The sequence below is a fragment of the Streptomyces sp. UF-297 genome, from assembly GCF_058245575.1.
Genome location: NZ_JBSIBZ010000058.1, coordinates 1 through 54588, shown reverse-complemented (window position 1 = coordinate 54588; position 54588 = coordinate 1). Strand labels below are relative to the sequence as shown.

Annotated in this window: 56 protein-coding genes and 2 pseudogenes (1 of these 58 only partly in view); 19 read left to right on the top strand and 39 right to left on the bottom strand. The window is 70.8% G+C overall.

The window, feature by feature from the left end:
• Nucleotides 1-127, top strand: the 3' end of a protein-coding gene (locus AC4IJH_RS28105; protein ID WP_490854674.1) for a phage tail sheath family protein. It extends 1034 nt beyond the left edge of the window; the window shows 127 of its 1161 coding nt (coding positions 1035-1161); its start codon lies beyond the left edge, outside the window; the stop codon is at nt 125-127.
• 82 nt (nt 128-209) lie between these two features.
• Here the strand turns inward: AC4IJH_RS28105 and AC4IJH_RS28100 are convergent, their stop codons facing one another.
• Complete coding sequence (locus AC4IJH_RS28100; RefSeq protein WP_490854673.1) at nt 210-2735, bottom strand: ATP-dependent Clp protease ATP-binding subunit; 2526 nt, start codon at nt 2733-2735, stop codon at nt 210-212.
• Between the two features lie 488 nt (nt 2736-3223).
• On the opposite strand from AC4IJH_RS28100, the gene AC4IJH_RS28095 reads away from it, so the two are divergent.
• Nucleotides 3224-3892 (top strand): SCO3374 family protein, encoded by a 669-nt coding sequence (locus AC4IJH_RS28095; protein WP_490854672.1) that lies wholly within the window; start codon nt 3224-3226, stop codon nt 3890-3892.
• Here AC4IJH_RS28095 and AC4IJH_RS28090 read toward each other — a convergent pair.
• From AC4IJH_RS28090 to AC4IJH_RS28040, 11 genes are all read right to left on the bottom strand, one after another.
• Complete coding sequence (locus AC4IJH_RS28090; protein ID WP_490854687.1) at nt 3823-4158, bottom strand: histone-like nucleoid-structuring protein Lsr2; 336 nt, start codon at nt 4156-4158, stop codon at nt 3823-3825. The two genes, AC4IJH_RS28095 and AC4IJH_RS28090, sit on opposite strands and share 70 nt — an antisense overlap.
• Before the next feature lie 156 nt (nt 4159-4314).
• Nucleotides 4315-4857 (bottom strand): amino-acid N-acetyltransferase, encoded by a 543-nt coding sequence (locus AC4IJH_RS28085; RefSeq protein ID WP_490854671.1) that lies wholly within the window; start codon nt 4855-4857, stop codon nt 4315-4317.
• Between the two features lie 9 nt (nt 4858-4866).
• A complete protein-coding gene (locus AC4IJH_RS28080; protein ID WP_490854670.1) occupies nt 4867-5289 on the bottom strand; it encodes a BlaI/MecI/CopY family transcriptional regulator in 423 nt (140 codons plus the stop codon).
• Nucleotides 5290-5482: 193 nt separating this feature from the next.
• Nucleotides 5483-5662: a hypothetical protein gene (locus AC4IJH_RS28075; RefSeq protein WP_490854669.1), complete on the bottom strand. Its 180-nt coding sequence runs from the start codon at nt 5660-5662 to the stop codon at nt 5483-5485.
• 46 nt (nt 5663-5708) lie between these two features.
• A complete protein-coding gene (locus tag AC4IJH_RS28070; RefSeq protein WP_490854668.1) occupies nt 5709-6326 on the bottom strand; it encodes a hypothetical protein in 618 nt (205 codons plus the stop codon).
• Between the two features lie 35 nt (nt 6327-6361).
• Nucleotides 6362-6568 (bottom strand): hypothetical protein, encoded by a 207-nt coding sequence (locus AC4IJH_RS28065; protein WP_490854667.1) that lies wholly within the window; start codon nt 6566-6568, stop codon nt 6362-6364.
• Nucleotides 6569-6688: 120 nt separating this feature from the next.
• Complete coding sequence (locus tag AC4IJH_RS28060; protein ID WP_490854666.1) at nt 6689-7486, bottom strand: type III pantothenate kinase; 798 nt, start codon at nt 7484-7486, stop codon at nt 6689-6691.
• Nucleotides 7486-8520, bottom strand: a complete 1035-nt coding sequence (nadC, locus tag AC4IJH_RS28055) for a carboxylating nicotinate-nucleotide diphosphorylase (RefSeq protein ID WP_490854665.1) — start codon at nt 8518-8520, stop codon at nt 7486-7488. Before nadC ends, AC4IJH_RS28060 begins: the two co-directional genes overlap by 1 nt.
• Nucleotides 8517-10298, bottom strand: coding sequence for an L-aspartate oxidase (locus AC4IJH_RS28050; protein WP_490854664.1), 1782 nt, complete (start codon nt 10296-10298; stop codon nt 8517-8519). Before AC4IJH_RS28050 ends, nadC begins: the two co-directional genes overlap by 4 nt.
• Nucleotides 10295-11347, bottom strand: a complete 1053-nt coding sequence (gene panC, locus AC4IJH_RS28045) for a pantoate--beta-alanine ligase (protein ID WP_490854686.1) — start codon at nt 11345-11347, stop codon at nt 10295-10297. The genes AC4IJH_RS28050 and panC overlap by 4 nt, the downstream gene beginning before the upstream one ends.
• Before the next feature lie 5 nt (nt 11348-11352).
• Nucleotides 11353-12333, bottom strand: coding sequence for a Rossmann-like and DUF2520 domain-containing protein (locus tag AC4IJH_RS28040; protein WP_490854663.1), 981 nt, complete (start codon nt 12331-12333; stop codon nt 11353-11355).
• A gap of 189 nt (nt 12334-12522) precedes the next feature.
• Between AC4IJH_RS28040 and AC4IJH_RS28035 the strand changes: the two genes are divergently transcribed.
• Nucleotides 12523-13158 (top strand): Uma2 family endonuclease, encoded by a 636-nt coding sequence (locus AC4IJH_RS28035; RefSeq protein WP_490854662.1) that lies wholly within the window; start codon nt 12523-12525, stop codon nt 13156-13158.
• An 18-nt stretch (nt 13159-13176) separates the two neighbouring features.
• On the opposite strand, the gene AC4IJH_RS28030 is transcribed toward AC4IJH_RS28035, so the two are convergent.
• Nucleotides 13177-13515 (bottom strand): hypothetical protein, encoded by a 339-nt coding sequence (locus tag AC4IJH_RS28030; RefSeq protein ID WP_490854661.1) that lies wholly within the window; start codon nt 13513-13515, stop codon nt 13177-13179.
• A 142-nt stretch (nt 13516-13657) separates the two neighbouring features.
• Between AC4IJH_RS28030 and AC4IJH_RS28025 the strand changes: the two genes are divergently transcribed.
• Nucleotides 13658-14776: a DUF5937 family protein gene (locus tag AC4IJH_RS28025; protein ID WP_490854660.1), complete on the top strand. Its 1119-nt coding sequence runs from the start codon at nt 13658-13660 to the stop codon at nt 14774-14776.
• Between the two features lie 10 nt (nt 14777-14786).
• Here the strand turns inward: AC4IJH_RS28025 and AC4IJH_RS28020 are convergent, their stop codons facing one another.
• Nucleotides 14787-15461: a response regulator gene (locus AC4IJH_RS28020; protein WP_490854659.1), complete on the bottom strand. Its 675-nt coding sequence runs from the start codon at nt 15459-15461 to the stop codon at nt 14787-14789.
• Between the two features lie 56 nt (nt 15462-15517).
• Nucleotides 15518-16726, bottom strand: coding sequence for a sensor histidine kinase (locus tag AC4IJH_RS28015; protein ID WP_490854658.1), 1209 nt, complete (start codon nt 16724-16726; stop codon nt 15518-15520).
• A gap of 295 nt (nt 16727-17021) precedes the next feature.
• Here AC4IJH_RS28015 and AC4IJH_RS28010 point away from each other — a divergent pair, with 295 nt between their 5' ends.
• The 3 genes and pseudogenes from AC4IJH_RS28010 (at nt 17022) to AC4IJH_RS28000 (ending at nt 19360) form a co-directional block, all read left to right on the top strand.
• Nucleotides 17022-18137: an SAM-dependent methyltransferase gene (locus tag AC4IJH_RS28010; protein WP_490854685.1), complete on the top strand. Its 1116-nt coding sequence runs from the start codon at nt 17022-17024 to the stop codon at nt 18135-18137.
• A gap of 167 nt (nt 18138-18304) precedes the next feature.
• Entirely contained in the window at nt 18305-18676 is a 372-nt protein-coding gene (locus AC4IJH_RS28005) for a hypothetical protein (RefSeq protein WP_490854657.1), read from the top strand.
• Nucleotides 18673-19360: pseudogene (locus AC4IJH_RS28000) on the top strand (nucleotidyl transferase AbiEii/AbiGii toxin family protein). Before AC4IJH_RS28005 ends, AC4IJH_RS28000 begins: the two are co-directional and overlap by 4 nt.
• 256 nt (nt 19361-19616) lie before the next feature.
• Here AC4IJH_RS28000 and AC4IJH_RS27995 read toward each other — a convergent pair.
• Both AC4IJH_RS27995 and AC4IJH_RS27990 read right to left on the bottom strand, forming a co-directional pair.
• Nucleotides 19617-20987 carry a PH domain-containing protein gene (locus tag AC4IJH_RS27995; protein ID WP_490854656.1) on the bottom strand — a complete coding sequence of 457 codons (1371 nt, stop codon included), beginning with the start codon at nt 20985-20987 and terminating at the stop codon, nt 19617-19619.
• 44 nt (nt 20988-21031) lie between these two features.
• Nucleotides 21032-21523: a PH domain-containing protein gene (locus AC4IJH_RS27990; RefSeq protein ID WP_490854655.1), complete on the bottom strand. Its 492-nt coding sequence runs from the start codon at nt 21521-21523 to the stop codon at nt 21032-21034.
• Nucleotides 21524-21598: 75 nt separating this feature from the next.
• On the opposite strand from AC4IJH_RS27990, the gene AC4IJH_RS27985 reads away from it, so the two are divergent.
• Entirely contained in the window at nt 21599-22741 is a 1143-nt protein-coding gene (locus AC4IJH_RS27985) for an NADH-quinone oxidoreductase subunit D (RefSeq protein ID WP_490854684.1), read from the top strand.
• 98 nt (nt 22742-22839) lie between these two features.
• A complete protein-coding gene (locus tag AC4IJH_RS27980) occupies nt 22840-23721 on the top strand; it encodes a phosphotransferase family protein (RefSeq protein WP_490854654.1) in 882 nt (293 codons plus the stop codon).
• On the opposite strand, the gene AC4IJH_RS27975 is transcribed toward AC4IJH_RS27980, so the two are convergent.
• Nucleotides 23709-24689, bottom strand: coding sequence for a TIGR03621 family F420-dependent LLM class oxidoreductase (locus AC4IJH_RS27975; protein WP_490854653.1), 981 nt, complete (start codon nt 24687-24689; stop codon nt 23709-23711). The two genes, AC4IJH_RS27980 and AC4IJH_RS27975, sit on opposite strands and share 13 nt — an antisense overlap.
• Nucleotides 24690-24825: 136 nt before the next feature.
• Here AC4IJH_RS27975 and AC4IJH_RS27970 point away from each other — a divergent pair, with 136 nt between their 5' ends.
• Nucleotides 24826-26298: a condensation domain-containing protein gene (locus AC4IJH_RS27970; protein ID WP_490854683.1), complete on the top strand. Its 1473-nt coding sequence runs from the start codon at nt 24826-24828 to the stop codon at nt 26296-26298.
• On the opposite strand, the gene AC4IJH_RS27965 is transcribed toward AC4IJH_RS27970, so the two are convergent.
• The 3 genes from AC4IJH_RS27965 to AC4IJH_RS27955 form a co-directional block, all read right to left on the bottom strand.
• Nucleotides 26210-26851 carry a DUF4232 domain-containing protein gene (locus AC4IJH_RS27965; RefSeq protein WP_490854682.1) on the bottom strand — a complete coding sequence of 214 codons (642 nt, stop codon included), beginning with the start codon at nt 26849-26851 and terminating at the stop codon, nt 26210-26212. The two genes, AC4IJH_RS27970 and AC4IJH_RS27965, sit on opposite strands and share 89 nt — an antisense overlap.
• Nucleotides 26852-26869: 18 nt before the next feature.
• Nucleotides 26870-27322 (bottom strand): hypothetical protein, encoded by a 453-nt coding sequence (locus tag AC4IJH_RS27960; protein ID WP_490854652.1) that lies wholly within the window; start codon nt 27320-27322, stop codon nt 26870-26872.
• Between the two features lie 72 nt (nt 27323-27394).
• The gene (locus tag AC4IJH_RS27955) at nt 27395-27688 is read right to left on the bottom strand and encodes a hypothetical protein (protein WP_490854651.1); all 294 of its coding nucleotides are present in this window, start codon (nt 27686-27688) and stop codon (nt 27395-27397) included.
• A 98-nt stretch (nt 27689-27786) separates the two neighbouring features.
• Here AC4IJH_RS27955 and AC4IJH_RS27950 point away from each other — a divergent pair, with 98 nt between their 5' ends.
• Nucleotides 27787-28254 carry a nuclear transport factor 2 family protein gene (locus AC4IJH_RS27950; protein ID WP_490854650.1) on the top strand — a complete coding sequence of 156 codons (468 nt, stop codon included), beginning with the start codon at nt 27787-27789 and terminating at the stop codon, nt 28252-28254.
• Nucleotides 28255-28269: 15 nt separating this feature from the next.
• Here AC4IJH_RS27950 and AC4IJH_RS27945 read toward each other — a convergent pair.
• A pseudogene (locus AC4IJH_RS27945) lies at nt 28270-28455 on the bottom strand (DUF397 domain-containing protein); the annotation flags it as partial.
• Nucleotides 28452-29264: a helix-turn-helix domain-containing protein gene (locus tag AC4IJH_RS27940; protein ID WP_490854649.1), complete on the bottom strand. Its 813-nt coding sequence runs from the start codon at nt 29262-29264 to the stop codon at nt 28452-28454. The gene AC4IJH_RS27940 and the pseudogene AC4IJH_RS27945, both read right to left, overlap by 4 nt.
• A 105-nt stretch (nt 29265-29369) precedes the next feature.
• Between AC4IJH_RS27940 and AC4IJH_RS27935 the strand changes: the two genes are divergently transcribed.
• The 6 genes from AC4IJH_RS27935 to AC4IJH_RS27910 all read left to right on the top strand — a co-directional run bounded on the left by AC4IJH_RS27935 (nt 29370) and on the right by AC4IJH_RS27910 (nt 35403).
• Entirely contained in the window at nt 29370-29741 is a 372-nt protein-coding gene (locus AC4IJH_RS27935) for a hypothetical protein (protein ID WP_490854648.1), read from the top strand.
• Between the two features lie 122 nt (nt 29742-29863).
• Nucleotides 29864-30403 carry a hypothetical protein gene (locus tag AC4IJH_RS27930; RefSeq protein WP_490854647.1) on the top strand — a complete coding sequence of 180 codons (540 nt, stop codon included), beginning with the start codon at nt 29864-29866 and terminating at the stop codon, nt 30401-30403.
• A 179-nt stretch (nt 30404-30582) separates the two neighbouring features.
• Nucleotides 30583-31398 carry a helix-turn-helix domain-containing protein gene (locus tag AC4IJH_RS27925; protein WP_490854646.1) on the top strand — a complete coding sequence of 272 codons (816 nt, stop codon included), beginning with the start codon at nt 30583-30585 and terminating at the stop codon, nt 31396-31398.
• Between the two features lie 163 nt (nt 31399-31561).
• Entirely contained in the window at nt 31562-32644 is a 1083-nt protein-coding gene (gene manB / locus AC4IJH_RS27920) for a mannose-1-phosphate guanylyltransferase (RefSeq protein WP_490854645.1), read from the top strand.
• A 257-nt stretch (nt 32645-32901) separates the two neighbouring features.
• A complete protein-coding gene (locus AC4IJH_RS27915) occupies nt 32902-33711 on the top strand; it encodes a polyprenol monophosphomannose synthase (protein WP_490854681.1) in 810 nt (269 codons plus the stop codon).
• Between the two features lie 87 nt (nt 33712-33798).
• Nucleotides 33799-35403, top strand: a complete 1605-nt coding sequence (locus AC4IJH_RS27910) for a hypothetical protein (RefSeq protein WP_490854644.1) — start codon at nt 33799-33801, stop codon at nt 35401-35403.
• A gap of 110 nt (nt 35404-35513) precedes the next feature.
• On the opposite strand, the gene AC4IJH_RS27905 is transcribed toward AC4IJH_RS27910, so the two are convergent.
• The 5 genes from AC4IJH_RS27905 to AC4IJH_RS27885 all read right to left on the bottom strand — a co-directional run bounded on the left by AC4IJH_RS27905 (nt 35514) and on the right by AC4IJH_RS27885 (nt 40405).
• Complete coding sequence (locus AC4IJH_RS27905) at nt 35514-35972, bottom strand: hypothetical protein (RefSeq protein ID WP_490854643.1); 459 nt, start codon at nt 35970-35972, stop codon at nt 35514-35516.
• Nucleotides 35973-36176: 204 nt separating this feature from the next.
• Nucleotides 36177-37886, bottom strand: a complete 1710-nt coding sequence (locus AC4IJH_RS27900) for a hypothetical protein (RefSeq protein ID WP_490854642.1) — start codon at nt 37884-37886, stop codon at nt 36177-36179.
• Nucleotides 37887-37950: 64 nt separating this feature from the next.
• On the bottom strand, nt 37951-38910 hold the full coding sequence (locus tag AC4IJH_RS27895) for an ABC transporter substrate-binding protein (protein ID WP_490854641.1): 960 nt from the start codon (nt 38908-38910) through the stop codon (nt 37951-37953).
• Nucleotides 38911-38979: 69 nt separating this feature from the next.
• Nucleotides 38980-39669, bottom strand: coding sequence for an ABC transporter permease (locus AC4IJH_RS27890; RefSeq protein ID WP_490854640.1), 690 nt, complete (start codon nt 39667-39669; stop codon nt 38980-38982).
• A 4-nt stretch (nt 39670-39673) separates the two neighbouring features.
• Complete coding sequence (locus AC4IJH_RS27885) at nt 39674-40405, bottom strand: ABC transporter permease (RefSeq protein WP_490854639.1); 732 nt, start codon at nt 40403-40405, stop codon at nt 39674-39676.
• Between the two features lie 169 nt (nt 40406-40574).
• On the opposite strand from AC4IJH_RS27885, the gene AC4IJH_RS27880 reads away from it, so the two are divergent.
• Nucleotides 40575-41741, top strand: a complete 1167-nt coding sequence (locus tag AC4IJH_RS27880) for an ABC transporter ATP-binding protein (protein ID WP_490854638.1) — start codon at nt 40575-40577, stop codon at nt 41739-41741.
• Nucleotides 41742-41850: 109 nt separating this feature from the next.
• Here AC4IJH_RS27880 and AC4IJH_RS27875 read toward each other — a convergent pair whose 3' ends face one another.
• The 6 genes from AC4IJH_RS27875 to AC4IJH_RS27850 all read right to left on the bottom strand — a co-directional run bounded on the left by AC4IJH_RS27875 (nt 41851) and on the right by AC4IJH_RS27850 (nt 47007).
• On the bottom strand, nt 41851-42333 hold the full coding sequence (locus AC4IJH_RS27875) for a DUF3180 domain-containing protein (RefSeq protein ID WP_490854637.1): 483 nt from the start codon (nt 42331-42333) through the stop codon (nt 41851-41853).
• Between the two features lie 53 nt (nt 42334-42386).
• The gene (gene folK / locus AC4IJH_RS27870) at nt 42387-42986 is read right to left on the bottom strand and encodes a 2-amino-4-hydroxy-6-hydroxymethyldihydropteridine diphosphokinase (RefSeq protein ID WP_490854636.1); all 600 of its coding nucleotides are present in this window, start codon (nt 42984-42986) and stop codon (nt 42387-42389) included.
• Nucleotides 42983-43345 carry a dihydroneopterin aldolase gene (gene folB, locus AC4IJH_RS27865; RefSeq protein WP_490854635.1) on the bottom strand — a complete coding sequence of 121 codons (363 nt, stop codon included), beginning with the start codon at nt 43343-43345 and terminating at the stop codon, nt 42983-42985. Before folB ends, folK begins: the two co-directional genes overlap by 4 nt.
• Nucleotides 43346-43697: 352 nt before the next feature.
• Nucleotides 43698-44147, bottom strand: a complete 450-nt coding sequence (locus AC4IJH_RS27860) for a nuclear transport factor 2 family protein (protein WP_490854634.1) — start codon at nt 44145-44147, stop codon at nt 43698-43700.
• A complete protein-coding gene (gene folP / locus AC4IJH_RS27855; RefSeq protein WP_490854633.1) occupies nt 44144-45061 on the bottom strand; it encodes a dihydropteroate synthase in 918 nt (305 codons plus the stop codon). The genes AC4IJH_RS27860 and folP overlap by 4 nt, the downstream gene beginning before the upstream one ends.
• A gap of 92 nt (nt 45062-45153) precedes the next feature.
• The gene (locus AC4IJH_RS27850; protein WP_490854632.1) at nt 45154-47007 is read right to left on the bottom strand and encodes a phosphatidylglycerol lysyltransferase domain-containing protein; all 1854 of its coding nucleotides are present in this window, start codon (nt 47005-47007) and stop codon (nt 45154-45156) included.
• Between the two features lie 140 nt (nt 47008-47147).
• Here AC4IJH_RS27850 and AC4IJH_RS27845 point away from each other — a divergent pair, with 140 nt between their 5' ends.
• The gene (locus AC4IJH_RS27845) at nt 47148-48263 is read left to right on the top strand and encodes an alpha/beta hydrolase (RefSeq protein WP_490854631.1); all 1116 of its coding nucleotides are present in this window, start codon (nt 47148-47150) and stop codon (nt 48261-48263) included.
• A 95-nt stretch (nt 48264-48358) separates the two neighbouring features.
• On the opposite strand, the gene folE is transcribed toward AC4IJH_RS27845, so the two are convergent.
• From folE to AC4IJH_RS27820, 5 genes are all read right to left on the bottom strand, one after another.
• Nucleotides 48359-48964, bottom strand: a complete 606-nt coding sequence (folE, locus tag AC4IJH_RS27840; protein ID WP_490854630.1) for a GTP cyclohydrolase I FolE — start codon at nt 48962-48964, stop codon at nt 48359-48361.
• A 99-nt stretch (nt 48965-49063) separates the two neighbouring features.
• Nucleotides 49064-51073, bottom strand: a complete 2010-nt coding sequence (gene ftsH, locus AC4IJH_RS27835; RefSeq protein ID WP_490854629.1) for an ATP-dependent zinc metalloprotease FtsH — start codon at nt 51071-51073, stop codon at nt 49064-49066.
• Nucleotides 51074-51327: 254 nt separating this feature from the next.
• On the bottom strand, nt 51328-51867 hold the full coding sequence (gene hpt, locus AC4IJH_RS27830) for a hypoxanthine phosphoribosyltransferase (protein ID WP_490854680.1): 540 nt from the start codon (nt 51865-51867) through the stop codon (nt 51328-51330).
• 97 nt (nt 51868-51964) lie between these two features.
• Nucleotides 51965-52978 carry a tRNA lysidine(34) synthetase TilS gene (gene tilS, locus AC4IJH_RS27825; RefSeq protein ID WP_490854628.1) on the bottom strand — a complete coding sequence of 338 codons (1014 nt, stop codon included), beginning with the start codon at nt 52976-52978 and terminating at the stop codon, nt 51965-51967.
• Nucleotides 52979-53182: 204 nt separating this feature from the next.
• On the bottom strand, nt 53183-54340 hold the full coding sequence (locus AC4IJH_RS27820; protein WP_490854627.1) for a zinc-dependent metalloprotease: 1158 nt from the start codon (nt 54338-54340) through the stop codon (nt 53183-53185).
• Nucleotides 54341-54588: the final 248 nt, after the last annotated feature.

Here is a 54588-nt window from a genome sequence, read left to right as displayed (position 1 = left end):
CGACCCCGCCGAGCTGGAGCCGGGCCTGGTGACCTGTGACATCGGCATCGCCCCGGTGCGGCCCGCGGAGTTCATCCACTTCACCATCACCCAGACCGTGGGACAGGAGGCCGGGACGGAGCAGTGAGGTACGCAGCACGCCCCGCACAGGCGACTGCCCCGGAACCGTCGTGCGGTTCCGGGGCAGTTTCACCGTCGGTGCGGTGGAGTTACGCGTCCTTGCTCAGGTTCGGGCCCGCGCCACCGGCGGCGGACTCGATCGGCGGGACGTCCGGCAGTGCGGACTTCTCCTCGCCGCGGAAGGTGAACTTCAGGTTCTCACCCTCGCCCTCGACATCGACGACCACGATGTGGCCCGGACGCAGCTCGTTGAAGAGGATCTTCTCCGAGAGGGCGTCCTCGATGTCGCGCTGGATCGTGCGGCGCAGCGGACGGGCGCCGAGCACCGGGTCGTAACCGCGCTTGGCCAGTGCCTGCTTGGCGTCGCTGCTGAGCTCGATGCCCATGTCGCGGTCCTTGAGGCGCTCGTCGACCTTGTCGATCATCAGGTCCACGATCTGGATGATGTCTTCCTGCGAGAGCTGGTGGAAGACCACGGTGTCATCGACACGGTTGAGGAACTCGGGGCGGAAGTGCTGCTTGAGCTCTTCGTTGACCTTGTTCTTCATGCGCTCGTAGCCGGTCTTGACGTCGCCCTGGGCCGCGAAGCCCAGGTTGAAGCCCTTGGAGATGTCCCGGGTGCCGAGGTTGGTCGTCATGATGATGACGGTGTTCTTGAAGTCCACGACCCGGCCCTGGGAGTCGGTCAGGCGACCGTCCTCCAGGATCTGCAGCAGCGAGTTGAAGATGTCCGGGTGGGCCTTCTCGACCTCGTCGAACAGGACGACCGAGAACGGCTTGCGGCGCACCTTCTCGGTGAGCTGGCCGCCCTCTTCGTAGCCGACGTAGCCGGGGGGCGAGCCGAAGAGCCGCGAGACGGTGTGCTTCTCGCTGAACTCCGACATGTCGAGCGAGATCAGCGCGTCCTCGTCGCCGAAGAGGAACTCGGCGAGGGTCTTGCTCAGCTCGGTCTTACCGACACCCGAGGGGCCCGCGAAGATGAACGAGCCACCGGGGCGCTTGGGGTCCTTCAGACCGGCCCGGGTACGGCGGATGGCCTGCGAGAGCGCCTTGATGGCGTCCTTCTGCCCGATGACGCGCTTGTGGAGCTCGTCCTCCATGCGCAGCAGGCGGCTGGACTCCTCCTCGGTAAGCTTGAAGACCGGGATGCCCGTGGCCGTGGCCAGCACCTCGGCGATCAGCTCGCCGTCGACCTCGGCGACGACGTCCATGTCGCCGGCCTTCCACTCCTTCTCCCGCTTGGCCTTCGCGGCCAGGAGCTGCTTCTCCTTGTCGCGCAGGCCCGCGGCCATCTCGAAGTCCTGCGAGTCGATCGCGGACTCCTTCTCCCGGCGCACGTCGGCGATCTTCTCGTCGAACTCGCGCAGGTCCGGCGGCGCGGTCATCCGGCGGATGCGCATCCGGGAGCCGGCCTCGTCGATCAGGTCGATCGCCTTGTCCGGCAGGAAGCGGTCGGAGATGTAGCGGTCGGCCAGCTGCGCGGCCTGGACCAGCGCCTCGTCCGTGATGGAGACGCGGTGGTGGGCCTCGTAGCGGTCGCGCAGACCCTTGAGGATCTCGATGGTGTGCGGCAGCGACGGCTCGGCGACCTGGATGGGCTGGAAGCGGCGCTCAAGGGCCGCGTCCTTCTCCAGGTGCTTGCGGTACTCGTCCAGCGTCGTGGCACCGATGGTCTGCAGCTCGCCCCGCGCCAGCATCGGCTTGAGGATCGAGGCCGCGTCGATGGCGCCCTCCGCGGCGCCCGCGCCGACCAGCGTGTGCAGCTCGTCGATGAACAGGATGATGTCGCCGCGGGTGCGGATCTCCTTGAGGACCTTCTTCAGGCGCTCCTCGAAGTCACCGCGGTAGCGGGAACCGGCGACCAGCGCGCCCAGGTCCAGGGTGTAGAGGTGCTTGTCCTTGAGGGTCTCGGGCACCTCGCCCTTGACGATGGCCTGCGCCAGTCCCTCGACGACCGCCGTCTTGCCGACGCCGGGCTCGCCGATGAGAACCGGGTTGTTCTTCGTACGGCGCGACAGCACCTGCATGACGCGCTCGATCTCCTTCTCGCGCCCGATGACCGGGTCGAGCTTGGATTCGCGCGCCGCCTGGGTGAGGTTGCGGCCGAACTGGTCGAGGACCAGGGAGGTCGAGGGGGTGCCCTCGGCCGGGCCGCCGGCGGTGGCGGCCTCCTTGCCCTGGTAGCCGGAGAGCAGCTGGATGACCTGCTGCCGCACCCGGTTGAGATCGGCGCCCAGCTTCACCAGGACCTGGGCGGCGACGCCCTCGCCCTCGCGGATCAGGCCGAGCAGGATGTGCTCGGTGCCGATGTAGTTGTGGCCGAGCTGAAGGGCCTCGCGGAGCGACAGCTCCAGGACCTTCTTGGCACGGGGGGTGAAGGGGATGTGCCCGGACGGAGCCTGCTGCCCCTGCCCGATGATCTCCTCCACCTGCTGGCGGACCGCCTCGAGCGAAATCCCGAGGCTCTCCAGGGCCTTAGCGGCGACACCCTCACCCTCGTGGATCAGGCCCAGGAGGATGTGCTCGGTGCCGATGTAGTTGTGGTTGAGCATCCGGGCTTCTTCCTGAGCCAGGACGACAACCCGCCGCGCGCGGTCGGTGAACCTCTCGAACATCGTTAATCGCTCCTCAGAGCGGTCAGGCAGTAAGGGGTCGGTCCCCTCCCTGTCCTTCCGCAGCTTAGTCCCGCAAGCGGGGACCGCTCATTCCAACTGCCGACACCCGTCCTTGGCCTCCTGCCCCGAACGCCGACATCTGCTCCAACCCGATGGTGCGAGACGATGTTCCCGCAGGCCAGGCATATACGCCCTGTGCCACTACGCCCGTGGCGAACGCCGCCCTCGCCGACACGCCAGCCCGGCGCCGGGCACGGCCCGGCCGAAGTGCCGAATGCGCTGCGTTCATCGCTCTTCATCGTCCCTCCCCACATGGAAAGTCTTACCCGCCGCCACTGACACTCCATGCGGCACGGGCCGTTTCCATCAGCTACGGGCGAACATCCTTGCGCCACCCAATGCGCCCCTACGCCCCCTGTCGTAGCCACGTTACGTATCCGGCCATCAACCCAACGTAACTTCTTGGGACTTCGGCAGTTGCACCGGGCATGGCCATCGCGCTTCCGCGTCAGCGCTCCCCCCGGACACCTCCCACCGCCCTGCGGCAGTGGTACGAGGAGGAGCTGCGCTGGCCCACCGACGGCGGGGAGCCCCTCCAGCTGCTGACCGGGGTGCGCTTCGACGCCCTGGACCTGCCGGCCGGGGCGGGCCGCGCGGTGCTGCGGCGCGTACGGCACACCGGCCCGGTCGCGCTCGTGGCGGACGCGGGCGACGGCTGGTGCGGCGGCGCCAGGATGCTGATGCTCGTGGCCGCGGGCAGCGCCGAGGAACTGCCGGGGCTGCTCCAGTGGCTGGAGTGGGACGCCCTGGACCTGGACCTCAGGGTCCGCGGAAGCGGAGAGCGCATGCCCGCGCCCCCACCGCCGCCCTGGAGTCCGGGCTCGCGGGAGGCCGCGGGGTGGGTGCGGCCTCCCGAGCCGGAGCGCGAGGTCGAGACGGCTCTGCCCACCACGGGGATCGGGGCAGGACCGAGGGGCGATGGCAACGCCCCCGACCTCGTACGACTCGTGAGCGCGGCGGCTACGGAGTGCCACCGGGCCCGGTTGCTGGGTGTGGGTAATGCACAAACCGAACGCGTGAACCGCCCTCAGCCGTTGGCCTTCTCGAACGCCTCGCGGATCTCGGCCGGAACGCGGCCGCGGTCGTTGACGTTGTAGCCGTTCTCCTTGGCCCACGCGCGGATCTTCGCGGTGTCCGGGCTGCTGCTGACGGACGCCCGCACCTTGCCGCGGCCCGAAGCAGCACGACCGCCGGTCTTGCGGCCGGCCTTCACGAAGTCCGCGAGCGACTCGCGCAGCTTCTGGGCGTTAGCGGTGGTGAGGTCGATCTCGTAGGACTTGCCGTCGAGAGCGAACGTCACCGTCTCGTCAGCCTCGCCACCGTCGAGGTCGTCGACAAGAAGAACCTGAACCTTCTGTGCCACCGGTTTCCCTTTCATCGAATGTGGATTACGACGGAAAGCAAACCGCTTTTCCGGGAAAAACACAAACCCCTGGGTAGGGTTCACTTGCCCAGCGACCGGGGAACACATGCTTCCGTAGCTATGAGATAGGGGCGCGATTCGGACATAGAACGCTGATCACAGGTGCAGAAGCATGCGGCTGTTGCCCAGGGTGTTGGGCTTCACTCGTTCGAGACCGAGGAACTCGGCAACGCCCTCGTCATAGGAACGCAGCAGCTCGCTGTAGACATCTGTGTCGACGGGCGTCTCGCCGATCTCCACGAACCCGTGCTTGGCGAAGAAGTCCACTTCGAAGGTGAGGCAGAAAATGCGCCGTACTCCGAGCCTGCCTGCAGTGTGCACGAGCTTGTCCAGGAGTTGATGCCCCACCCCGGTGCCCTTCATCCGCGGGTCCACGGCCAGGGTGCGCACTTCGGCCAGGTCTTCCCACATCACGTGCAGCGCCCCGCACCCCACGACCGCGCCCGCCCGCGCACCGTCCGCGGATACCGCTTCGGCCTGCTCGGCCACCCAGAACTCCTGGATGTCCTCGTAAAGCGTGACGGTGGCTTTGTCGAGCAGGATCCCCTCGCGCGAGTAGGAGTCGATGAGCCGGCGTACCGCCGGCACATCGCTGGTCCTGGCACGTCGGACGGTGACGCCTTTTGATAGCGGAGCCATGCGGTGACGCTATCGCCCCGAGTCCGGCGCCCCCTCCTCGGGTTCTGCGGCTTGCGTACCGGGTTCGACCACGCGTTCCGCGGTGGGTTCCGAAGGTTCGGCCGGTTCATCGGCTTGCATCATGCGAACCGCATCGCGCAGGGAGTGGCGCTGTTCCGGCGACATCATGCCGAAGAAGGCCACGAGAGCGGCCGCGGGGTTGTCACTGGCGGACCACGCCTCGTTCATGAGTGCGGCCGAGTAGGCGGCACGAGTGGAGACCGCCTCATATCTATAGGCGCGGCCTTCGGCTTCACGGCGGACCCAGCCCTTCTGATGAAGGTTGTCCAATACGGTCATGACCGTCGTGTAGGCGATGGACCGTTCCTTCTGCAGATCTTCGAGCACTTCCCGAACGGTAACCGGGCGGTTCCACTCCCAGACCCGTGTCATGACCGCATCTTCCAGATCACCCAAGCGTCTCGGCACACGAGAACAATAGTGGGAGATGTCGCGAATGCCGGTTGATGACGGTTGATTTACCGAGGAAAAAGGATGTACGGCCCGGGACGATCAATCCCGGGCCGTACGTGGCGTACGCGAACTCGAATTGTGCTGCCGCGGCGGCGCGGCGGGCGGACCGAGGTCAGGCGCCGTGCGCCGTGGGCCCCTGGCGGGCGGCCTCGGCGCGGGAGAGGGCGGCGTCCACGGCCGCGTCCTCCTTGGCCTTCTTGTCGCCGCCCTGGCTCTTGACGATGGTCACGATCAGCGCGATGAAGGCCACGGCCATCACCACGGGCGGGAGCAGCGCTGCGATGTAATCCATGCCTTGTGGCCTCCTTCGCCGGTGAGGGTTCCAGAGTACGCAGCGCTCAGGCCGAGCGGGCCGCCGGGGGCTCGGTGGGCTTGCGGCGCGGCGGGAAGACCTCGCCCGGCGTGGGGACCGGGCGGTCCGGGCGCGGGGCCTGCGGGCGGGGGCGCGGCGCGGGCTGTTCGCGCTCGGTCCCCTCCTCGGGGGCACCGGACCTGCCGCCGGGCAGGGCGCGCAGCCGGGCCCGTACGGAGTGCTCGGCCAGCCGCTCGCAGCGGTGCAGCAGGGTGCTGCGGCGCTCGGACTCGGCCGCGCCCGCGGGGTGGGCGCGCAGCGAGCGCAGGGCGGCCAGGTCCTCGGGGCCGGGGACGTGGCCGGCGGCCAGGGCGTCCTGGAGCCGGTCGAGGTAGCCGGCGGCGGAGCCGGGCAGGGCGTCGCGGTAACGGGCGAGGTCGGCCAGGAGGAAGGAGCGCAGCCTGGCCCCCTCCTCGACCGCTTCGTCGACCGCCCCGGCCAGCGCGAGGAAGTCCTGGACCTGCTGCGACCGGCCGGGGTCGTGGGCGCCGAGGGGCGCGGGGACGGGCATCGGCTGGAGGGCGATGGCGAGGGCGCGGCGCAGCACACACAACTCATCGGCGCTGAACGCCATGCCGCCTCGGGAACCGTAGGGCGTGGGCATGGCCTGACTTTACGTCAGATACGGACAAAATCGGCTTAACGCCATTTCTGTGGCGCGGCCGGGTCAGCCGTTTCGCCCGTACGCCCCAGCGCGTCCGAAGCCGCGCCGTGGGCCGGCGCAGGGGACGGGAGCGGCCGCACTTGGGCGGTGCCGGCCTGGGCGCGCGCCGCCAGTGCGCTGAGCGCCAGCACGGCGACGGCCACCAGCCCGCAGGCGCGCAGCAGGCCGGGTGAATGTCTCATTCGCGCTCAACTCCTCGTGGGCACAGGGGACTTGCACACGGCAAGGAGACTGCGCGGGGCACCGGATGGTTGTACGGGAGGCGGCTCGTACGGGCCCGGGGCCGGGCCCGTACGGCGTTCTCAGGTGCGCGAGACGTTGCGCTCGTAGACCAGGCGCAGGCCGATCAGGGTGAGCCAGGGCTCGTGCTCGTCGATGACGGAGGACTCGCCCAGCACCATGGGGGCCAGGCCGCCGGTGGCGATGACGGTCACCTGGTCGGGGTCCTCGGCCAGTTCGCGGGCCATGCGGTGCACGACGCCGTCGACCTGGCCGGCGAAGCCGTACAGGATGCCGGACTGCATGGCCTCGACGGTGTTCTTGCCGATGACGCTGCGCGGGCGGGCCAGCTCGATCTTGCGCAGCTGGGCGCCCTTGACGCCGAGGGCGTCCACCGAGATCTCGATGCCCGGGGCGATCACGCCGCCGACGTACTCGCCGCGCGCGCTGACCGCGTCGAAGGTGGTGGCCGTGCCGAAGTCGACGACGATCGCCGGGCCGCCGTAGAGCTCGACGGCGGCCAGGGCGTTGATGATGCGGTCGGCGCCGACCTCCTTGGGGTTGTCCATGAGGATCGGGACGCCGGTCTTGACGCCGGGCTCGACCAGGACGGCGGGCACGTCGCCGTAATAGCGGCGGGTGACCTCGCGCAGCTCGTGCAGCACCGAGGGGACGGTGGAGCAGATGGCGATGCCCTCGATGCCGTCGCCCAGCTCCTCGCCGAGCAGGGGGTGCATGCCCATCAACCCGTGGAGCAGGACGGCCAGTTCGTCGGCGGTGCGGCGGGCGTCGGTGGAGATCCGCCAGTGCTCGACGATGTCCTCGCCGTCGAAGAGGCCGAGGACGGTGTGGGTGTTACCGACGTCGATGGTCAGCAGCATCAGGCCTGCTCCCCCGGGGCGTCCTCGCGCAGGTCCAGGCCGATGTCCAGGACCGGGGAGGAGTGGGTGAGCGCGCCCACGGCGAGGTAGTCCACGCCGGTCTCGGCGTAAGTGCGGGCGTTGTCCAGGGTGAGGCGGCCCGAGGACTCCAGGATCGCGCGGCCGGCGACCAGCGCGACGGCCTCCTCGGTCTCGCCCGGGGTGAAGTTGTCCAGGAGGATCAAGTCGGCGCCGGCGTCCAGGACTTCGCGGACCTGGTGGAGGGTGTCGACCTCGACCTCGATGGCCACGCCGGGGAACTGGGTGCGTACGGCCTTGAAGGCCTCGGCGACGCCGCCCGCCGCGACCACGTGGTTGTCCTTGACCAGCGCGGCGTCCGAGAGCGACATGCGGTGGTTGACGCCGCCGCCGCAGCGGACCGCGAACTTCTCCAGGGCGCGCAGGCCGGGGGTGGTCTTGCGGGTGTCGCGGACCTTGGTCTTGGTGCCCTCAAGGGCATCGGCCCAGGCGCGGGTGGCGGTGGCGATGCCCGAGAGGCGGCACAGCAGGTTCAGCGCGCTGCGCTCGGCGACGAGCAGGTCGCGGGTGCGGGTGGTGACCGACAGCAGCTTCTGGCCGGCGGCGACCTTCTCGCCGTCCTCGACGTGCCGCTCGACCTCGAACTCGTCGGTGCACACGATCGACAGGACCGCCTCGGCGACGCGCAGCCCGGCCACCGTGCCCGCCTCGCGGGCGGTGAAGTCACCGGTGGCGACGGCGTCCTCGGGGACGGTGGCCACGGTCGTGACGTCCACGCCCTGGTCCAGGTCCTCCTCGATGGCCATATGGGCGATGTCCTCGACCTGTACGGGGTCCAGGCCCGCCTCGACCAGCAGCGCGGCCAGCGCCGGGTCCAGCCCGCACTGGAGGGGGTCCAGGTCGTAGGCCTCGCCGGAGCCGCAGCCGCAGTTGTCGCCGCAGCCCGCCGCGCCGTCCGCGGACGGGCCGCCGATCTGGAGGAGGGGAAGGTCACCAGGGGTGCCGGGGGTGCTCACGGGTTCTGCTCCGTTTCGGGGGCTGCGGTCTCGGGCGGTGCGGTGGGGGACGTCGCGGGGAAGGCGGCGGTGTCCGTGCTGCGGACGGACAGGGAGCGGGGCGCGGCCAGGGCGATACGGAAGTGGCGCTGCCAGGCGGCGTCGTCGCGGTCGGGGTGGTCCTCGCGCCAGTGGCAGCCGCGGGTCTCCTCGCGGCGGGCGGCGGCCGCGGTCAGCACCCGGGCCACCAGCAGGAGGTTGGTCGCCTCCCACGCCTCGACGCCGGGCTCGGCGGCCTTGCCGTCCGCCGTCCCATCCGTATCGGCCGCCTCCTCCCAGAGCCGGGCCAGCGCGTCCGCGGCCTTGGTGAGGCTGGCGGCGGAGCGCAGCACACCGGCGCCCGCCGTCATGATCCGCTGGATCTCGGTACGGGCCTCGGGGGCCAGCAGCGGGACGCTCTCCCCGCCCGGGTCCACCGCCGCGCCCGGCCGCAGGTCGGGCCGCTCGGTGATGTCCCGGGCGATGCGCTCGGCGAAGACCAGGCCCTCCAGAAGGGAGTTGGACGCCAGGCGGTTGGCGCCGTGCACGCCGGTGCAGGCGACCTCGCCGCAGGCGTACAGGCCCGGGACGGTGGTGCGGCCCCGCAGGTCGGTACGGACGCCGCCGGAGGCGTGGTGGGCCGCGGGCGCGACGGGGATGGGCTCGGTCACCGGGTCGATGCCGTGGGCGCGGCAGGTGGCGAGGATGGTGGGGAAGCGCTGCTCCCACATCCGGGCGCCGAAGTGGCGGGCGTCCAAGTACATGTGCTCGGTGCCCTGTTCCTGGGCGTGGCGCAGGATGGCCTTGGCGACGATGTCGCGCGGCGCGAGCTCGGCGAGCTCGTGCTGTCCGAGCATGAAGCGGGTGCCGTCGGCGTCCACGAGATGGGCGCCCTCGCCCCGTACGGCCTCCGAGATCAGCGGCTGCTGGCCCTCGGCGTCCGGGCCCAGGTACAGCACGGTGGGGTGGAACTGGACGAACTCCAGGTCGGAGACCTCGGCGCCGGCCCGCAGCGCGAGGGCCACGCCGTCGCCGGTGGAGACGGCCGGGTTGGTGGTGGCGGAGAAGACCTGGCCCATGCCGCCGGTGGCCAGGACGACGGCGGGCGCGTGCACGGCGCCGACGCCGTCGTGCTGCCCCTCGCCCATGACGTGCAGGGTGACGCCTGCGGTGCGGCCTTCGGCGTCCGTGAGCAGGTCCAGCACCAGGGCGTTCTCGATCGTGCGCAGGCCCGCCCGTCGCCCGCCACCGCCCCCGGTCGAGAGCGCTTCGCGCTCGCCCCTTCCATGGGAACGGACCGCCTCGACCAGCGCGCGGGAGATCTCGGCGCCGGTGGCGTCCCCTCCGGCGTGCGCGATGCGGCGGCGGTGGTGGCCGCCCTCGCGGGTGAGGGCTATCTCGCCGGTGTCCGCGGCGGTGTCGAAGTGGGCTCCGGTGGCGATCAGGCGGCGTACCGCGTCCGGGCCTTCGGTGACCAGGGTGCGTACCGCCGTCTCGTCGCACAGTCCGGCGCCGGCGACGAGGGTGTCCTCAAGGTGCTGTTCGGGGGTGTCGCCCTCGCCGAGGGCCGCGGCGATGCCGCCCTGGGCCCAGCGCGTGGAGCCGTCGTCCAGGCGGGCCTTGGTGACGACGACGGTCCGGTGCCCTGCCGCGGCGCAGCGCAGCGCGGCGGTCAGCCCGGCGACGCCGGAGCCCACGACGACGACATCGGCGTCGATGGACCAGCCGGGGCGCGGGGCTGTGAGGCGTATGCCGGTCATCGCTGTGCTCCATGGGGGTCAAGGGCGGCGGGGGCCCGGCCGGGCGCCCCGAAGACGAGCCGCAGGTTGTCGATGAGGCGGGTGGTGCCGACCTTGGCGGCCACGGCGAGCACCGCCTCTCCTTCGTAGGAGTCGGGGATCTCGGTGAAGTCGGCGGGGTCGACCAGCGCCAAGTAGTCCAGGACCAGGGGCGGTTCGAGGCGGGCGGCGTCCTCAAGAACGGTGCGGGCGGCGGCGCGGGCCACCGAGGGGCCGTGCGGCGGGGTGGTGGCGGCGTGCGCGACGGCGTGCGCGTCGGCGGCCGCGCGGTCCTCGCCGAGGGCGGCCAGCGCCCGGGCGCGGGTCCGGTTGGGCGGCGTCGCGGTGGCGCAGGCTGCGCGGGCGCGCAGCGCCTCCTCTGCTGCCAGCCGGTCGCGCGCGGCGAACAGGGCGCCGGACAGGGCCAGGGCCGTGCCCCGCTCGGGGTCCGAGAGGTAGCGGTTGCGGCTGGAGAGGGCGAGCCCGTCGTCCTCGCGGACGGTGGGGACGCCGACGACCTCGACGGGGAAGTTCAGGTCGCGCACCATGCGGGTGATCACGGCGAGCTGCTGGGCGTCCTTCTGGCCGAACAGGGCCAGATCGGGCGCCGACAGGTGCAGCAGCTTGGCGACGACGGTGAGCACGCCGTCGAAGTGGCCAGGGCGCGAGGCGCCCTCCAGGAGGTCGCCCATGGGGCCCGCGCTGATACGGACCTGGGGCTCGCCGCCGGGGTAGACCTCCTCGGCCGAGGGGGCGAACACCGCGTCCGCGCCCGCCTTTTCGGCCAGTGCGAGGTCGGCGTCCAGGGTGCGGGGGTAGCGGTCCAGGTCCTCGCCCGCGCCGAACTGGAGGGGGTTGACGAAGACCGTGACCACGACCTGGCCGTGCGGGCCCACGCGGTCGCGGGCGGCCCTGATCAAGGTGGCGTGGCCCTCGTGCAGGGCGCCCATGGTCATGACGACGGCGCGCTGTCCGGCGCGGCGGGGCAGCGCGCGCAGGTCGGCGGCGGTGTGCACCAGGTGGGTGCGCAGGGCGTTCATCGGGAGCCTCCCTGGGGGCCCGAGTTACCGGAATTACCCGTTCCGCCATTGCCGTCGGAGCCCCCGGCCCGCTGGGAGACGTCGGCCAGTACGCCGAGCAGGTCCTCGGCCAGTTCGGGCTTGAGCAATCCGTGGGCCAGCGCGCGGTCCGCGGTCGTACGGGCCATGGCGAGGTAGCCGGCCACCGTCTGCGGCGCGTGCTTGCGCAGCTCGGCGACGTGGGCGGCGACCGTGCCCGCGTCGCCGCGCGCGACCGGGCCGGTCAGGGCGGCGTCGCCGGAGCGCAGCGCGTTGTCCAGGGCGGCGCCCAGCAGCGGGCCCAGCATCCGGTCGGGGGCCTCGACCCCGGCCTCGCGCAGCAGCTCCATGGACTGGGCGACGAGCGTGACCAGGTGGTTGGAGCCGATCGCCAGGGCCGCGTGGTAGAGCGGACGGGCGGCCTCCGCGATCCACTCGGGCTCCCCGCCCATCTCGATGACCAGCGCCTCGGCCGCCATCCGCAGCTCCTCGGGCGCGGTGACGCCGAAGGAACAGCCGGCCAGCCGCTGGACGTCCACCGGGGTGCCGGTGAAGGTCATCGCGGGGTGCAGGGCGAGCGGGAGCGCACCGGCCCGGGTCGCCGGGTCCAGCACGGCCGTACCGAAGCGTCCCGAGGTGTGCACCAGCAGCTGCCCGGGGCGCACCGCGCCGGTCTCGGCGAGGCCGGTCACCAGCCCCGGCAGGGCGTCGTCGGGCACGGTCAGCAGCACCAGGTCGGCGCGCTGGAGCACCTGCGCGGGCGGCAGCAGGGGCACGTCGGGCAGCAGGGCGGCGGCCCGGCGCACCGAGGCGTCGGAGACTCCGGACACGGCCACCGGACGGTGCCCGGCCAGCCGCAGCGACGCGGCGAGGGCGGGGCCCACACGGCCCGCGCCGACGACGCCGACACTGAGCCGGGCGGGGCGGTCCTGGGCCTCGATGGGTGGGTTCTGGTTCACGCGGCGATGGCCTTCCGTTCCAGTCCGCGGGGGGTACCGGACGATTCATCGCCATGCTACGCGAGTGGCTTCGGGGGGCCGCGGCCCGTGACTGGGCCGGTGATCGGGCCGGTGATCGGCGGCTGATCCACTGCCGGATGTCAGTGGCCGGGGCTAGCCTGAAAGTCCTCAGGCACTAGGAGGCATGCCGTGAGCGCACTGCACGACCGGCCGAGCGCCGGGCCCGCCCAGATGGACATCGAGCTGTTCGAAACCCTCGCGGCCATAGCCGATCGCGAGGGGGAGGGCGTGCGGATGGAGTTCATCAACGGCGATGTGGGGGGCAAGGACGTGCCGGACTCGGTGCACGAGGCGATCGTCATGTGGCTGGTGCGCCAGTGCATTCAGTACCGTCCCGAGCTGGACCTCCATACCAATCAGGGCCTGAAGATCGAGACCTACCGGCAGGGTCGCGCGCGCCCGGACGGCACCCTTGCCCCTGTGGGCCACTTCGTTGCCCGCAATGACGAGGGCGAATGGGTCAGCCCCGATGGGACGTTGATGACGGTCGAGGTCACTTCGCCCGATCGCGACACCAACCAACGTGATCGCATCGACAAGCCGCGCGCGTACGCGGAAACCGGCATCCCGGTCTTCCTGCTCATCGACCGGGGGACGGAGGAGGTCACCGTCTTCAGCGCCCCCCATGAAGGCTCGTATCAGCGGCGCCACACCGTCGCATTCGGCGAGACCGTCGCGCTGCCCGATCCGGTCGGATTCGAACTCGACACCGCACCAGTCAAGGCCCGGGTGGACCAAGCACGGGCCAGTAGGCCGCGCCAGTAGGCAGCCCCGAGGGCGGCGTCAGCAGCACCGGGCCGGACGGGCGCGCTCGGGCGTCGCCGCGGACCCGGCGCCGTGAGCGGCCCGGTGCTGGTGCCCCGATCCGGCCACGATGCGGCTCGGGGCCGAGGGGGCCGCGGGCTGTCCCGCCAGTACGCGGCGCAGGGCCCGGGCGTAGTGGCGTACGGCCTCACGGGCGCGGGCCGAGGGGCGGTGGGACGGGTCGGTGACCACGGCCTGGAAGCGGCGCCAGGTGCGGATCTCCCGGACGGCCCGCAGGTCGTCCGGCGCCGGGGGCGCCGCCTCTCCCCTGCGGGCGGCGAAGTAGGTGTCGAGCAGGTGCTGTTGCGATGCGTTCATGGGAATCAGACTGCGCCGGTCCCGCGGTCGGCCGCGCATCGTTTGACGAGAGCCGTCAAATGACGTCGCCGCAGGTCGCGGGGGCCCGCATGATGGGATCCAGGAGGGCGCGCCGCGCGCCGACAGGGGATCGGGGACAGGCATGAGTGTGTGGATCGACATCGCGGGGCTGCCGCAGGAGCGCATCGTCTTCAGCCCCTCTCCGCTGTCCGAACTGGGCATGGCCCTGCACGCGCTGGCCGAACCCGCCCACCACCCCGGACTGCACGGCTGGACCACCGCGACCGCCGCGGCCCTCAAGCCGTGCCTGGCCGACCGGCTGCACGAGGCCTCCTTCCTGTGGAGTTCGGCGATCTCCGACATCACGCTGGCCTTCGCCGCGCTCCCCCTCACCCAGGGCCAGCCGGGCGCCACCCTCGCCGAGGACCTGGACCTGCTGGACAAGCTGGAGGACGAGCTCTACGTCGCCGCCGCGCTGGAGATCTCCTGCGCCAGCTCCTACTGCGAGGGCGGGCCCTCGCCGCTGGTGGACGCCACCGCGCGCGAGCAGGCCCTGGAGCGGGCGACGGCACGCGGCCCGCGCCAGGCGGAGTTCGCCCGGCGGCTGCTGGCGGACCCGCCCGGCGTACGCGCCTGGATACGCCGCCTCCTGGAGGACTGCCAGGAGGCGTTCTTCGCCGATGTGTGGAAGCGGGTGGGGGTCCAACTGGCCGCGGACGCCCGGCACAAGACGGAGGTGCTGCGCCGCAAGGGCCTGGCCGAGGCGCTGGCGGAGGTCTCCTCGGCGATCGCGCTGGACGAGGAGCGCGAGCGCATCGTCGCGGACAAGCTGACCCACGGGCACACCACGGCCATGGACCCGGCCGTCGGCGCGGGCGTGACCCTGGTCCCGTCCTCCTTCGGCTGGCCGCATCTGATGGTGCTGCACGCGCCGGGCTGGCGGCCGGTGATCCACTACCCGGTGGCCGCGCCCGAACTGTCCAAGCCGTTCACGCTGGAGATGCTGCAGAGCCGGCTGGAGGCGGTGGCCCACCCGATGCGCATCCGCATCTGCCGCAACCTGGCGCGTACCGCGCACACCACCGGCGAACTGGCCAACGCGCACGGCATCAGCTCGCCCGAGGTCTCCCGCCACCTGGCGATCCTGAAGAAGGCGGGCCTGATCCAGACGCGGCGCCGCGGGCGCTATGTCCTGCACCAGCTGGATCTTCAGGTGGTGGCGCGGCTGGGGAGCGACTTCATCGAGGGGGTGCTGCGCTGAAGCGGGGGCGTCAGCCCCCGGCGCGTACCAGCCCGGTCTCGTACGCCAGGACCACCGCCTGGACGCGGTCGCGCAGGCCCAGCTTGGTGAGGATGCGGCCCACGTGGGTCTTGACGGTGGCCTCCGAGAGGACCAGCCGCGCCGCGATCTCGCCGTTGGACAGGCCCTGGGCGACCAGCAGCAGCACCTCGCGCTCGCGGTCGGTGAGCCGCTCCAGCTCCGGGCGGCCGGACTGGGCGCCGGAGCTGGGCAGCATGGGGGTGAAGCGGTCCAGCAGGCGGCGGGTGGTGGAGGGCGCCACGACCGCGTCGCCGCTGTGGACGGCGCGGATGGCGGCCAGCAGTTCGCTGGGCGGCACGTCTTTCAGCATGAAGCCGCTGGCCCCGGCCTTCAGGGCGGAGAAGGCGTACTCGTCCAGGTCGAAGGTGGTCAGGATGAGGACCTTGGGCGCGCCCTCCTTCTGGCCGCCCTCGCAGATACGGCGGGTGGTCTCCACGCCGTCCAGGTGGGGCATCCGCACGTCCATGAGGATCACATCGACCCGGGTGGACCGCAGCGCCTCCAGGGCCTGTACGCCGTCGCCCGCCTCGGCCACCACCTCCATGTCGGGCTGTGCGGCCAGCACCATCCGGAAGCCGGTGCGCAGCAGCACCTGGTCGTCGACGAGCATCACGCGGATGGTCATGGCAGGAGGTTCCCTTCAGCGGTGGGAGTACAGGGTAGGGCCGGGCGGGTCCGGCCTCACCGGGCCAATTTGAGCGGGAGCGAGGCGCTGATACGGAAGCCTCCGCCGGGCCGCGGCCCCGCCGCCAGGCTGCCGCCGACCATCCCCACCCGCTCGCGCATGCCGATCAGGCCGTGCCCCAGGCCGTCGGCGCCGCCCTCCTCGTACAGCTCGTGCTGCGCGCCGCGGCCGTCGTCCTCGGCGAGGAGGTCGAGGCTGTCGTCGCGGTAGGAGAGCCGGACGGTGGCGCCCACGTCGGGGCCGCCGTGCTTGCGGGTGTTGGTCAGCGCTTCCTGCACGATGCGGTACGCGGTCAGCTCGACGCTGCTGGGCAGCGGGCGCGGCTCGCCCTCCACCCGGAAGTCCACCGGCAGCCCGGCCCCGCGCACCTGGTCGATGAGGTCGCTGAGCTGCTCGACGCCGGGCTGGGGGACGTACTCCCCGCCCTCGGGCTGGTCTCCGGAGCGCAGCACGCCAAGGAGTCTGCGCATCTCGGCGAGCGCCTGGCGGCCCGTCCCGGAGATCGCCTCCAGTGCCTGCTTGGCCTGGTCGGGCGCGGCGTCCATGACGTACGCGGCGCCGTCGGCCTGCACGACCATCACGGACACGTTGTGCGCGACCACGTCGTGCAGTTCGCGGGCGATACGGGCCCGCTCGGCCGCCACCGCGATCCTCGACTGGGCCTCGCGCTCCTTCTCCAGCCGCGCGGCCTTCTCCTCCAGCTGCGCCCAGTAGGCCCGGCGGGTACGGACGGAGTCGCCGAGCACCCAGGCCAGGACGAAGGGCACGACGAACAGGGACGCGAGGAAGAGGCGCTGCCACAGGGGTATGCCCGAGTTGCCGCCGAGCCCCCCGCGCGCGAAGGAGAGCGTGGGTGCGGCGAAGGCGAGCAGCAGCGCGACGCGGGAGGCCCAGCGGGTGGTGCCGGAGGCGGCGGTGTAGATGATGACGAGGACGGTGAAGTCCGCCGGGGTGGTCGGGACGTGGAGAGCGAGCTTCGCGAGGCCGATCGCGATCGTCAGCAGCAGCATCTGCTGGGGCCACTTGCGGCGCAGGGCAAAGACGGTGCACATGCCGACGACGCTGAGCGCGGTCAGCGCCACTTGACGGGCGGTGCCAGGCGCGGGCGAGACGAACATCAGGCAGCTGAAACCCAGCAGGAGGACGGCCCAGAAGGTGTCCACTCCTGTCGGGTGTCTGCGGAAGAAGTCGTAGAGGCGCTGCACGTAACCCAGCGTAGGCAGGGCGTATAGGTGTACGGGTCAACCGGACGGGCGATCCTGTGCGCCGGGCGTACTCCCCAAGGTGGAGAACCGGTTCCTCCGCCATGCGCCGTACCGTGTGGCGGTGACGAACGAGGTGAGCGACGAGACGGTGGGCCGAGTGGGCCGGACGGGCGAGAAGAACGAGAAGCAAGCGAAGCACGAGCAGGACGCGAAGGACGAGCAGGACGAGCAGGACGCGAAGGGCAGCGCGCAGGAGGCGGGCGCGGCGAACGGCGTGCGGCAGGCGGGCACAGGGGTGGGCGCGCGCCGGGAGGCGGGGCCGTGGCGCGGCTGGCGGGAGGCGACCGAGCAGGCCCTGTACGGCCCCGGCGGCTTCTACTCCCGCGCCCAGGGCCCGGGCCCCGCGGGCCACTTCCGCACCTCCGTGCACGCCTCCCCCCTGTTCGCGCGCGCCGTCGCCACCCTCCTGCTGCGGGTCGACGAGGCGCTGGGGCACCCCGCCGAACTCGCTCTGGTGGACGTGGGCGCGGGCCGCGCCGAACTGCTGACAGCCGTACTGGACGCGCTGGCCGACGCGCGCCACCGGGCGCTGCCGGACTCGCTGCCCGAGCCGCTCCCGGACCCGCTCACGGACGTGCCCGCTGCGCCCGGCGCACAAGGGAGCGCACACCCCGATTCCGTACGCGCCCGCCTGCGCCCGTACGCCATCGAACGCGCCCCCCGGCCCGAGGGCCTGGACCCCCGCGTGGCCTGGCTCTCCGAGCTCCCCGAGCCCGGCTCCCTCACCGGCCTGCTCTTCGCCAACGAGTGGCTGGACAACGTCCCCGTGGAGATCGCCGAGTGCGGCCCGGGCGGCGGGCCGCACTACGTCCTGGTCGCCCCCGACGGCAGCGAGCGGCTGGGCACCCCGGTCCGCGGCGAGGACGCGGCCTGGCTGGCGCGCTGGTGGCCGCTGCCCGCCGAGCCGGGCCGCCGCGCCGAGATCGGCCGGCCGCGCGACGCCGCCTGGTCCCGGGCGGTGCGAACGCTGCGCGCCGGTCTGGCCGTCACCGCCGACTACGCGCACCACCGCGGCAACCGTCCGCCCTACGGCACCCTCACCGGCTTCCGCGACGGCCGCGAGGTGCGGCCCGTACCGGACGGCTCCTGCGACATCACCGCCCATGTCGCGCTGGACGCCTGCGCGGGCCCCCGCTCGGCCCTGCTCACCCAGCGCGCCGCGCTGCACGAGCTGGGCGTGGACGGCCGCCGCCCGCCGCTCGCCCTGGCCTCCAGCGACCCGGCCGGATACGTACGCGCCCTGAGCCGGGCGGGCCAGGCCGCCGAGCTGACCGATCCGGCGGGGCTGGGGGGCTTCACGTGGCTTGTGCAGCCGGTGGGGGTGGGGTGCGAGGGGTTGCTGGAGGCGTAGCGCTCCGCGGGGGAGCGCGGTGAGGCGAGGGTTCCTGACAGCCGAGGCGACCGTCAGCGTCAGCTGAGAAGTCCGGGCCACCACCGCCGCAGCACGGTACGGTGCGCTCCACAAGAGCCGCTCCCCGCCCGGTGTCCTGGCGCAGTGCGGCACGCCATAATCGAGGCATGGCTCTGACGTCCTCGCGGTTCCCGGTGGCGAACGCGTTCGAGCTGCTGTGCGCGCAGTACGCCCAGCGGCTGCCCAGGCGCCTGGAGGACCTGGCCGGCCCTACCCACGGCACGGTCGACCTGCCACTGCACGTGGTCTGGTCGGGACGCCGGTCCTATGACGTGGAGCAGCCGCGCTCCCGGATGGGCCTGTACCGCACGGTCCTCGCCGAGGGGCAACGCCAGGACCTGGAGACCTTCCTGAACCGGGAACTGCTGATCGGGCAGTGGCCGGTGCTGCGGAGACTGATCAGCCGACCGATCCGGGACGTGTGGGAAGACGCCTTCCCCGAACTCGCCGCCGCTGCCGGGACCGCGACGGCCGCGTGAACCTCACCGACCTGCACCGCCGGCTGCTGGCCGACGTGCTCGCCATCGGCACGCCCTACCCTCTGGTGATCACCGGCGGCTACGCCGTGCAGGCCCCCGGGGCTGGTCAACCGCCTGAGCCAGGACCTCGACGTGGCCACCGAGAATCCCGCCCCCATGGACGAGATCGTCCGCACGGTCAGCAACGGCCTCGCGCAGCGCGGCTGGGGCATCCGCCACGTCGAGACCAGCCCCCTGTCCGGTCGGCTCATCGCCACCGACTCGAACACCGGCGACGAGTGCGAAGTCGACATCCTCAAAGAAGCGTTCTGGGCCCCGCCCGCCACCACCGAGCACGGCCCGGTCCTCGCCCTCGACGACGTGATCGGCACCGAGGTCCGGGCCCTGGCCGACCGCGGCGCGGTCCGTGACCTCATCGACGTCCACGCCGCCTCCCGCCGCCGCACCACCGCCGACCTCGAAACCCTCGGCCGCCGCCACGCCCGCTTCGAGTTCAGCCTCCACGACCTGCGCGACCGCCTCGCCGGCGCCGAATGGTGGGACGACCAGGACTTCACCGACTACGGCCTCACCGACGACCAGATCGCCGAACTGCGCACGTGGGCACTGGCCTGGGCCACCGACTTGGACACCCGGCTGTACCCCGGCGGGGACGTCCCCGACGGAGACGTCCCCGACGCGTAGGCCCGTCTCCGCGGACACGCCTGCTCGTGCCTTCGGCCTGACTGCTGGAACGCGTCGACTTCCGCCGCGAAGACCGACGCCCCGAGTTCACCTTGAACATCAGCACCGGCGAATGGGCTGACACCCTCCTGTACGGCATGCTCGCCAACCGGTTCGAGCGGTCTTGTCAGCCGCATCTCAGCGCCCCGTCACCGCCTTCTTCCGTCTGTCGTCTGCTCCAACCGGCTTCGTCCGGCCACGCAGAGGGGTTCCGAGTTCACGGCGATCCGCCACACGACGGGCCCCGTCTCAGTGCCCCGCTCCACTCATCCACCGGTCCGGAAGCGCCCCCCCGGCGGCCCGTCCGCGAGCGTTCTGCCTGGTCGGTGACGATCTGGTGGGCCTCGTCGGCCGGCCGCAGCCGGGCGCGGACCGTGGTGTTCGCCCCCGTATCGACCGATACGTCGGCCAGGTTCAACAGGCGCTGCCACGGCCCCTGTTCGCAGCGCACGCTCTGCACCTTGGCGTGCGGTACCAGCGACAGGATCCGGGTGAAGCGGCCCCGCGTCGCCGCGAAGACCTCCTCCTGGGCCGCCCAGGCGTAGCCGCGCCAGCGCACCGGGGTCCGCCACCGCGCCCGCCGCGGGGCCGTGCTCAGCTGTGCCCACACCCGCGCCAGGTCCGTGCCCGGCAGGATGCAGGAGACCACCCGCTGCGCCACCTCAGGGCCTGCCACCGGGATCAGCAGATGGTTGTCCGCGCCCGCGACGTCGATCTCGACGCGCACCCAGTCCTTGCGCGCCAGCCGCCACAGCAGCGGGCGCACGATCCGTACGCACTGCACCCGCCCCGGCGGCACCGTCTCGTGCTTGCGGTCCAGCAGCCCGTGGTCCAGCCGCAGCCCGTCAGGGGACTCGCCGACCGTCCAGTCGTACTCGCCCATGTACCGGCCGCCGGTCGTCGCCCAGACCATGCCGAGCCCGCCGACCACCGCGGCGAGCACCGCCCAGAGGCTGTCCAGCGCCCACACCATGGCCGCACTGGCCATCGTGGCGCCGATCAGCGTCCACGCCACCGAGCCGTCCAGCAGCACCGCGGCCGCCAGCCGCTTGGGGTCCACGCCCGCCAGTTCGCGCACCGGCGCCTCGTCGGCCTCCTGCGCGGCCTCGGGGGTGAACCCGGCGGCCAGCGCGAGCAGTTCGGCGCGCAGCGCCCGCGCCTTCGGCTTGCTCAGATAGGCCAGCTCGTCCTTGTCCTCCGTGCCGATCACGTCCAGCTTGAGCTTGGCGACGCCCACCAGCCGGGCCAGCAGCGGCTCGGCGATCTCCACGGCCTGCAGGCGCGCGAGCCGGATGTGCGCGGTGCGGCGGAAGAACAGGCCGCTGCGGATGCGCAGTTCGGTGTCGGTGAGCTCGTAGTACGTACAGCGCCAGGACTGGATGCCGTACGCGGCCGAGGCCAGCAGGATCAGCACACCCCCCGCCACCAGCCACTGCAGATCCAGCTCGGACAGCCACTCCCAGGCCCAGTCCTGCTTGAGCAGGAAGACGACGCCCGCCAGCGGCGCCCAGGCCCTGCGCAGCGGGGTGACGGGGTGCAGCCGCCGCTCGCCCCCGCGCAGCGCGCCCGCGGCAGAGGGCTCGGCCACGCTCGCTGTCTGCGTCTCCTTCTCCCTCGCGTTCTCCATCGCGCTCACAGCCCCGCCGACCGGGCCTCGCCCAGCTCGGTCAGCCGGTCCCGCAGCCGGGCCGCCTCCGCCGGCTCCAGCCCCGGGATACGGGCGTCGCTGGCCGCCGCCGCGGTGCGCAGCTGCACCGTCGCCAGCCCGAAGTGCCGCTCCAGCGGCCCGGAGGTGACCTCCACCAGCTGCATCCGCCCGTAGGGCACCACGGTCAGCTCGCGCCACAGCACACCCCGGCTGATCAGCAGGTCGTCCGCGCGCTCCGCGTACCGCCAGGACCGCCAGTTGCGCTCCAGAACCCGCCAGCACCAGGCCGCCAGCAGCAGCGGGAGCACCCCCAGAGCCGCCAGGGCCGGGCTCACCAGCCACCCCAGCAGCCCCGCCACCACCACGGCGAGCGGCACCAGGCCCACCACGAGCAGCAGCCGCCGCATCCGCAGCAGCGCCCTCGGCACCCCTCGCCACTCGGCCGATATGCCCACGTCCGTGTTTCCTTCGCGCATTCCTCCACCCTAGGCAGGCGCCGGGCGGGCACCCGTGCTGCGAGACTGTCTCCCATGACGGACACGACCCAGACGGTGCGGGAGACGACGGTCGGCGTCGGCGGGGCGGCCGAGAGCACCGACATGGTGCTCAACATCGGACCGCAGCACCCCTCCACGCACGGCGTGCTGCGGCTGCGCCTGGTCCTGGACGGCGAGCGCGTCCAGCACGCCGAGCCCGTGATCGGCTATATGCACCGCGGCGCCGAGAAGCTCTTCGAAGCGCGCGACTACCGCCAGATCATCATGCTCGCCAACCGCCACGACTGGCTGTCGGCCTTCTCCAACGAGCTGGGCGTGGTGATGGGCGTCGAGCGGATGCTGGGGATGGAGGTCCCCGAGCGCGCGGTGTGGACCCGTACGCTCCTGGCCGAGCTGAACCGCGTCCTGAACCATCTGATGTTCCTTGGCTCGTATCCGCTCGAACTCGGCGGAATCACTCCGGTCTTCCACGCCTTCCGCGAGCGCGAAGAGCTGCAGAACGTCATGGAGGAGGTCTCCGGCGGCCGGATGCACTACATGTTCAACCGCGTCGGCGGCCTCAAAGAGGACCTCCCGGCCGGCTGGCTCGGCCGCGCCCGGCACGCCGTCGCCGAGGTCCGCTCCCGGATGGACGTCTACGACCGCCTGGTCCTGGGCAACGAGATCTTCCGCGGCCGTACGCGCGGGGTCGGCGTGCTCTCCCCCGAGGCCGTGCACGCCTACGGCGTCTCCGGTCCCATCGCCCGCGCCTCCGGCGTCGACTTCGACCTGCGCCGCGACGAGCCGTATCTGGCGTACGGCGACCTCCAGGACGTCCTGAAGGTCGTGACCCGCACCGACGGCGACTGCCTGGCCCGCTTCGAGTGCCTGCTGGAGCAGACCCACAACTCCCTGGAGCTGGCCGACGCCTGCCTGGACCGGATGGCCGAGCTGGCCCCGGGTCCGATCAACCAGCGGCTGCCGAAGGTGTTGAAGGCCCCGGAGGGCGCGACGTACGCCTGGACCGAGAACCCCCTCGGCATCAACGGCTACTACCTGGTCTCCAAGGGCGAGAAGACCCCGTACCGCCTCAAGCTCCGCTCGGCGTCGTACAACAACATCCAGGCACTGACCGAGCTGCTGCCCGGGACGCTGGTCGCGGACATGGTGGCGATCCTGGGGTCGCTGTTCTTCGTGGTGGGGGACATCGACAAATAGGGGTGGCCAGCAGGGCCCTTAGGGGCGACCAGTAGGGCACGCGTGCAGCGGTCGGAATTTCGCTGGCCGATCGCCGGGGCGGCTGGCACGCTCGCGGGATGCCGCACCCCCTCCCCACCGCCGATCTCGTCGAACGCCTGGTCCGCGCCGCGCTCCCCGGCTCCCCCGTCCCCGGCGTCCGCCCCGCCGACGAGGGCGGCGAGCACTCCACCTGGTGGATCGGCATCCGCTACGTCATGCGCCTCGCCCTCGACCGCGACGCCTCCGTACGGCAGGGCCGCGAGATCGCCCTGCGCGAGATGCTGCGCGAGCGCCTCGCCGTGGCTGTACCGGTGAGCGTCGCGCGGGGCGAGTGGGGCGGCGGGGGCGCCTGCGAGGACAGCGGGTGCACCTTCACCCTGGACACCCGCCTCGCCGGTATCTCCGCCGAACGGCGCCCGGTCACCACGCCCGGCGAACGCGACCTGACAGCGCTCCTGACCGGCCTGCGCTCCGTCCCCACGGCCGAGGCCACCGCGCTCGGCCTGCCCGCGCAGCCGCCGCGCGACCTGGCCGTCCTGCACCGCGCGGCCGCCGGCGCCGCCCAACTCCTGGGTACGGCCCCGGTGATGAGCCCGCCGGACCACCTCCTCAGGCTCCCCACCACCCCCGTCCTCCTCCACAACGACCTCAAGGGCGAGCACCTGATGGTGACCGGCGAGGGGCGCGTCGGCGGCGTACTGGACTGGGCCGACGCGGCGCTCGGCGACCCCGCCGAGGACATCGCGGGCCTGGTCATCTCGGTGGGCGCGGCGGCGGCCCAGCGCGTGACGCTGGCGGCCGGATACCCGCCGTCCGCCTTCCTCCGCGCCCTCCACCTGGCCCGCTACGACACCCTCGTCCGCCTCGCCGACCGGCTGCACGGAACGGACGACAGCCCGCTGCCCCTGCTGCGCGCCCAGCACGCCCGCGCCTGGGAGGGCGTCGGCTATCCGCTGTGACCGTCCATGGCCCGCACCCGCTCCATCACCGGCGCGAAGGCGTCCATGTACGGCGCGTGGACGGTGTAGTACGTGAAGCCGTACCGCTCCCGGTTGCGCAGCAGCTGCTCGGCCATTTCCTCCACCGTGCCGATCAACGCGAAGGGGGAGCCCAGGAGTTCGTCGACGGTGGCCAGCGGTCCGTACTTCTCCAGGAGCTGCCGCGCGGTGGCCCGGCGGTCGTCGGTGACCAGCACCATCTGAGTCAGGGCGTGCCACTCGATGCGCCCGGCCCGCTCCCCCGCGCACTCGCACGCGTACCGCACCCGCTCGTCCGCCTCGGCCGCCGTACCGAACCGCATGGTGCCCGGCGGCTGTCCCTTGATCTGGTAGGCGCCGGCGATGCTGACGATGTCGGCGTGCTCGGCGGCGATCTTCAGCACGCGGTCGCCGGTGCCGCCGACGATCAGCGGCGGCCCGTACCCTCCGAAGCCGGTGCGCTGTACGGGCCCGAGCGCCGACACGCCCAACTCCCGCAGTGCGGCTTGCTGTTCGTATCCGACCGTCCCCTCCTCGGCGAACTGCCGCCGCAGCTCGCCGATCGTCGCGCTCAGCCGGTCCGCCCGCGCGCCGAACGGCTCCCAGCCGATGCCCGCCGCGTCGAACTCCCACTTCATGTGCCCGGAGCCGAGGCCTATTTCGAGGCGGCCGTCGGTGAGGACGTCGGCGGTGGCGATCTCGCGGGCGAGCAGGGACGGGTTCCAGAACGGCGCGTTGATCACGAGCGTGCCGACCTTGATGCGCTCGGTCGCGTACGCCGCCGCGACCAGCGTGCTGAACGGGGCGGGCATTCCCAGGTGGTCGGCGCTGAACACCGTGTCGTAGCCAAGCCGTTCGGCACGGCGCACCTGCTCGGTGAAGGCACCGCGCGAGGCGATCCCGAAGATGTTGGTGGAGAACCGGAAAGTGCTGCCGAAGGTGGTGGCCATGCCGCCGATGCTGCCACCGGCCCATCCGCCCTCGCGCGGCTTCGGCGTTTCTTTCAGATCATCCGATCGTTGATCCCCTGCCCGCCCCCTTTGCGGTCCCCGTCCCCAGGGCATGCGAACGGAGAGCCCCGTGCGAATGACCGATATCCAGCGCTGCGAGATCCGGCCCGGACGCCTCGTGGAATGGACGCTGCATCCGACGACCGTTAAGGCCGCAGCCGGCTTGCCGGAGGATTCCCGCCCGCCCGCGTACGTACAGGAGGCCCATATCCGCACGGCGCGATCGGTGCGCCAGGCGGGCCTGTTCGTACCGACTTGGCTCGGCACGGCTTTCGATCTTCCCGGCGAGGTCGAACTCGACGTCCTCCAGGACGCGTTGCGCGCCTGGACACTTCGGCACGAGACGCTGCGCAGTGGTTTCAGCTGGTCCGGCGACACAATGCGGCGCTTCACGCTGGACGCCGACGCCGTCGTACTGCACCGCGAGGACTCCGGCGACTTCGCCGACGCGACGACGCTGACCCGGTATCTGCAGGACCGCTTCGACACCGCGGCGGACGCGCTCACCTGGCCGAACTTCCTCTACACCGCGGTCGTCAGGGACGACGGCACCAGCGTCTACATGGCCTTCGACCACAGCAACGTCGATTCGACCTCGATCCAGCGCATCCCCGCCGAAATCCATGAACTCTACGCCGCGGGCCGCGAAGGCAGAGCGGCGGACATGGCACCGGCCGCCAGCTACGTCGATTTCTGCGCGAGCGAGCGCACGCACGCCGACGGGATCGACGACACGCACACGATCGTCGCGCGCTGGCGGGAATTCATCGGCCGGTGCGACGGGAAACTGCCGAACTTCCCCGTCGATCTCGGCCTCGATCCCGAAGGCCCGCTGCCCACCCAGAAGTTGATGCACGAGATGCTCGTGGACGACGCGGACGCGGCGGCCTTCGAGGCGTACTGCCGCCCGCACGGCGGAAGCCTGATCGGCATTCTCGCGGCCACCGCGCTCATCGTCCATGAGATCAGCGGGCAGCAGGTGTACCGCACCGTCGTACCGTTCCACACGAGGACGAAATCCCAGTGGTCGGAATCGGTGGGCTGGTACGTGGGCGGCGCGCCGATCGAGATTCCGGTGGGCCAGGCAAGGGACTTCGACCACGCATTGAAGCTGGTTCGGTCCGCACTGCGCGAGAACCGGCCGCTCTCCCGCATGCCCCTCGCCCGCGTACTCCGCCTCCTCGGCGCCGACTTCCGCCCCACATCCCCGGACCTGTACTCGATCGTCTCCTTCGTCGACGCGCGCGGCATTCCGGGCTCGGAACGATGGCAGGACCTGAAGGCATACGGCCTGATCCGGGTCTCGTACGGCGACCAAGTATGCGTATGGATCAACCGGCTCCACGAAGGCCTGCAATTCGCCTGCCGCTATCCGGACACCGACATCGCGTACAAGAACATGCGGCAGTACGTCGAACAACTGCGGGAACTCATCACCTCGGTGGCCCGCAAGAACTCCCCTACTGCTGCCCCTTCTCGCCCTTCGGCGGTGGCGCTGCCTTCTCCCAGGCAGTCACCTCCAGCTTCCCGGTCGTACCAATATCGATGAGTTCCTTGACGGCCTGCGGCTCCTGCCCCGGCGCCGGAATGACCTCCAGATACGCGCCGTTGGTGGCCGCGACATCGACCCGGTCCACGGTGTTGCGCCAGAACACCCCGGCCTTGGCCTCCTCCCCCGGCTGCAGCGTGATCGCCCGAGGCCCCGCGTCCTTGATCGACGTCGTCCCCTTCTGGACCTTGACCTTGGCCTTGGCCTGAACCGCCTTCTTGCTCTCGTCGAGCACCCGCAGCCCGGGGTATCCGTTCACCTGGTACGGCCGCGAGCCGCAGTTGACGAGCGCGATCCCCATCCCCCGCGCCCCCGTGGCGGCACTGACCCCCAGTCCCTTCACCTTTACCCCGGAGGCGGGGCAGGCCGGCGCCGTACGGGACGGCGAGGCACTGGGCGTCCCCTTCGCCTCGGGCGCGGCGCTCTCCCCACTGCACGCGGCAGCCCCCATCAGCCCCGCCAGCGCCAGCGCGCAACCCAGCAGCCGTACGGACCGCCGAGCACCGCCCCGCGAGGCCCGCTTCACATCTCCGGCACCCCCGGCATACGTCATGTCCACCGAAAGATCATGTCACCCGGCCTTACACACCGTACGACCACCAACCCCCATCTCCCTCCCCCTCAACAACACCACCGACGCACACACCACAAACACCCCGAACAACGTGATCGGCAACAGCCCCACCGGCCGCAACAGCCACGCCGGGTCCTCCCTCAACCACCCCCAGTTGGCATACCAATTCCCCACCACATCCAGCACCATCACCCCACCCGCCAACCACACCCCAATCCGCCGCACAAGCACCACCAACACCACAACCAACGGATCGAGCACGACCAACGCGACGAAGAACGCCTGCAACGGCCACGGCCCGAAGTCCGCATAAACATGAACCCCGCCCCGCACCAGATCAATCACATGCGCGCAGGCCCCCTGCGCAAACCCGACCACGAACACCGCCAGCACCCACCGCACGCCGACCGACAACCCACCCCAACGCGCTCTCACACCATTCCCCGCCATCGGCCCAGCCTAGATCGCCGGCCTACCGCCCCATTCACGACGGTGAAACGCCACCGGAACGCACTGCCGCTCTCAATCCACTTCATAACGGAGCTCGTAGAGATAGGAGCGATCCGCCTTGAAACTGCGCCAGGTAGTAGCGGGCGGGGCGAGGTCGTCACCATCGCCGCCGTGCAGCGGACGGCTGTTGGCGACACCATCGCTCCCCTCACATCGCCAGCCATCCCCCGGATCCCAGACGCACCACACCTGCCCGTCGACACGACGGTATGCGGGTCGCCCGTGCCGCTCTCCGTCGCGCACGAAGTGGTAGACGAGCCCATCGAGATGGCGGACGAAGGTAAACGAGGACGGTATCGGCGTCATGACCTGGGGACGCTACCGGAAGGCACGGCCCCACATTCTCACCACACCCTCCCGCCACCCCTTGACCTCCACCCCACTTGAAGTATCAAGATCTCTGCATGGACATCGACGCGCTGCACACCGAGATCCAGGCCCTCACCGACCGCACCGAGATCACCGACCTCTTCGACCGCTACCTGCGCTCCCTGGATGACCGGAACTTCGACGAGGCCTGGGCCGCGTCCTTCTTCACGGAGGACGCGAGCACGGCAACCCCCGCCGGGCTGGTACGGGGTCGCAACGCCGTCCTGCACACCATCCGCACGGCCATGCAGCTCTTCGACCGCACCGTCCACTTCGGCTCGAACTACATCATCGAGATCGACGGCGACCACGCCACCCTCCGCGGCAACCAGCTCAGCACCCACGTCCTCGCCACTGAAGGCGAACTCTTCCTCTCCGCCGGCCACACCGACAACGAACTCATCCGCACCCCCAACGGCTGGCGCCTCCTCCGCGCCGACCTCCACATCACCTGGACTCAGGGCAAGCCCCCGGTCCTCCCGCCGGAACTCTCCTCCCCCTGAGGCGACATAGGCGGTAAACGCCGCCCACCGCTCAGGCGCCACGACCAGCCCCGGCCGCGCACGGTCCTTGGAGTCACGTATGTGTATGACGTCGGGGCAGACGGCGACCTCGACGCAGTCGGTTCCCCCGCTTCCGCTGTGGCTCGACGTGAACCACTGAAGCTCGGCGGGTTGTGTCGAAGGTGACGGCTGAGGGGTCATAGCTTTTTCTCCAACTGCTCGATGAAGAAGGCAGATTCAGTGCACGAGAGCGCTTGGCTGCGCAGTGTGCCATAGCGCTGAACCAGCACACTGACCTCGTCCGCCTTCGTGATCAGCCGCCCCTTCTCCTGCGCCTCGATGTATCCCGCGATGCGGTGATCCGGGGTCTCCAACAGCGTCATCGGCCCGTCGAATCCCGCATGGGCCTCGCGCTCGATCGGCATGACCTGAACGGAGACGTTCGGAAGCCTGCAGAGCTCCAGCAGGTACCTCAGCTGCTCCTTCATCACAGCTCGCCCGCCAACGGAACGCATGAGCACCCACGCCTCGATGATGAACGCCAGAGTGGGCAGCGGCGTGCGAGTGAAGATTGCCTTGCGCGTCATCCGCGCCTGGATCCACACCTCGATCTCCTCCTGACTCGCGGCCGGGACCCGGGCGTCGGACACGGCCCGCGCATACGCCTCCGTCTGCAACAGCCCCTTCAGTACGTACGCGTCGTAGCACTGGAGCACCACCGCCTCGGACTCCAAGTTCAGATACTCCGCGAACCACTCCGGGAAGCCGGACCGGGCCAAGAACTTCGCCAGGGCCCGCAGCGCCCCGCCGGCCTCCAGCGCCCCCTCCAAGGATTCCACCTGCTTGGGATCGGGCTTATGGCCGCCGCTCTCCAACTTCCTTACCCAGGCCTCGGAATAGCCGAGCGCCTTTCCCAGCCGTACCTGCGTCCATCCCTTGCCGTCCCGCAGACACTTCACCAAAGCACCGAACATCTGCAGACTTACGGGCGGTTCCGTCTCACGCGCCATGCCGCACCCTCTCTTGCCGCACGCGAACCGCACCCGCCGGGCAGTACGTTCACGTAGCGCTGTTACTTCTCCACAAAGTAGCTACCTGCTGTCACCGTGGATGCCATGACAGTGAACTCCCCACCCGAAACAGCGACTTCAGCGGCTTCGAAGATCTCCGCCGCCCGCCTGCTGCCCTGGGCCCGGCCCGACGGTGCGCCCTGTTACCTGAGTACGGACGGGGTCGGGCCGGTGTCCGAGCTCGCGGACCGGGTGGAGGAGATGCAGCTCACGGTCGCCGAGGAGCTGCTGATGCGGGCCCGGCACATGCTCCACGGCTCCCGCACGCCCGACATCCAGTTCCGCTTCCTGGCGGCCCGCCTCGCCGAGTCCCTGCACGACGCCCTCCGCGTCGCGGCCTCCCGCGGCGAGCGGCTGCCGGATCACGAATACCGCGACCCGGTGGCCCGCGTCGCGGCCGCCCGCGACACCCCATAAGTACGCAGGGAAAGAACTTCCCAACCCTTCCCCCCCGCCCCCTACGTACGCGCGTGCCCGCGCCCGCTAGATTTGCCGCGTACGGCACGAGCAAACACAGCGAGCGGGAGGGTGAGGGGCGGATGTCCGATCTGGACTTCTACGCGCACGTCGCCACCCGCTGCGATGTGCTCGGAGCAGGCATCGACTCCAGTCCCGAAAGCTGGCGCGACGCGCTGGGGCCGGACGGCCTGGACGTCCCGTCCCGCGGCCTCCTGCGTCGGGACCACGGACTCGTAGAAATCAACTTTGCCCAGAAGTCCGAGGGCCAGCGGGCAATGTCCTGCTTCGGCTACGGAGTGAAGATCCACCGGCTGTTCCACGGCGACCTTCCGGCAATGGTGCCGCCGCCCCTCGCGGAGGCGTACGGATCCTTCGCGCAGCGCGTGCGCTTCACCGAACTTCGGGCAGCCATCGAGGCGTTGTGCCACACGGTCGAGATCGATGAGCAGGCCGATGACATGCACCGTTACCGCGTACCGGAGTCGGGCGCGCGCATCCACGTCATCGAGGATCCCGACCCGTGCGGGAACTGCAGTCACGACCCGGACGACCCCGACGACAGGCAGGCGGGCGACGTCTGGTCCATCGACGTTTCGCCGATGTGGTCGGGCCGTCCGTAGCAGCGCGCTTCGCGCCTGGGAATCCTCCAACTCCCTTTGTCAGCACATCGGGTGACGGGGTCGCATATGCGCCATAGGACGCGGTACGTTCACGCCACGTCACCCGCACATACGACGGCCCTCGGTGGGACTGGCATCCCGATCCGAGGGCCTGATCAACAGGAAGCTAGACCTTCCCGATGACTTCAGCGCAGTTTAGCGCGCGCAGGTCCGCGCATCCCCGGAATCCGTCACCGCATCCGGCCCCCGCCGGCGTCGCTCACGTACGCCACCGCCACGACACCCACTTCACCGTCGTCGGCAATCACCTGGCCCAGCACGACACCCTCTCGCTCACCGCCGTCGGGCTCGCCGTGCACATCCAGTCGTTGCCTGACGGGGCCAGGGTGGGCATCAAGGCGCTGGCGGCGCGGTTCCCGGAGAGCGAGTACCGAATCGCCGGGGCGCTGAAGGAACTTGAGGCGGCGGGCTACCTGGAGCGCACCAAGGTGCGTACGGCAGGGCAGCGCATCATCACCCGAACCAGGTACTTCGAGTGCCCGGCGAGCAGAGTCAGCGAACACCAACAGGTTCATCCACAGCCTGTGGATGAACCTGTGCGACCAGCGGAACGACCACCGCGCCGCCCACCGGCCCCGCCTCCCGAGCGCTCTCCGGCCACCGATCTTCTCTCCGGGCTGCGCCGCGCCGACGCCCGACTGACGCTCTCCGTACGGGAGATCACTCAGCTGGCCCCGGCCGCGAGCGCATGGCTGGCCCTCGACGTCCCACCACAGCAAGTGATCCGCACCCTCACCGCCGACCTCCCCGACGGGATCATCCGCAGACCGGCCGCGCTCCTCGCCCACCGCCTCACGCACCGGCTGCCACCAGCGCTCCCCACGCCCCCGGCACCACCACCCCCGCCACCCCGCCCGGACCCCTTCCAGGAATGCCCGGGCTGCGACCGGGTCTTCCGATCGCCGACGCCGGGCCGGTGCCGCGACTGTCGATAGCCGCGGCCAGAGGAACAGGAATGGGTGAGTCCACGGGCCAGGCCGTGACAAGTAGACGGCAATTCGCATCACTCGGTTCGCGGCAATCCATGTGAATTGGACAACACACAACGGTTAAGGCGAATGAGGTAAGTTTGGTCCGATTATTCCTAGTGGGGGATAAATGACGGAAGCGATTCTGCTGGTCGGTGGCCAAGGCACCCGACTGCGGCCGGCCACGGTCAATACGCCCAAGCCGATGATGCCCGCCGCCGGTGTCCCCTTTCTGGCACACCAGATCGCGCGGGCCGCGGCGGCCGGTGTCGATCACATCGTGATGGCCACGTGCTACCTGGCCGAGGTCTTCGAGCCGTACTTCGGTGACGGCTCGGAGTACGGCGTTCACCTGGAGTACGTGGTCGAGGACGAGCCGCTGGGCACCGGCGGCGCCATCCGCAACGCCGCCGAGCGGCTGGCCTGCGGCCCCGACGAGCCGGTCCTGGTCTTCAACGGCGACATCCTCACCGGCCTGGACATCCGTGGCCTGGTCGACGACCACCGGCGGCGCGACGCCGACGTCAGCCTGCACTTGGTGCCGGTGATCGACCCGCGCGCGTACGGCCTGGTGCCGACGGACGAGGACGGGCGGGTGCTGGCCTTCACCGAGAAGCCGCAGACGCCCGAGGAGATCGTCACCGACCAGATCAACGCGGGTTGCTACGTCTTCCGCCGCTCGGTGATCGACACCATCCCGGCCGGACGGCCCGTCTCGGTCGAGCGCGAGACCTTCCCCGCGCTGCTCGACTCCGACGCCCACCTGTACGGCAAGGTCGAGAACACGTACTGGCTGGACCTGGGCCGGCCCGCCGACTTCATCCAGGCCTCCGCCGACCTGGTGCGCGGCGTCGTCGCCTCCCCCGCCGTCCCCGGCCCGCCCGGCGAGGCGCTGCTGCTGCCCGGAGCGCGGGTCGAGGAAGGCGCCAAGATCGACAAGGGCACCTTCGTGGGTACCGGGGCCCGGGTCGAGGCGGGCGCGGTCGTGCGCGGCTCGATCGTGCTGGAGGGTGCCCACATCGGTCCGGACACGTACGTCAGCGGCAGCCTGGTCGGCGCGGGCGCGCGCGTCGGTACGCGTACGCAGCTGCACGACGTGGTCGTCGGCGACGGCGCGCGCATCGGCGCCGACAACGAACTCCGGGCGGGGGCCCGGGTGTGGTGCGAGGCCGAACTGGCGGACGGCGCGGTGCGCTTCTCCTCGGACCGGTGAGTGCGGTGACGGAGGTGTCAGTGGTGTCGGTGGCGGCGGGGACGGCTGCGGCCCCGTCGCCTTCGGTGCGCTCGGCATTCTCGGCGCCGTGCGTACTTCCGCCCCCTCCGCACGTCACCTACCCCCCGTAATTCCCGAAGGTTTCGAACACCCCGAACACGCTGAACACCCCGCAGACGCCGACGACTTCGCTCGGTTCTTCACATCCCGACCCCGTGAATGGCTGACCCGTGACTGTGCCCTCCCCGACCGCCGAGATCTCCGAGCCCCCCGCGCCCTCCGGCATACCCACCCCCCGGATTCCCGGCGACTGGGCGAACACCCCGCTCACCGTCGTCATGCCGACGTACAACGAGGCGGGCAACCTGCCCGGCATGGTGGAGACGCTGATGGGGCTGGGCCTGCCCGGTCTGAGCCTGCTCGTCGTCGACGACTCCAGCCCCGACGGCACCGGTCAGCTCGCCGAGTCGCTGGCCGAGCGCTACAACCGCGAGGGTGAGCGCCCGCGGATGCGCGTACTGCACCGCACGACCAAGGACGGTCTGGGCCGGGCGTACGCGGCCGGGATGCGCCAGGCCGTGGAGCAGGGCGCCGAGTACGTGCTGCAGATGGACGCCGACGGCAGCCACCCGGCCGGCAAGATCGCCGAGATGCTGGGCGTCGCGCTGTCCACCGACGCGAGCCTGGTCATCGGCAGCCGGTACGTCCCCGGCGGCACGCTCTCCGACGCCTGGAAGCCCCACCGCAAGCTGCTCTCGCGCTGGGCCAACACCTACGCGGGCACGATCCTGGGCACCCGCGTCCGCGACATCACCGCCGGCTACAACCTCTGGCGCGCCGACGCCCTCGACGCCATCGACCTGGGCACGGTCGACAGCGCCGGCTACAGCTTCCAGGTCGAGACGAAGTACCGCGCGCTGCGCCGGGGCCTGAACGTGATGGAGGTCCCCATCCACTTCGAGGACCGCACGGTCGGCGAGTCCAAGATGAGCTTCGCCGTCCAGCTCGAATCCGCCGTCATGCCCTGGAAGCTGCGCGCCCGCACCAGCCGGCGCACCCGCCGCTGACCTCACGGACCGCTTCCGGGCCCGGGCCCGCTGCGCCTCGCCGCGCCTGACTTCCTTCCTCGTCTACCGCACGTGGGTGTTCCCAGCATGACGCACACCGTTGAACCGACGACTCGCCCCGCCGACGCCCGTCCGGACGTCGGTGGCTTCGGCACGGCCGCGCCCGGGCGCCTGCGCAGAGCCGTGGACTCCGCGCGTGTGGTGGCGGCGCTGCACGGAATCGTGCTGCTCGTGGTCACGTTCCTGGTGCTGTCGATCGTGCGACTGCCATGGATCGGTGACCTCGGCGTGCACGCGGCGACGATCGAGCGGCTGCGGGACAGCCTGGTCGACCCGGGCAACCCGATGGTCGACGCGGACACGCCCAGCCCGTACTACTCGCCGTGGATGGTGTTGCTGGGCGCCCTCGCCAAGGTGAGCGGGCTGGGCACCTTCTCAGTGCTGCGGATCGCGGCGGTCGTCGGGCTCGCGCTGCTGCTGACCGGCATCTGGCGGTTCACACGGACGCTCAGTACGCACCGGGCCGCGCCCCCGCTGGCCACGCTGTGTCTGCTGCTGCTGTGGGGGCCGAAGTTCCTTATATGGAGCGGGTTCCTCGGGCTCACGTCCCTGTCGCTCAATATTTCCTACCCGAGCACCTTCGCGCTCGGGCTCACCTTTCACTTCTGGGCGCTGCTGTCCACAACACTGCGCGGGAGCGGGTGGCGTGGCGGGAGGCTGACGAGCCGCGGGGCCTGGGCCGCCTATCAAGGGCTCGGCCTGCTGTGGGCGTTGATCCTGCTCAGCCACCAGTTCACCGGAGTCGTGGCGACCTTCGGGGCGCTCGGCCTGCTGCTCGGTGCCCGGCCCTGGCCCGCCAAGGAGACCTGGCTGCGGCTGGGTTGCGGGATCGTGGTCGGGTTGGCGCTGCTCGCCGCCTGGCCGTACTACTCCTTCTTCTCTCTCTTCACGATCGGCGGCCTGGAAGGCATCCACCGGCCGCTGTACCGCGGTCTGCTGCTGCACTGCGGCTTCGCGCTCATCGGCGTCGTGGCGCTGGCGTTCCGCTGGCGGCGGGACCGGCGGGATCCGTTGGTGATCTTCTTTGCGCTGGGTGCGCTGATGGTCGGCGTCGGTGGGCTGATCGGGCACTGGTCGTGGGGGCGGGCGCTGCCCGCTGTGATGATTCCCGCGCAGTTGGCCGCCGCACTGGCCATGGTCGAGGGCGGCAGGAAGGCCGTACGCCGCGCCTTCGTCGTGGTCACCGGCGCCGCGCTGCTGGCCGGTGCGTGGGCGCAGTCCGGCGCGCTCAACTTCGTCGTACGGGCTGATGCCCTGCCACACTCCGTATTGAAGGGCGCTTGGGAGCCGAAGGCCGGTTACGAGTGGATCATGAAGTGGGCGGAGCGCGGTGACACCGTGATGGTCTCCGGCGGCAACATCGCGAGCATGGTCCCCGCGTACGGCGTCTATACGGTGGGCTCGGCCTACCCGGACTTCTTTCTCCCTGACGAGAAGGAGCGCGATGCCGCCGTCGCCCGCTACTACGCCGCCGGCACCCCGCGTCAGGAGCGCCTGGACATCCTGCACCGCTACAAGGCCAAGTGGGTCCTGCAGTGGCGCAGCCAGGGCGGACTGCCCGGCAACGACCCGGCCCTGCGCCAGGTGGACACAGGGCCGCAGGGGCAGGTGCTCTACCGGGTGGTGGACTGAGGCGCCGGACCGGCGTCCGGACTACAGGCCGGGTCCCCAAGGGGCGCGGGGAACTGCGCGACCAGCCACGACGTGCCCGCGGATGACACACCGCCCACCGGGCGAAGGGGTCAGCTCTTGCCGCCCTTGACCTTGCCCAGCACCACGTCCTGGTCCTGCCAGGCGTAGAAGGTGTCGTCGATCTTGGCGCCCGACCAGGTGCCGCAGTTGGTGTCCGCCTTCGAGGCGACGTCCTTGGGGAACCAGTCGGCCTCCAGCTTCGGCTTGCCCTGCGCCTTGCCGGGCTTGCACTCGGCGGGCAGCTTGCCGCCGTCGAGCTTGGTGGCGATCAGACGGTCGTCGCCGGTCGTGGACATCACGTACTTGATGTCGGAGGCGTTGTCCGGCAGCCAGCGCGGCACGGACTTGCGGTCCTTCTTCGCCTCCGCGCCCGTCTTGTAGTCGCTCTTCTCCTGGTGGTCGTCGAAGGGGTTCGACGAGCCGGAGCAGGCGGTGAGCGCCAGGCCTGCGGCGACGGTGACGGCGGCGAAGGCGGTGGTGCGGACGGCGGTACGCAGGGAGCGGGCCACGGTGGATTCCTCACGGGTCGGTGCGCGGTGGATGTCTCCATCCTTTCCGCGGATCACCGGTAATCCGTCCGACCGTGGGACGGTCTTGATCCGTGGCGCGCTCTGACCAAAGCGCCACTCCTCTCCTCCTTGAGGAGTGGGCTTCGCGTCCGCGTATGACCAATGGCCTATGCAGTCGGACGCAGTGAGGCCTGGTCAGTGGAGTCAGGAGATGGCGCTGCGCAGGTCCGCTACGTCGATCTGCTCGGTCTCGTCGTGCGCGGTGAGGTCGATGACCTCGCCTACGCCTTTGTCGGTGGTGTTGTTGGCGTTGCTGTTGGTGCTGTGGCCGGTGCCCTGAGCGGAGTTGTGATCCGTGACGGGCTGCGGAGCCGCTGCCGGTGCGGTGGTGGTGGCCGCGGGGCGCGCCGGGCGGGCGGTGTGCTCGGCCGACGTGGCGGGCTTGGCGTGCCGGGCGCGCTGGGTCTGCTCGGCGACCGCCTCGTCGCCCACGACGTCCGCGAGGTCGTCCTCCAGAGGCGCGGGGGCAGCGCTGCCGTTGCCGAAGAAGTCGAAGCCGCCTGTCATACGGGAGGCGGGCAGCGACCGGCGGACGGCTACGGCCGGGGCCCTGCGCGGTACGGGAACGGGGGTGGGTGTGGGAGTGGGAGCGACGGTGGGCTTGGTTACGGCCTTGGGCTTGGCGTCGGCTTCAGGCTTGGTTACGGCCTCGGGCTCGGGCTTGGTTACGGGCTCAGCCTTGGTGGCAGGCCCGGACTCGGTGAACGACTCAGGCTCGGTGACCGGCTCGGGCTCAGCAACGGGCGTGTGCGCCGCGTCAGATGTGGGCGCCGCGTCGGGTACCGGCGTACGGGCATGCCCCTCGCCGGGCTCCTCCGCCGCCTCGTCCTCGACTCGGCCCTCAGAGGCAGAGGCACGGCCCTCGGCGTCACGGCTCTCGACAGCCAGGTCCTGGTCCTGGCCCTCAGCAGCCTGGTCAGCCTGGTCCTCCGCCGGCCCCTCGGAGCGGCCTTCCAGGCCCTCCTGGGCCGCCCCGCCCGCCGCCTGCCGCGCCGCGTTGCGCGACAGCTGCCGCAGCGCCTCGGACGCCTTGAAGTAGTCCTCGGCGGTGGGTCCGGAGACGGTGGATCCGGAGACGGTGGGTCCGGAGACGGTGGGTCCGGCCACTCCGGCCCCGGCGGCGGCACCGGTACGAGAAGGAGCGGCGTCCACGGACGCGCCGTCAGAGCCCTCGGCCCCCTCGGAAGCACCGGACGCGCCGTCAGACCCCTCGGAACCACCGGACGCACTCACGGAACCAGCGGATCCACCGGCCCCAGCGGACCCACCGCCCCCGCCCCCCGCCCGGAACGTGTCCGGCACGGCAGCCGTGGCGCCCGCCGCCATGGTGCCCTCAGCCGTGGCACCCGCCGCGGCGTCCGCGCCCGCCGCCGGCAGCGCGGCCCTGGCGGCCGGTGTCGCGGCCTCGATGGCCAGGAGGCGGCGGCCCTCCAGGGCGCTGGCGCGCTCGGTCTCGGCGGTGGCGTAGCGGCGCAGCAGTTCGGCGTGCTCGCTGCGCAGCCGGGCCAGTTCGGCCCGCTTGGCGCGCAGCTTGGTGTCCAGCGCGGACCGTATTTCGCGGGACTCCTCGATGTCGGACTCCAGCTCGGCTATCCGCTCCTCGGTCTTCCACTCGTCCCGCATGCGCGCACTGGTCAGCTCGGCGACGCGCTTGCCCGCGGTGCGGTCCCAGGCGCGCAGCAGCACCGCGCCGCCGACAGCGGCGGCGGCCGCTCCCGCGGCGAGTACGCGCTGCACGAGGTCGTCGCCGACGAACCACGCACCGGTGGCACAGGCAATTGACGCACCGGCGACCGTCGTGGGAGGAAGAAGCCGGTGCAGGGATGGCGAATGGCGGTGGCGTCCTCGTGGCATGGCCTGAAACTTACCGTGCGTGCGAGGCCGATGGGGCCCCGCCCGCCAATCCGTATCCCGGTGGTTACTTCTTCGCCAGTCCCTTCGACTGGAGATATGCCAGTGCGACGTCCGAGGGCTTCTGCCGCTCCGCGTCCACCTTGCGGTTCAAGTCGATCAAGTCGTCGGTCGTCAGCACGCCCGTGAGCTTGCCCAGAGCCGTCTCGATCTCCTTCGCGCCGGCCTCCTTGGCATTCACCACGGGCAGCACATTGTCGGCGTTCTGCAGGGCCTTGTCGTCCTTGAGCAGTACGAGGCCGAAGTTGCCCAGTGTGGCGTCGGTGGTCGTGGTCAGCACCATCTGGTCCGTGCCGTCCTTGACCGCCTGCTTGGACTGGGTGGTGCCCACGCCCTTGGGGTCGATGCCCGCGAGGTCGATGCCGTAGGTCTTTTCCAGGCCCGGCTTGCAAAACGGCCGCGACTCGCACTCCTCGCCCGCCGCCAGCTTGACCTTCTGGCCGGACTTGCCGAGGTCGGAGAGCGTCTTGAGGTGGTGCTTGTCGGCGAATTCCTTCGTCACCGCGAAGGCGTTCTGGTCGGTGGCGCTGCCGTGCGGCAGAACCTTCAGTCCGCGCGGCTCGGCGAGCTTCTTCAGCTCGGCCACCGTCTTGCCGATGTCGCTGGAGGCGAGGGGCTTGGGATTGGTGCCGTTCTTCTTGGCATTGAGGAATTCGGTGAGTGTGGAGGCGTATTCCGGTACGACGTCGATCTGGCCCTTCTCCAGAGCCGGTTCGTACAGCTCGCGATTGGCCAGCGTCTTGACCGAGGTGCGATACCCGGCATCGGAAAGGATCTTGGAATACATCTCGGCGAGCACTTTGGACTCGGTGAACCCGGCCGACCCGACGACGATGTCCCCCTGGCCGCCGTCCTTGCCGCCCTTGGCCTCCAGGCTCTCGCCACCGCAGGCGGCCAGCCCGGCGGCCAGCGCGGCCACCGTCCCCGCGACGAGCGCGGTGCGTACTGCACGCGGCTTCCTGATCATGGGTCTCACCATCCAGTTCGGTAGTACGAAGTTGAGCGCGCGCAGGCGGGTCGGGAACGGGTAGCCGGGTCAGCGGCCGGAGGCCGTACGCAGCCGGCTGCACCGCATCGGGTCGAACACCCGGTGCGCCACCACCAGCAGCCCCTCCACCAGCAGGGCGAGTACGGCCACCAGGACCGCTCCCGCCACCACCTGCGGGGTGTTGTAGTTGCCGAACCCGGCGGTGATGATCCGGCCCAGGCCACCGCCGCCGGCCAGCGCGGCCAGCGTCACCGTCGCCACCACCTGCACCGCCGCCGAGCGCAGGCCCGTCATGATCAGCGGGTAGGCGAGCGGCAGCTCGACCCGCCACAGCAGCTGGGGCCCCGACATGCCCATCCCGCGGGCCGCCTCGACCACGTCCCGGTCCGCCTCCCGCATGCCCACATAGGCATTGGTCAGCAGCGGGGGTATCGCGAAGAGCACCAGCGCGATGACGGTCGGCAGATATCCGGACGTGCCCAGCGGACTGAGCGTCAGCAGCACCAGCACCGCGAAGGTGGGCACCGCCCGCCCCACATTGGAGATATTGACCGCCAGCGCACCGCCCTTGCCGATGTGCCCCAGATACACCGCCGTGGGCAGGGCTATCAGGCAGGAGAGCGCCAGGCACACCACGCTCAGCACGCCGTGCTCGGCCAGGCGGTGCCAAACCCCCTTCTCACCGGCCCAGTTGGCAGCCGTCGCCAGCCAGTCCCACGCTCCCGAGATCGCGTCCATCGCCTCAGGCCACCGCCTTCTTCGCCGTCGCCGCGCGCCGCGGCCCCACGCGCTTGCCCGTACGCACCCGCGTCCAGGGCGTCAACAGCCGCTGCAGGCCTATGAGCAGCAGGTCCGCGGCCACCGCCAGCACCACGCACAGCACCGAGGACGTGAGCACCTCCGCCTTGAAGAAGCCCTCCATCCCGCTGGATATGAGGTTCCCCAGGCCGCCGTAGCCGACCACGGCGCCGATCGTCGTCATCGCGACCGTGGAGACCGTGGCGATCCGCAGCCCCGCCATCAACGCGGGCAGCGCCAGCGGGAGTTCGACCCCGAACAGCAGCCGGGCGGGGCCGTACCCCATCCCGCGGGCCGCCTCGCGCACCTCGCCGGGCACCGACTGCAGCCCGGCGAGGATGTTGCGCACCAGGATCGTGAGCGAATACAGCACCAGGCCCGTGATCACGACCGCGGCCGAGACGCCGAACAGGGGCGTCAGCAGCGCGAACATGGCCAGCGAGGGGACGGTGTAGAGGATCGTGGTCAGGCCCAGCACCGGCCCGGCGGCCGCCTTGAAGCGGCGGGCCAGCAGCGCCAGCGGAAAGGCGATCAGCAGCCCGATCGCCACGGACGCGGCCGTGATGCCGATGTGCTGGACGGTGGCGTCCAGCAACTCCTGGCTCCGTGTGCGGACATACTCCCCGCAGATCCAGTCGTTCGCCTGCAGACAGCTCTGCGGACCCCCAGCACTCACACCCGGTCACCTCCCCGCCCGGTAGCTCACATTTTCGGTGACTGTCTGCGACCCTATCCCCCACCACTGACAATCGGTCCAGCCGGTCATCCGCCCGCAACAACGCGTTCACGAGTTCACAACGACCGGGCGCGAGACATCCACAACAGCACGGCCACAATGGGGAACCATGATCCGCTTCGAGCACGTCACCAAGCGCTACGCCGACGGCACCACCGCCGTCGACGACCTCTCCTTCGAGGTAGCCCAGGGAGAGCTGGTCACGCTCGTCGGACCGTCCGGCTGCGGCAAGACCACCACCATGAAGATGGTCAACCGCCTCATCGAGCCCACCGGCGGCACGATCTACCTGGACGGCGAGGACATATCCACCGTCGACCCGGTCGAACTGCGCCGCCGTATCGGCTATGTCATCCAGCAGGTCGGCCTCTTCCCGCACAAGACCGTCCTGGAGAACACCGCCACCGTCCCCCACCTGCTGGGCTGGCAGCGCAAGAAGGCCCGCGAGCGCGCCGCCGAACTCCTGGACCTGGTGGGCCTGGACCCCTCGGTGTACGGCGAGCGCTACCCCGAGCAGCTCTCCGGCGGCCAGCGCCAGCGCGTGGGCGTCGCCCGCGCCCTGGCCGCCGACCCGCCCGTCCTGCTGATGGACGAGCCCTTCGGCGCCGTCGACCCGGTCGTCCGCGACCATCTGCAGACCGAGTTCCTGCGCCTGCAGTCCACGCTCCACAAGACCGTGCTCTTCGTCACCCACGACATCGAGGAGGCGGTCCGCCTCGGCGACCGCATCGCCGTCTACGGCTCGGGCCGCATCGACCAGTTCGACGCCCCCGCCACGGTCCTGGGCGCGCCCGCGACGCCGTACGTCGCCGAATTCGTGGGCGCGGACCGGGGGTTGAAGCGCCTGTCGGTCACGCCCGTGGAGACCGGCGACCTCGAACAGCCCCCCGTCGTCCACCTCGACGACCCCACCGACCGGGCACTGGCCCGTATGACCGCCGACAGCGCCCCCTGGGCCGTCGTCCTGGACTCCGACAGCACCCTGCACGGCTGGGTCTCCGCCGACGCCCTCTCCCTCGCCTCCGCCGCGCCCGGCACCGTACGCGAGCACGCCCGCCGGATGGACGCCTGGCTGCCCGTCGGCGCCTCCCTCAGGCAGGCCTTCGCCACCATGCTCCAGTACGACGCGGGCTGGATCGCCGTACTGGAGGACGACCGCTTCCTGGGCGTCCTGACGCCCGCCCGCCTGCACGAGGCGCTGCGCCGCTCGACGACCGCCGACGCGGCGAACATCGCTCGCGCGGATGTGGCGTTGGACAGCGTCCCGGAGGCGTGAGCGCTCGCGCGGCGAACGGGTCCCCGTTGGAAGCGCAGTCGTGACACCGCGGGCCGGTGGGGGCCGTTCGCGCAGTTCCCCGCGCCCCTAACCGGGCGCGGAAGCCCACTCAGACCGCCCGTGCCCCCGCCTCGTCGTCATCCTCCGGCAGCTTGCACACCCGCTCCATGAAGAAGGCCGCCGCGACCACGGCCACGCCCGCCAGCACCGAGAGACCGGCGTAGATCGCCTGGTCCCGGCGCGGCGCGACGTCCAGGCCCGAGGTCAGCAGGAAGACGCCCACGCCGCCGTACAGCCCGGCCACCAGCGCGGCCACCAGGGCGCTCGCCTGGCCGAAGACCACCGCGCGGGCCGCCAGCATCGGATCGACACCCTTGGCACCGGGACGGCGCTCGCGCTGCGCGCGTAGCCGGGACCGCAGCGCCAGGGCGGTCGCCGCCAGCACCACCGCGATCAGCGCCAGCACGATCGGCGCCGCCAGCGGCACGCTGGGAAAGGTGCCCAGGGAGTTCCACAGCCGGGCGCCGGCCCACGCCAGCACCCCGGCCACCACGAACAGCCCGACCAGCACCTTGATACGTAGCTGCTTCACCGAGCGCTCGCCCCTTATGCCTTCTCGTCCTACCGAACCCGCCAGCCCAACGATTACTCGGGCAGCCGCAGTTCCAGGTCGGCGCGCGGGGTGACGCCCTCGCGGCCCATTTCCGTGAGCAGCTCGGCCACCGCACCGCGCCCGGGGACCTCGGCCTGCGGGTCCACGTCGTACCACGGCGCCAGCACGAAGGCGCGCTCATGGGCGCGCGGGTGCGGCAGGGTCAGCTGCGGGTCGTCGGAGACCACGTCCTGATACGCGACGATGTCGACGTCGATGGTGCGCGGCGCCCAGCGCTCCTCGCGGACCCGCTCGAAGGCCTCCTCGATGGCGTGCCCGCGCTCCAGCAGGGAGGACGGCGGCAGCGTCGTCCTGACCAGGACGACCGCGTTGAAGTACGAGGGCTGGGTGCCCGGCTCCACGCCCCACGGCTCGGTCTCGTACACCGGGGAGACCGCCTTGACCCGCAGGCCGGGGGTGTCCTCCAGGGCGTCGATGGCGCCCTGGAGCGTCTCCAGGCGGTTGCCGAGATTGCTGCCGAGCGAGATCACGGCGCCTTTGGGGTTGGAGAGCGTCACATCCGCCGCGTCCACCTGCTCCACCACGGAGGCGGGCACCGGCTGTACGGTCGGGTCACTGCTGGTGGTGTTCATACGTCTCGGCTCCGGGTGATGGTGATGGTCACGTCGTCGAAGGGGACGGTGATCGGGGCGTCCGGCTTGTGGACGACCACTTCCACCTCCTGCACCCCCTCGTGCTTGAGGCACGTGACGGCGATCCGCTCAGCGAGCGTCTCGATGAGGTCGACCGGCTCGCCCTCCACGACGGCCACGACCTCCTCCGCCACCACGCCGTAGTGCACGGTCTTCGCGAGGTCGTCGGATGCCGCGGCGGGGCGGGTGTCCAGGCCCAGCACCAGGTCCACGATGAAGGTCTGGCCTTCCTCGCGTTCGCGGGGGAACACCCCGTGGTGCCCTCGGGCCTTCAGCCCACGCAGCGCGACACGATCCACGCGAATCACTCCCACTGGTTCCTCTGGTCCCACTGATCGTCGGAAATCCGGGCACGTACCAGGCCCGGTCGGACATTCGCCCGACCCGCTCGGCACACCACCCAGTCATCGAATCTACCTGCGAGCGCTGACTGCGCTCGCCCACGGGGGCTATGGACAAGGCCCCGCACCACTGCTAAGCGGCTGCGAAGGCGTCCGCGCGGCCTCTTACCCAGAGCCCCGCACCCCACCCCTTCCCAGGCCCCACTTGGCTCGAACGGGTGCGCCGGTCGGCCCGTCGCTGACCCTTGCCGGTGACGGCCCGGCACGCTCCGTGCCCGCCCGCTCAGGCCGCCCGCTCAGGCCCGCCCGCTCAGTCCTCCGGCCCCTCGTCCTCGTCGTCCCCCTGGTCGGCCAGGACCGGTGAGCCGTGGTGCGACCACACCCGCCAGCCCTCTTCCGTACGCCGGAAGACATTGGTCGCCACGACCAGCTGCCCGATCAGCGGCCCCACCGAGCCGTCCTCCTCGGCGGGGCCGCCGCTGAGGATGTTCTCGGTGCAGGTCACCAGCGCCGTGTCCCCGATGACGTCGATCTCGACATCGGTCAGGAAGAACTGGATGTACTCGGTGTTCGCCATGATCAGGGCGTACGAGCGCAGCACCTCGCCGCGGCCGCGCAGCACGGGCCAGCCCGGGTGCACCACGCTCACCTGGCCGTCCAGCCACAGCTCGGACATCGCCTCGTGATCGCCGCGCTCCATGGCCTCGTACAGATCGGTATTCGCCTGTTCGACCAGCTCGATGTCCGTACGTGGACTCACACCGCTCCCGTCGCGTCCGCCACATCCGCCGCACCCGCAGCGCCCACGGCACCTACAGCACCTTCTACGGCGCGCGCCACCCGCACCGCGTCCGCACTCGCCCGTACCTCGTGCACCCGTACCGCCCAGGCCCCTTCGCGTGCCGCGATCGCCGACACCGCGGCCGTCGCCGCGTCCCGCTCCCGGGCCGGCGGCGGGGTGCTGCCCGCACCGCCTGCCAGCACCCTGCCCAGGAACCGTTTGCGCGAAGCGGCGACCAGCAGGGGCCGTCCCAGTTCCCGCAGCCGGGACAGCTGCGCGACCAGCGCCAGGTCGTGCTCGGCCTCCTTGGCGAAGCCCAGGCCCGGGTCGAGCACGATCCGCCGCGGGTCGATGCCGCCGGACACCGCCCGCTGAAGGCTCTGGCTCAGCTCGGCGACGACCTCGCCGACCACGTCGGCGTACACCGCGCGGTTGTTCATGTCGATGGACTGGCCGCGCCAGTGCATCACCACGAACGGGACGCCGGCCGCGGCCACCACCGGCACCATCGCCGGATCGGCGCCGCCCCCGCTCACGTCGTTGACCAGCCGCGCACCGGCCGCCACCGCCTGCTCGGCGACCGAGGCCCGCATGGTGTCCACCGAGACCACGGCGCCCGCCGCGGCCAGCTCGCGGACCACCGGGATCACCCGGCGCAGCTCCTCGGCCTCGTCCACCCGCGCGGCGCCGGGCCGGGTCGACTCACCGCCGACGTCGACCAAATCGGCGCCCTGCTGCATCAGGTCCAGGCCGTGCTTGACGGCGAGGTCGGTGTCGAACCACTTCCCGCCGTCCGAGAAGGAGTCGGGCGTCACGTTGACCACGCCCATCACGGCGCACCGGTCCCAGTCCGGCAGACCGAGGGGTCCGACGCGACCTCGCAATGTACTCATGAGCCCAGCCTAGGGCGTGTCCCCGCCAGCGGGTTTTCGCTGCCGGGGGCGGCCCCGCGGGGCCCCGTCCCGGGCCCCGGCCGCCCCGCCGCTCACGCGGCCCGCTGCACCGCCTCCTGCCGCATCGGCGCCAGGGCCGGGCGGTGGTGCGCGCACGGGCGCGGCTCTGCGGGCCGCCTGCGGCGCAGCACCCGGGGCAGCCGCAGATCCAGATAGCCCTCGGCCTGCAGGGCCGCGAGCCCGATGCGCGGGATGTCACGGGAGCTGCGGAAGACCACGAAGCGCGGCTCCCAGCGCGGGCGGAACTTGTCGTTGAACTTGTAGAGCGACTCGATCTGGTACCAGCGCGAAAGGAAGATCAACAGGCCCCGCCACAGGCGGATGACCGGGCCCGCGCCCAGCTTCTCGCCGCGCTCCAGGGAGGAGCGGAAGACCGCGAAGTTCAGCGAGACCTGCTTGATCTTCAGGTCGGGCGCCGCCTGGAGGGCCGCCACGATCAGCAGCTCGTTCATGCCGGGGTCGGCGCTGCGGTCGCGCCGCATCAGCTCCAGCGAGATGCCGTCGCCGCCCCACGGTACGAAGTGCTGCATGGCCTTCAGGTCGCCGAACGGGCCCGCCTCCTCGCCCTCCTCCGGGGCCCGGTGCGCGGTGGCGATCACCGCGTCGCCGTCGCGGGCGGCGTCGATCCGGCCCAGCGCCATGGAGAAGCCGCGCTCGGTGTCGGTGTCCCGCCAGGCGTTCGCGGCCTCCTGGATACGGGCCAGCTCCGCCGGCTCCAGGTCGCGCACCCGCCGCACCCGCGTCTCGTACCCGTTGCGCTCGATGCGCTTGACCATCTGGCGTACGTTGCGCATCGCGCGCCCGGCGAGCGTGAAGTCCGCCACGTCCACGATCGCCTCGTCGCCCAGCTCCAGCGCGTCCATGCCCGTCTCGCGGGTCCACACCTGGCCGCCGGTCTCGCTGCACCCGGTGACGGCCGGGGTCCAGGAGTGCGCCTTGGCCTCCTGCATGAAGCGCTCGATGGCGCCCGGCCAGGCCTCCACGTCGCCGATGGGGTCGCCGCTGGCCAGCATCACACCGGAGATGACGCGGTAGCAGACGGCGGCCTTGCCGGTCGGGGAGAAGACCACGCCCTTGTCGCGGCGCAGCGCGAAGTAGCCGAGCGAGTCCCGGCCGCCGTGCCGCTCGAGCAGCTCGCGCAGCCGCTGCTCGTCGTCCTCGGTCAGGCGGGCCGCCGGGTGCTCGGGGCGGAAGGCCAAAAAGGCGGTGGTGACCAGGGTCAGCAGGCCCAGCGCGCCCAGCGAGTAGCCCACGGTGTAGTCGACGCCGCCGGTGTACTGGACCGGGCCCTCGAAGCCGAACAGCCCCTTGAGCACGTGTTCGGTACGCTCCCACAGCGTCGGGTTGCCAACGATTTTGTGCGGATGGGTGTTGACGATGACCAGGCCGAGGCCGAAGCTCGCGCCGCCCAGCACCACGAAGTTGGCCAGCGCCTTCCAGCGGCTGCGGGGATCGGGCAGCGCGGCGAACTGCTTGCGGTGCCACACCAGGAACGCCAGCAGCAGGAACGAGAGCACCGCTCCGAAAGTGGAGTGGCGGTAGACGAGCTGAGCGGCGATCCCCACAGGAAGCAGTGCTACGGCAGCCACCCACGCACGCCGCTTCCCCCGTTTGAGACCGTGGGCGAGCAACAACAACAGGATGCCCACGACTATGGAAGATGCGGCGGCCAGCGGGCTGACCGCCCCCGGCAGCACCTCCGCCAGGGCGTGCACCCGGCTGTGCCGGAACCGGGGAAAGACGCCGGCCGCGAGGTTCAGCAGGCCGACCAGAGCACCGACCGTACCGACGAGAGGAGGGACCGACTCCGGGCGAGGACCACGCAGCCAGCGTGGCGAGCGCCACGCAACCGTCCCCGACTTTTCACCATCTAGCCTGTCAGACATTAGTTTCCCGTCGCCCCGGTCGAGAGAACGTGCGAGTTTAAGTCGCAGCATCTGGACTTTTGCGCCCTGTATGACGGCGTTTCAGGGCCCGGGGTTCCACTTGCGGCACGCCCGACCGGCCGCCCGGAAGAAAGCACCACATGGGTCTCACCAGCAAGAAAGTGCTACTTCTTGCCGTCATCATCGCGGTGGCACTGTTCATCCTCACCGTTTGGCTCTGGCCCCGGCTGTCCCGGCAGAACTGGCGCACCGTCCTCGGCCGCGTCGGTCTGCTCCTGGTGACGCAGATCTCGATATTCGCGTGCGTGGGCCTGGCCGCGAACAACGCCTTCGGCTTCTACGCGTCCTGGGCCGACCTCCTGGGCCAGGAGGACGAGCCCGGCGTCGTCACGAACTACGAGACCGGTCCCAACGGCACCAAGCTGAAGGTGCTCAGCTCCGAGCGCGTCGGCGTCCCCGGCGGCGCCAAGCCGCACGTCGGCGGGCGGATCGACAAGGTCCTGGTGCAGGGCGAGAAGTCCAAGATCTCCAGCCCCGCGTTCGTGTACCTGCCGCCGCAGTACTTCCAGCCCGAGCACGCCGAGAAGAAGTTCCCGGCGTCCGTCGTGCTGACCGGCTACCCGGGCACCGCCCAGGCGCTCTACAAGAAGCTGCACTTCCCGCAGACCCAGCACGAGCTCGTACGCAAGGGCAAGATGCAGCCCACCGTCCTGGTGATGATGCGCCCGACCGTCGCCCCGCCGCGTGACACCGAGTGCATGGACATACCCGACGGCCCGCAGACCGAGACGTTCTTCACGCAGGACCTGCGCAAGGACATAGCCAGCCACTACCGAATAGGCACCGAGGCGAAGAACTGGGGGATCATGGGCGACTCCACCGGCGGCTACTGCGCGCTGAAGATGACCATGCGCCACCCCAACGCCTTCTCCACCGCCGTGTCCCTCTCCGGCAACTACAAGGCCGACAACGACCGCACCACCGGCGACCTGTACGGCGGCCAGCAGAAGCTCCGCAACGAGAACAACCTGCACTGGCGCCAGGACAACCTGCCGGCCCCGAAGGCGAACTTCCTGGTCACCACCAGCAAGGTCGGCGAGGACAACTTCAAGCCGACGATGCAGTTCATCAAGAACACCAAGTCGCCTTCGACCGTCGCCTCGATCATCCTCGACACCGGCGGCCACAACTTCAACACCTGGAAGCGTGAGATCCCCGCTGCCCTGGAATGGCTCGGCGGCCACCTCAAGGCCTGAGCATTTGCGCCCCACCTCTGAGGGCAAACGTTTCTCCCCCCTGCGACAGAGCCCGTACGGCGCATCCGTACGGGCTCTGTGCGTGCTGCGGGGGGCTAGCGGGCCAGTATCAGGCTCATCGCCTCGGCCCGGGTCGCCGCGTCCCGCAGCTGCCCGCGCACGGCCGACGTGGTCGTCTTGGCGCCCGGCTTGCGCACGCCACGCATCGTCATGCACATGTGCTCGCACTCGATCACCACGATCACCCCGCGCGGCTCCAGGATCTCCATCAGCGAGTCCGCGATCTGCGTGGTGAGCCGCTCCTGGACCTGCGGGCGCCGCGCGAAGACGTCCACCAGCCGCGCCAGCTTGGACAGGCCCGTGATCTTCCCGTCGGCCGACGGGATGTAGCCGACGTGCGCGACCCCCACGAACGGCACCAGGTGGTGCTCGCACGAGCTCTGCACCTCGATGTCCTTGACCAGGACCATCTCGTCGTGGCCGAGGTCGAACGTCGTCGTCAGGACGTCCTCGGGCTTCTGCCACAGCCCGGCGAAGATCTCCTTGTACGCGCGGGCTACCCGGGCCGGCGTCTCCAGGAGGCCCTCGCGGTCCGGGTCCTCGCCGACGGCGATGAGGAGTTCCCGTACGGCATTCTCGGCGCGCTTCTCGTCGAACTCGCCGATCTTGCCCTCGCCGTCCAGCGTCACCGGGTCGGTCATCTGGTGCCTCGTTCCGTAGTGCGCCCGCTCCAAACGCGGAATGCCGCGCCCCCAGGCTAAAACCTGTGGGGCACGGCATTCATTCCGGGGCCGGTCGGGCTACGCCTCCGGGCGCGGCTCCTCGGCAGCCTCGGCCTTGTCGGTGGAGACCGGCTGGGCCGCCGCCGACCCGTTGGCCGGAGCCAGCTCCTTGGGGGAGAGCACCGGCGGGCGGGTGGAGGGGGTACGCCGCGAGGAACCGGTCCACGCCGGGCGGGCCGGGCGCTTGACGATGTGCTTGAAGATCTCGGCGATCTCCTCCTTGTTCAGCGTCTCCTTCTCCAGGAGGGCCAGAACGAGGTTGTCCAGCACATCGCGGTTCTCGACCAGGATCTCCCACGCCTCGTTGTGCGCGGTCTCGATCAGCTTCTTGACCTCTTCGTCCACCAGGGCGGCGACTTCTTCGGAGTAGTCGCGCTGGTGGGACATCTCGCGGCCCAGGAAGGGCTCGGAGCTGTCGGAGCCGAACTTGATCGCACCCAGGCGCTCGGTCATGCCGTACTGCGTGACCATCGCGCGGGCCGTGGTGGTGGCCTTCTCGATGTCGTTGGCAGCGCCCGTGGTCGGGTCGTGGAAGACGAGCTCCTCCGCGGCCCGGCCGCCCATCATGTAGGCGAGCTGGTCGAGCATCTCGTTGCGCGTGGTGGAGTACTTGTCCTCGTCGGGCAGCACCATCGTGTAACCGAGGGCGCGGCCGCGGGAGAGGATCGTGACCTTGTGGACCGGGTCGGAGTTCGGTGAGGCCGCCGCGACCAGGGCGTGTCCGCCCTCGTGGTACGCGGTGATCTTCTTCTCCTTGTCGGACATGATCCGGGTCCGCTTCTGCGGTCCGGCCACGACGCGGTCGATCGCCTCGTCCAGGAAGTGGTTGTCGATCAGCTTCTTGTCGCTGCGCGCGGTGAGCAGCGCCGCTTCGTTGAGCACGTTCGACAGGTCCGCACCGGTGAAGCCGGGGGTACGGCGGGCGACGGCCGACAGGTCGACGTCCGGGGCGACCGGCTTGCCCTTCTGGTGGACCTTGAGGATCTCCAGACGGCCCTGCATGTCCGGGCGGTCGACCGCGATCTGCCGGTCGAAACGGCCGGGGCGCAGCAGCGCCGGGTCCAGGATGTCGGGACGGTTCGTGGCGGCGATCAGGATGACGCCGCCCTTGACGTCGAAGCCGTCCATCTCGACGAGCAGCTGGTTCAGGGTCTGCTCGCGCTCGTCGTGGCCACCGCCGAGACCGGCGCCACGGTGGCGGCCCACCGCGTCGATCTCGTCGACGAAGACGATCGCCGGGGCGTTCGCCTTGGCCTGCTCGAAGAGGTCACGGACCCGGGAGGCACCGACACCGACGAACATCTCGACGAAGTCGGAGCCGGAGATCGAGTAGAACGGGACGCCCGCCTCGCCGGCCACGGCGCGCGCGAGCAGCGTCTTGCCCGTACCGGGCGGGCCGTACAGCAGCACGCCCTTGGGGATCTTGGCGCCGACGGCCTGGAACTTCGCCGGCTCCTGCAGGAACTCCTTGATCTCGTGGAGTTCCTCGACGGCCTCGTCCGAACCCGCCACATCGGCGAAGGTCGTCTTCGGGGTGTCCTTGGTGATGAGCTTGGCCTTGGACTTCCCGAAGTTCATGACTCGGGAGCCGCCGCCCTGCATCTGATTCATCAGGAACAGGAAAACGACGACGATCAGTACGAAGGGAAGCAGGGAGAGCAGAACGCCGACGAACGGGTTCTGCTTCTCGGGCTTGACGTCGTAGCCGTCCTTGATCTGTCCGGTCTCGTACTTGGACTGCAGGGTCTTGGCCAGATCGACGCCCTGGTCGCCGATGTAGCTCGCCTGGACCTTGTTGGACCCATCGATCTTGTTGTCGCCGGACAGCTCGACCTTGATCTTGTTTTCATCGCCGGTCGTCAGCTCGGCGGACTTCACCTTGTTGTCACTGATCGCCTTGACGATCTGACCGGTGTCCACCGTCTTGTAGCCGCCGGAAGAGCCGACTACCTGCATCAACACGACCACGGCGAGGACGGCCAGCACGATCCACATGACCGGCCCACGGAAGTATCGCTTCACGTCCATCCATACGGAGCGCTGAGGCCCCGTCCCTCCTGCCACAGTGAGGCACAACAGCCCTCGCTGAGAGCTGGTCGTGCGTACGGTGTATTACTGGCCCGAAAAAGACTGACCTTCGGACGGTACCCCAGCATTGTCACCCGACGCCGCCGCCGAGGGTTAACAATGCGGCTTTGGATTCCCGTCTCCCTGCTCCAACGGCGGGAAACCGCTCGGGGTTCCCGCCGCCGAAGGGGTCTCGAGCCGGGCTCGAGCGGGTGTCAGCCCCCGTAGACGTGCGGCGCGAGCGTGCCGACGAAGGGGAGGTTGCGGTACTTCTCCGCGAAGTCCAGGCCGTAGCCGACGACGAACTCGTTGGGGATGTCGAAGCCGATCCACTTCACGTCGATGGCGACCTTGGCCGCCTCCGGCTTGCGCAGCAGCGTGCAGACCTCGAGCGAGGCGGGCTCGCGCGAGCCGAGGTTGGACAGCAGCCAGGACAGCGTGAGCCCCGAGTCGATGATGTCCTCGACGATCAGGACGTGCTTGCCCTTGATGTCGGTGTCCAGGTCCTTGAGGATGCGGACCACGCCGGAGGACTGGGTGCCCGCGCCGTAGGACGACACGGCCATCCAGTCCATCGTGACGGGGGTGGACAGCGCGCGCGCCAGGTCCGCCATCACCATCACGGCACCCTTGAGGACACCGACGATGAGCAGGTCCTTGCCCGCGTACTCCGCGTCGATCTTCGCGGCCAGCTCAGCCAGCTTCGCGTCGATCTCTTCCTTGCTGATGAGTACCGACTTCAGGTCGGCGCCCATGTCCTTGTCGTCCACCCGTGCCACTCTCACTTGGTTCGGTGTCTTGAGACGTCATGAGACGCCGCGCGACTCATGCGGCAGGGAGGTCCCCTGCGGCTCAGCCCTGCCGAACCACCAGTCTGCCACCATGCCGTCGCACACCCACCCGCCCGGGGAGGTTGATGGCACCTTGCCCGCGCCAGGCGGTGATCAGTCGGTCCACTTCCTCGATGTGCCGGGCGAAGAGCGAACCGGCAGGTGAGCCCGCCGAGATGACCGCCCGGCGCAGGACCCTGCGGCGTACGGCGGCGGGCAGGGCGAACAGCGCGGGGACGTCCAGCGCGCCGCTCTCGTCGACGACCGAGCGCTCGGCGTCGGCGGCCCAGGCGTCCAGCGCGTCGGCGTCGTCGCGGGAGAGCTGGGCCGTACGGGCCAGGGCCTCCACCACGCCCTTGCCCAGCGCCTTCTCCAGGGCCGGCAGCCCTTCGTGGCGCAGCCGGGAGCGGGTGTAGGCCGGGTCGGCGTTGTGCGGGTCGTCCCAGACCGGCAGCGACTGGATCAGGCAGGCCTTGCGGGCGGTCTGCCGGTCCAGCTCCAGGAAAGGCCTGCGGTAGCGGCCGTCCCTGCCGGAGACGGCGGCCATGCCGGACAGCGAGCGGGTGCCGGAGCCGCGCGCGAGCCCCAGCAGGACCGTCTCCGCCTGATCGTCGCGGGTGTGGCCCAGGAGTACGGCGGCGGCGCCGTGGCGGTCGGCGCAGGCGTCCAGGGCGGCGTAGCGGGCATCGCGCGCGGCGGCCTCGGGGCCGCCTCCCTTGCCGACCACGACCTCGATGGCCTCGACCGGGTCCAGGCCGAGGGCTTCCAGGCGCAGCGCGACCTCGGCGGCACGGGTGTCGGAGCCGGCCTGGAGCCCGTGGTCGACGGTGACTCCTCCGGCGCGTACGCCCAGCTTGGGGGCCTCGAAGGCGAGGGCGGAGGCGAGCGCCACGGAGTCGGCGCCGCCGGAGCATGCGACGAGCACGAGCGGGGAGCGCTGCCCCGGCCCGTGCTGTTGGGGGTGATGAGTGAGTACGTCGTGGAGTACGCGGCGGACCGCGAGGCGTATCGCGGCGACCGCTGGATGGGGACCCATGTCCGTTTCCAATCGTTCAGCTGGGGGAGCTACGGGCCGTACGGCTCTTGCGTCACCCCGTCAGTCACACAGAGTGCCTAGATGGTGACAGAGGCGAGCAGTTCCCCGAGCATTGCACGCCTATCCATCGATCACGGTCCCTCAGAAGAGTGATTGAGGGGGGCGTTCTCCTGCCGGACGGCGTGCCGACACCACCCGCAGGCGCTACGGTGCACCCTCCGCCTTGCGGTGCACCCGCGCGACCCAGTCCGCCGGTTTGGCGATCTCTTGTTTGGTCGGGAGGGTGTTCGGCGAGGTCCAAATGCGGTTGAAGCCGTCCATACCGACCTCCTCGACCACGGCCCGTACGAACCTCTCCCCGTCACGGTACTGGCGCAGCTTGGCGTCCAGCCCCAGCAGCTTGCGCAGCGCCTGGTCCAGCCGGCCCGCGCCGCTGGCCCGCCGCTTCTGGAACTTCTCGCGGATCTCGGCGACGGAGGGCACCACGTCGGGGCCCACGCCGTCCATCACGTAGTCCGCGTGGCCTTCCAGCAGCGACATCACGGCGGTCAGACGGCCCAGGATCTCGCGCTGGGCCGGGGTCTGGACGAGGTCGACGATGCTGCGGCCGCCCGCGTCGTCCTCCTCGCCCTCGGGACGGGCGCCGGTCAGCGACTGGGCGGCCTCGCGCAGCCGCTCCAGGAGCGTGCCCGGGTCGATCTCGGTCTCGCCCAGGAAGGACTGGATCTCGCCCTCGATGTGGTCGCGCAGCCAGGGCACGGCGGTGAACTGGGTGCGGTGCGTCTCCTCGTGCAGGCACACCCACAGCCGGAAGTCGTGCGGGTCCACCTCCAGTTCGCGCTCCACGTGGACGATGTTGGGCGCGACCAGCAGGAGGCGGCCGCCGCCGTCGGCGGCCGGGAGGTCGCGCCCCGCCGGCGCGAAGGTCTCGTACTGGCCCAGGACCCGGGAGGCCAGGAAGGACAGCAGCATGCCCAGCTCGACGCCGGTCACCTTGCCGCCGACCGCCCCCAGGACGGCGCCGCCGGGGACGCTGGAGCGGCGCTCCTGCATCTTGTCCAGCAGCGGTTTGAGCAGCGCGCGGAACCCGGCGACGTTCGCCCTGATCCAGCCGGCCCGGTCCACGACCAGGACCGGGGTGTCGTCCGGGCCCTCCCCCTGCGCGCCCGGCTCCGCGCCCGGCCGGACCATGCGTGTGAAGGAACGCACGTGTTCCTCGGAGGACTTGGCGTGCCGGCGCAGCTCGGCCACCACCGCCCGGGCCTCGTCGCGGCTCACCTCTGGTCCCGGCCGTACGAACCGGGTCGCGGTCGCAACCGCGAGATTCCAGTCGACCATCTCCGCACCACCGATGCTCGTCATTCCTTCACCGTACGTGGGCGCTCCGCTGGGGGGTAGCCGACTTTTTTGGTTCGCCCGGTGTGGTTGCTCGTTCGTTGCCGGGTGCGGGGCCGGTTCGCCTGCGGCGGGCCGTTGCCGCTGCGCGGGGTTGCCGGAGTGCGGGTCCGGTTCGCCTGCGGCGGGCGTGGTCCGCTGCGCGGGGCTGTCGGGTGCGGTGGGGGGGGGGGGGGGGGGGGGGGGGGGGGGGGGGGGGGGGGGGGGGGGGGGGG

What these genes read in the sequence shown, in the direction of transcription:
- AC4IJH_RS28085 (WP_490854671.1), bottom strand. Translation starts at nt 4,857, where the DNA reads ATGGCTCCGCTATCAAAAGGCGTCACCGTCCGACGTGCCAGGACCAGC.
- AC4IJH_RS28030 (WP_490854661.1), bottom strand. Translation starts at nt 13,515, where the DNA reads ATGAACGCATCGCAACAGCACCTGCTCGACACCTACTTCGCCGCCCGC.
- AC4IJH_RS27975 (WP_490854653.1), bottom strand. Translation starts at nt 24,689, where the DNA reads ATGGCCACCACCTTCGGCAGCACTTTCCGGTTCTCCACCAACATCTTC.
- hpt (WP_490854680.1), bottom strand. Translation starts at nt 51,867, where the DNA reads ATGGGCGCCGACCTGAAGTCGGTACTCATCAGCAAGGAAGAGATCGAC.
- AC4IJH_RS28075 (WP_490854669.1), bottom strand. Translation starts at nt 5,662, where the DNA reads ATGGATTACATCGCAGCGCTGCTCCCGCCCGTGGTGATGGCCGTGGCC.
- AC4IJH_RS28005 (WP_490854657.1), top strand. Translation starts at nt 18,305, where the DNA reads ATGGCTCTGACGTCCTCGCGGTTCCCGGTGGCGAACGCGTTCGAGCTG.
- AC4IJH_RS27895 (WP_490854641.1), bottom strand. Translation starts at nt 38,910, where the DNA reads ATGATCAGGAAGCCGCGTGCAGTACGCACCGCGCTCGTCGCGGGGACG.
- tilS (WP_490854628.1), bottom strand. Translation starts at nt 52,978, where the DNA reads ATGGGTCCCCATCCAGCGGTCGCCGCGATACGCCTCGCGGTCCGCCGC.
- AC4IJH_RS27925 (WP_490854646.1), top strand. Translation starts at nt 30,583, where the DNA reads ATGACTTCAGCGCAGTTTAGCGCGCGCAGGTCCGCGCATCCCCGGAAT.
- AC4IJH_RS27980 (WP_490854654.1), top strand. Translation starts at nt 22,840, where the DNA reads ATGCCGCACCCCCTCCCCACCGCCGATCTCGTCGAACGCCTGGTCCGC.
- ftsH (WP_490854629.1), bottom strand. Translation starts at nt 51,073, where the DNA reads ATGGACGTGAAGCGATACTTCCGTGGGCCGGTCATGTGGATCGTGCTG.
- AC4IJH_RS27910 (WP_490854644.1), top strand. Translation starts at nt 33,799, where the DNA reads ATGACGCACACCGTTGAACCGACGACTCGCCCCGCCGACGCCCGTCCG.
- AC4IJH_RS27990 (WP_490854655.1), bottom strand. Translation starts at nt 21,523, where the DNA reads ATGCGCGAAGGAAACACGGACGTGGGCATATCGGCCGAGTGGCGAGGG.
- AC4IJH_RS28095 (WP_490854672.1), top strand. Translation starts at nt 3,224, where the DNA reads ATGGCCATCGCGCTTCCGCGTCAGCGCTCCCCCCGGACACCTCCCACC.
- AC4IJH_RS27970 (WP_490854683.1), top strand. Translation starts at nt 24,826, where the DNA reads ATGACCGATATCCAGCGCTGCGAGATCCGGCCCGGACGCCTCGTGGAA.
- AC4IJH_RS27935 (WP_490854648.1), top strand. Translation starts at nt 29,370, where the DNA reads ATGACAGTGAACTCCCCACCCGAAACAGCGACTTCAGCGGCTTCGAAG.
- manB (WP_490854645.1), top strand. Translation starts at nt 31,562, where the DNA reads ATGACGGAAGCGATTCTGCTGGTCGGTGGCCAAGGCACCCGACTGCGG.
- AC4IJH_RS28065 (WP_490854667.1), bottom strand. Translation starts at nt 6,568, where the DNA reads ATGAGACATTCACCCGGCCTGCTGCGCGCCTGCGGGCTGGTGGCCGTC.
- AC4IJH_RS28100 (WP_490854673.1), bottom strand. Translation starts at nt 2,735, where the DNA reads ATGTTCGAGAGGTTCACCGACCGCGCGCGGCGGGTTGTCGTCCTGGCT.
- folK (WP_490854636.1), bottom strand. Translation starts at nt 42,986, where the DNA reads ATGAACACCACCAGCAGTGACCCGACCGTACAGCCGGTGCCCGCCTCC.
- folP (WP_490854633.1), bottom strand. Translation starts at nt 45,061, where the DNA reads ATGAGTACATTGCGAGGTCGCGTCGGACCCCTCGGTCTGCCGGACTGG.
- AC4IJH_RS27850 (WP_490854632.1), bottom strand. Translation starts at nt 47,007, where the DNA reads ATGTCTGACAGGCTAGATGGTGAAAAGTCGGGGACGGTTGCGTGGCGC.
- AC4IJH_RS27930 (WP_490854647.1), top strand. Translation starts at nt 29,864, where the DNA reads ATGTCCGATCTGGACTTCTACGCGCACGTCGCCACCCGCTGCGATGTG.
- AC4IJH_RS28050 (WP_490854664.1), bottom strand. Translation starts at nt 10,298, where the DNA reads ATGACCGGCATACGCCTCACAGCCCCGCGCCCCGGCTGGTCCATCGAC.
- AC4IJH_RS27955 (WP_490854651.1), bottom strand. Translation starts at nt 27,688, where the DNA reads ATGACGCCGATACCGTCCTCGTTTACCTTCGTCCGCCATCTCGATGGG.
- AC4IJH_RS27940 (WP_490854649.1), bottom strand. Translation starts at nt 29,264, where the DNA reads ATGGCGCGTGAGACGGAACCGCCCGTAAGTCTGCAGATGTTCGGTGCT.
- AC4IJH_RS28060 (WP_490854666.1), bottom strand. Translation starts at nt 7,486, where the DNA reads ATGCTGCTGACCATCGACGTCGGTAACACCCACACCGTCCTCGGCCTC.
- AC4IJH_RS27965 (WP_490854682.1), bottom strand. Translation starts at nt 26,851, where the DNA reads ATGACGTATGCCGGGGGTGCCGGAGATGTGAAGCGGGCCTCGCGGGGC.
- AC4IJH_RS27950 (WP_490854650.1), top strand. Translation starts at nt 27,787, where the DNA reads ATGGACATCGACGCGCTGCACACCGAGATCCAGGCCCTCACCGACCGC.
- AC4IJH_RS27890 (WP_490854640.1), bottom strand. Translation starts at nt 39,669, where the DNA reads ATGGACGCGATCTCGGGAGCGTGGGACTGGCTGGCGACGGCTGCCAAC.
- AC4IJH_RS27820 (WP_490854627.1), bottom strand. Translation starts at nt 54,340, where the DNA reads ATGACGAGCATCGGTGGTGCGGAGATGGTCGACTGGAATCTCGCGGTT.
- folE (WP_490854630.1), bottom strand. Translation starts at nt 48,964, where the DNA reads ATGACCGACCCGGTGACGCTGGACGGCGAGGGCAAGATCGGCGAGTTC.
- AC4IJH_RS27900 (WP_490854642.1), bottom strand. Translation starts at nt 37,886, where the DNA reads ATGCCACGAGGACGCCACCGCCATTCGCCATCCCTGCACCGGCTTCTT.
- AC4IJH_RS27845 (WP_490854631.1), top strand. Translation starts at nt 47,148, where the DNA reads ATGGGTCTCACCAGCAAGAAAGTGCTACTTCTTGCCGTCATCATCGCG.
- AC4IJH_RS28025 (WP_490854660.1), top strand. Translation starts at nt 13,658, where the DNA reads ATGAGTGTGTGGATCGACATCGCGGGGCTGCCGCAGGAGCGCATCGTC.
- AC4IJH_RS28070 (WP_490854668.1), bottom strand. Translation starts at nt 6,326, where the DNA reads ATGCCCACGCCCTACGGTTCCCGAGGCGGCATGGCGTTCAGCGCCGAT.
- AC4IJH_RS28080 (WP_490854670.1), bottom strand. Translation starts at nt 5,289, where the DNA reads ATGACACGGGTCTGGGAGTGGAACCGCCCGGTTACCGTTCGGGAAGTG.
- AC4IJH_RS28020 (WP_490854659.1), bottom strand. Translation starts at nt 15,461, where the DNA reads ATGACCATCCGCGTGATGCTCGTCGACGACCAGGTGCTGCTGCGCACC.
- AC4IJH_RS27880 (WP_490854638.1), top strand. Translation starts at nt 40,575, where the DNA reads ATGATCCGCTTCGAGCACGTCACCAAGCGCTACGCCGACGGCACCACC.
- AC4IJH_RS27960 (WP_490854652.1), bottom strand. Translation starts at nt 27,322, where the DNA reads ATGGCGGGGAATGGTGTGAGAGCGCGTTGGGGTGGGTTGTCGGTCGGC.